This window comes from Pseudoalteromonas sp. TAE79 (genome assembly GCF_000498015.1).
Classification (GTDB): Bacteria; Pseudomonadota; Gammaproteobacteria; order Enterobacterales; family Alteromonadaceae; genus Pseudoalteromonas.
Window position 1 is genome coordinate 1 of the sequence record NZ_AUTL01000295.1, and the last position, 42,976, is coordinate 42,976.

At 38.7% G+C, this 42,976-nt stretch carries 34 protein-coding genes, 2 tRNA genes and 6 pseudogenes; 19 read left to right on the top strand and 23 right to left on the bottom strand.

Annotation, left to right across the window (positions count from 1 at the left end; all coding sequences use genetic code 11):
- Positions 1-16: 16 nt before the first annotated feature.
- Together L655_RS0124435 and L655_RS01000000126155 are read right to left on the bottom strand one after the other, a co-directional pair.
- Positions 17-985, bottom strand: coding sequence for an IS30 family transposase (locus L655_RS0124435; protein WP_024604006.1), 969 nt, complete (start codon positions 983-985; stop codon positions 17-19).
- A gap of 100 nt (positions 986-1,085) precedes the next feature.
- A pseudogene (locus tag L655_RS01000000126155) lies at positions 1,086-2,377 on the bottom strand (NCS2 family permease).
- Positions 2,378-2,495: 118 nt separating this feature from the next.
- Between L655_RS01000000126155 and L655_RS0124445 the strand changes: the two are divergent.
- The 3 genes from L655_RS0124445 to L655_RS0124455 all read left to right on the top strand — a co-directional run bounded on the left by L655_RS0124445 (position 2,496) and on the right by L655_RS0124455 (position 4,210).
- Positions 2,496-2,960, top strand: a complete 465-nt coding sequence (locus L655_RS0124445; protein ID WP_024606570.1) for an SEL1-like repeat protein — start codon at positions 2,496-2,498, stop codon at positions 2,958-2,960.
- A 297-nt stretch (positions 2,961-3,257) separates the two neighbouring features.
- Complete coding sequence (locus L655_RS0124450) at positions 3,258-3,692, top strand: SulA-like leucine-rich domain-containing protein (RefSeq protein WP_024606571.1); 435 nt, start codon at positions 3,258-3,260, stop codon at positions 3,690-3,692.
- A 38-nt stretch (positions 3,693-3,730) separates the two neighbouring features.
- Positions 3,731-4,210 carry a YchJ family protein gene (locus L655_RS0124455; RefSeq protein WP_024606572.1) on the top strand — a complete coding sequence of 160 codons (480 nt, stop codon included), beginning with the start codon at positions 3,731-3,733 and terminating at the stop codon, positions 4,208-4,210.
- 74 nt (positions 4,211-4,284) lie between these two features.
- Here L655_RS0124455 and L655_RS0124460 read toward each other — a convergent pair whose 3' ends face one another.
- From L655_RS0124460 to L655_RS0124470, 3 genes are all read right to left on the bottom strand, one after another.
- Positions 4,285-5,124 carry a diguanylate cyclase gene (locus L655_RS0124460; protein ID WP_342626717.1) on the bottom strand — a complete coding sequence of 280 codons (840 nt, stop codon included), beginning with the start codon at positions 5,122-5,124 and terminating at the stop codon, positions 4,285-4,287.
- Positions 5,125-5,394: 270 nt separating this feature from the next.
- A complete protein-coding gene (locus L655_RS0124465) occupies positions 5,395-5,697 on the bottom strand; it encodes a DUF6172 family protein (RefSeq protein WP_002961433.1) in 303 nt (100 codons plus the stop codon).
- Positions 5,698-5,876: 179 nt separating this feature from the next.
- Positions 5,877-6,404 (bottom strand): VC2046/SO_2500 family protein, encoded by a 528-nt coding sequence (locus L655_RS0124470; RefSeq protein ID WP_024606574.1) that lies wholly within the window; start codon positions 6,402-6,404, stop codon positions 5,877-5,879.
- 112 nt (positions 6,405-6,516) lie between these two features.
- On the opposite strand from L655_RS0124470, the gene L655_RS0124475 reads away from it, so the two are divergent.
- Positions 6,517-6,601 (top strand) — tRNA-Tyr (locus L655_RS0124475).
- A gap of 49 nt (positions 6,602-6,650) precedes the next feature.
- A tRNA-Tyr gene (locus L655_RS0124480) sits at positions 6,651-6,735 on the top strand.
- A gap of 71 nt (positions 6,736-6,806) precedes the next feature.
- On the opposite strand, the gene L655_RS0124485 is transcribed toward L655_RS0124480, so the two are convergent.
- Positions 6,807-7,505, bottom strand: coding sequence for a SprT family zinc-dependent metalloprotease (locus L655_RS0124485; protein ID WP_029752412.1), 699 nt, complete (start codon positions 7,503-7,505; stop codon positions 6,807-6,809).
- Positions 7,506-7,821: 316 nt separating this feature from the next.
- On the opposite strand from L655_RS0124485, the gene L655_RS0124490 reads away from it, so the two are divergent.
- Both L655_RS0124490 and L655_RS0124495 read left to right on the top strand, forming a co-directional pair.
- Complete coding sequence (locus L655_RS0124490) at positions 7,822-11,154, top strand: MHYT domain-containing protein (protein ID WP_024606576.1); 3,333 nt, start codon at positions 7,822-7,824, stop codon at positions 11,152-11,154.
- Positions 11,155-11,157: 3 nt separating this feature from the next.
- The gene (locus tag L655_RS0124495) at positions 11,158-12,150 is read left to right on the top strand and encodes a two-component system response regulator (protein WP_002961438.1); all 993 of its coding nucleotides are present in this window, start codon (positions 11,158-11,160) and stop codon (positions 12,148-12,150) included.
- On the opposite strand, the gene L655_RS0124500 is transcribed toward L655_RS0124495, so the two are convergent.
- A complete protein-coding gene (locus L655_RS0124500) occupies positions 12,147-12,587 on the bottom strand; it encodes a VOC family protein (RefSeq protein WP_024606577.1) in 441 nt (146 codons plus the stop codon). The genes L655_RS0124495 and L655_RS0124500 overlap by 4 nt on opposite strands.
- A gap of 1 nt (position 12,588) precedes the next feature.
- The gene (locus tag L655_RS0124505; RefSeq protein ID WP_024606578.1) at positions 12,589-13,245 is read right to left on the bottom strand and encodes an HD domain-containing protein; all 657 of its coding nucleotides are present in this window, start codon (positions 13,243-13,245) and stop codon (positions 12,589-12,591) included.
- 140 nt (positions 13,246-13,385) lie between these two features.
- Between L655_RS0124505 and L655_RS0124510 the strand changes: the two genes are divergently transcribed.
- The gene (locus tag L655_RS0124510) at positions 13,386-14,576 is read left to right on the top strand and encodes a class I SAM-dependent methyltransferase (protein ID WP_002961441.1); all 1,191 of its coding nucleotides are present in this window, start codon (positions 13,386-13,388) and stop codon (positions 14,574-14,576) included.
- Between the two features lie 30 nt (positions 14,577-14,606).
- Here L655_RS0124510 and L655_RS0124515 read toward each other — a convergent pair whose 3' ends face one another.
- The 11 genes and pseudogenes from L655_RS0124515 to L655_RS0124565 all read right to left on the bottom strand — a co-directional run bounded on the left by L655_RS0124515 (position 14,607) and on the right by L655_RS0124565 (position 29,811).
- The gene (locus L655_RS0124515) at positions 14,607-14,903 is read right to left on the bottom strand and encodes a PilZ domain-containing protein (RefSeq protein ID WP_007581065.1); all 297 of its coding nucleotides are present in this window, start codon (positions 14,901-14,903) and stop codon (positions 14,607-14,609) included.
- Between the two features lie 9 nt (positions 14,904-14,912).
- Positions 14,913-15,293: a response regulator gene (locus L655_RS0124520; protein WP_024606579.1), complete on the bottom strand. Its 381-nt coding sequence runs from the start codon at positions 15,291-15,293 to the stop codon at positions 14,913-14,915.
- Between the two features lie 75 nt (positions 15,294-15,368).
- Positions 15,369-19,234, bottom strand: a pseudogene (gene hrpA, locus L655_RS01000000126160) (ATP-dependent RNA helicase HrpA).
- Between the two features lie 194 nt (positions 19,235-19,428).
- On the bottom strand, positions 19,429-20,460 hold the full coding sequence (locus tag L655_RS0124530; RefSeq protein ID WP_029752414.1) for an isoaspartyl peptidase/L-asparaginase: 1,032 nt from the start codon (positions 20,458-20,460) through the stop codon (positions 19,429-19,431).
- 127 nt (positions 20,461-20,587) lie between these two features.
- Positions 20,588-21,292, bottom strand: coding sequence for a SapC family protein (locus tag L655_RS0124535; RefSeq protein WP_024597622.1), 705 nt, complete (start codon positions 21,290-21,292; stop codon positions 20,588-20,590).
- A gap of 336 nt (positions 21,293-21,628) precedes the next feature.
- Complete coding sequence (gene pgl, locus L655_RS0124540; protein ID WP_024606581.1) at positions 21,629-22,339, bottom strand: 6-phosphogluconolactonase; 711 nt, start codon at positions 22,337-22,339, stop codon at positions 21,629-21,631.
- 2 nt (positions 22,340-22,341) lie between these two features.
- Entirely contained in the window at positions 22,342-23,814 is a 1,473-nt protein-coding gene (gene zwf / locus L655_RS0124545) for a glucose-6-phosphate dehydrogenase (protein ID WP_024606582.1), read from the bottom strand.
- Between the two features lie 269 nt (positions 23,815-24,083).
- Positions 24,084-25,730: a glucose-6-phosphate isomerase gene (pgi, locus tag L655_RS0124550; protein WP_024606583.1), complete on the bottom strand. Its 1,647-nt coding sequence runs from the start codon at positions 25,728-25,730 to the stop codon at positions 24,084-24,086.
- Between the two features lie 400 nt (positions 25,731-26,130).
- Positions 26,131-28,388 (bottom strand): annotated as a pseudogene (locus tag L655_RS01000000126165) (aminotransferase class V-fold PLP-dependent enzyme).
- Between the two features lie 135 nt (positions 28,389-28,523).
- Positions 28,524-29,600 (bottom strand): AI-2E family transporter, encoded by a 1,077-nt coding sequence (locus L655_RS0124560; protein WP_024606584.1) that lies wholly within the window; start codon positions 29,598-29,600, stop codon positions 28,524-28,526.
- Entirely contained in the window at positions 29,593-29,811 is a 219-nt protein-coding gene (locus L655_RS0124565; RefSeq protein WP_024606585.1) for a hypothetical protein, read from the bottom strand. The genes L655_RS0124560 and L655_RS0124565 overlap by 8 nt, the downstream gene beginning before the upstream one ends.
- A 145-nt stretch (positions 29,812-29,956) precedes the next feature.
- On the opposite strand from L655_RS0124565, the gene L655_RS0124570 reads away from it, so the two are divergent.
- The 5 genes and pseudogenes from L655_RS0124570 (at position 29,957) to L655_RS0124590 (ending at position 33,445) form a co-directional block, all read left to right on the top strand.
- Positions 29,957-30,622, top strand: a complete 666-nt coding sequence (locus L655_RS0124570; RefSeq protein ID WP_024597628.1) for a hypothetical protein — start codon at positions 29,957-29,959, stop codon at positions 30,620-30,622.
- A gap of 1 nt (position 30,623) precedes the next feature.
- Positions 30,624-32,050, top strand: a pseudogene (locus tag L655_RS01000000126170) (M48 family metalloprotease).
- A 53-nt stretch (positions 32,051-32,103) separates the two neighbouring features.
- Positions 32,104-32,451, top strand: a complete 348-nt coding sequence (gene arsC, locus L655_RS0124580; RefSeq protein ID WP_024595681.1) for an arsenate reductase (glutaredoxin) — start codon at positions 32,104-32,106, stop codon at positions 32,449-32,451.
- Positions 32,451-33,005, top strand: a complete 555-nt coding sequence (wrbA, locus tag L655_RS0124585) for an NAD(P)H:quinone oxidoreductase (RefSeq protein ID WP_002961459.1) — start codon at positions 32,451-32,453, stop codon at positions 33,003-33,005. Before arsC ends, wrbA begins: the two co-directional genes overlap by 1 nt.
- Positions 33,002-33,445 (top strand): DUF2069 domain-containing protein, encoded by a 444-nt coding sequence (locus L655_RS0124590; protein ID WP_024606586.1) that lies wholly within the window; start codon positions 33,002-33,004, stop codon positions 33,443-33,445. The genes wrbA and L655_RS0124590 overlap by 4 nt, the downstream gene beginning before the upstream one ends.
- Before the next feature lie 80 nt (positions 33,446-33,525).
- On the opposite strand, the gene L655_RS0124595 is transcribed toward L655_RS0124590, so the two are convergent.
- Together L655_RS0124595 and L655_RS0124600 are read right to left on the bottom strand one after the other, a co-directional pair.
- Entirely contained in the window at positions 33,526-34,863 is a 1,338-nt protein-coding gene (locus L655_RS0124595) for an ankyrin repeat domain-containing protein (RefSeq protein ID WP_024606587.1), read from the bottom strand.
- A gap of 357 nt (positions 34,864-35,220) precedes the next feature.
- The gene (locus L655_RS0124600) at positions 35,221-35,814 is read right to left on the bottom strand and encodes an ABC transporter substrate-binding protein (protein WP_024606588.1); all 594 of its coding nucleotides are present in this window, start codon (positions 35,812-35,814) and stop codon (positions 35,221-35,223) included.
- Positions 35,815-36,059: 245 nt separating this feature from the next.
- Here L655_RS0124600 and L655_RS0124605 point away from each other — a divergent pair, with 245 nt between their 5' ends.
- Both L655_RS0124605 and L655_RS1000000127355 read left to right on the top strand, forming a co-directional pair.
- On the top strand, positions 36,060-36,596 hold the full coding sequence (locus L655_RS0124605; RefSeq protein WP_024606589.1) for an acyloxyacyl hydrolase: 537 nt from the start codon (positions 36,060-36,062) through the stop codon (positions 36,594-36,596).
- 107 nt (positions 36,597-36,703) lie between these two features.
- Positions 36,704-36,850 (top strand): DUF2897 family protein, encoded by a 147-nt coding sequence (locus tag L655_RS1000000127355; protein WP_076915315.1) that lies wholly within the window; start codon positions 36,704-36,706, stop codon positions 36,848-36,850.
- A gap of 52 nt (positions 36,851-36,902) precedes the next feature.
- Here the strand turns inward: L655_RS1000000127355 and L655_RS01000000126175 are convergent.
- Positions 36,903-38,275 (bottom strand): annotated as a pseudogene (locus tag L655_RS01000000126175) (YjiH family protein).
- 66 nt (positions 38,276-38,341) lie between these two features.
- Positions 38,342-39,403 carry an outer membrane protein assembly factor BamC gene (gene bamC / locus L655_RS0124620; protein ID WP_024606590.1) on the bottom strand — a complete coding sequence of 354 codons (1,062 nt, stop codon included), beginning with the start codon at positions 39,401-39,403 and terminating at the stop codon, positions 38,342-38,344.
- A gap of 359 nt (positions 39,404-39,762) precedes the next feature.
- Here bamC and L655_RS0124630 point away from each other — a divergent pair, with 359 nt between their 5' ends.
- The 4 genes and pseudogenes from L655_RS0124630 to L655_RS0124645 all read left to right on the top strand — a co-directional run bounded on the left by L655_RS0124630 (position 39,763) and on the right by L655_RS0124645 (position 42,948).
- Complete coding sequence (locus L655_RS0124630; RefSeq protein ID WP_024606592.1) at positions 39,763-40,296, top strand: ACT domain-containing protein; 534 nt, start codon at positions 39,763-39,765, stop codon at positions 40,294-40,296.
- 11 nt (positions 40,297-40,307) lie between these two features.
- Positions 40,308-40,652: pseudogene (bcp, locus tag L655_RS0124635) on the top strand (thioredoxin-dependent thiol peroxidase); the annotation flags it as partial.
- 89 nt (positions 40,653-40,741) lie between these two features.
- On the top strand, positions 40,742-41,896 hold the full coding sequence (locus tag L655_RS0124640; protein ID WP_029752419.1) for a tyrosine-type recombinase/integrase: 1,155 nt from the start codon (positions 40,742-40,744) through the stop codon (positions 41,894-41,896).
- Between the two features lie 83 nt (positions 41,897-41,979).
- Entirely contained in the window at positions 41,980-42,948 is a 969-nt protein-coding gene (locus L655_RS0124645; RefSeq protein ID WP_024604033.1) for an IS30 family transposase, read from the top strand.
- Positions 42,949-42,976: the final 28 nt, after the last annotated feature.

The following is a 42,976-nucleotide window of genomic DNA, read 5'->3' on the forward strand; positions in this document are numbered from 1 at the left end:
CTGAAGTGCATAACGTTTAGGCGGCTTTAGCCGCCAAGTGATCCTGCATCAATTTTGCAGGCGTTTCAAATCCAAGTGTCTTCCTCGGACGATTATTAAGTTGCTCAAGTACTGGTATAACCTGCGCTGGTGTTACCGCCTTAAAATCTGTGCTCTTCGGCCAATACTGGCGTAGTAATCCATTCGTGTTTTCATTCAATCCGCGCTCCCATGAGTGATAAGGGTGAGCAAAATAAACAGGAACACTTAAAGCCTCTGTGATTTGCTCGTGATAAGCGAACTCTTTTCCATTGTCAGCCGTGATGCTATGAAGCGCTGACCTATATGGCCTTAATAGTTCTATCGTCGCCGCAGTGACGGCTTGTGCTGTTTTGCCTGCCACCTGCGTTGATACAGTGAATTGGGTGACCCGCTCTACAATGGTAACAAGGGCGCCTCGATGACCTTTACCTATGACGGTATCTATTTCCCAATCTCCGATACGACCTTTCTCATCAACTATTTGTGGGCGTTCTTCAATGCTAACGCGATTTTTTATTTGCCCTCGGTTTGTTTTACCATGACTGCGCTTGTGATATTTCTTACCGTGTCGGCGCAGATGTAGGTATAACTCACCACCTGCTTTTTTATCTTCCCAGATATACAGATAAATGCGTTCATGGCTGACAGACCGTTCACTTTCTTTACGCAACCATCCCGTTATTTGTTCAGGGCTCCACTTCTCATTAAGCTTCTGGGTAATTAAAGCCATCATTTCAGGTGTCATCTTAAGCGGTTTTCTTACACTTCTTCGGCGAAACAAAGCCCGCTCATGAGCTTGTTTGTGTCTGTAACCTCGCTTACCTGTATTTCTAGAAAGCTCTCTTGAAATCGTAGATTGCGATAAATTAGTTAGCTCAGCAATACTTTGTTGCGTAAAACCACTTTTCTTTAGAACGGCGATCTGGCATCTTTGCGCATAGGTCAGTTGTTTGTAATGTCTCATTGTAAAATCTCTTGCCGGAGAAAAAGTAGTTAGCTTATGAGCAACTGACCACTTAATCTAGCCAAAACAAGTTATGCACTTACAATTTGAATCTAGGTTATTAAGACAAAAATGCAAACTTGAAAACAAACAAGGCTGTCAATATCCAAACACTAATACTGATTTGATCTTGCTTACCACACAATACTTTTACCGCTGTATAAGATATAAAGCCAAGTGCAATACCGTGCGCAATCGAAAACGTTAATGGTGTCATTAGTAATACCACAGTAACAGGAATTGCATCGGTCATATCATCCCAATTTACAAACTTTAAATTTTGTAGCATCAGTACAGCGACATATAAAATAGCACCTGCCGTAGCATAAGCCGGTACCATTTGTGCAAGCGGTGCAAAAAACATCATTAGTAAAAAGCAAATACCTACAACTACAGCCGTTAAACCAGTACGTCCGCCAACAGAAACACCAGCAACCGATTCTATATACGATGTAGTCGTAGACGTGCCTAGCATCGCACCTGCAATTGTTGCAGAGCTGTCAGCACTTAGTGCACGCCCTAAACGAGGCATGTTACCTTTTTCATCAGCTAAACCAGCTTTTTGAGTGACCGCAACTAATGTACCCGAAGTATCAAAAAGATCGACAAACAAGAATGCAAAAATAACACTCATCATTGATATATCAAAAGCGGCGGCAAAATCTAGTTGCATAAAAGTAGGCATTATTGATGGTGGCATAGCCATAACACCGTGATATTCAACAAGCCCTAAACTTAGTGCAATGCCTGTCACTAATAAAATACTAATAAGTACACCGCTTTTAAAATCGCGGTATAAAAGCGCTGCAATTACAAAAAAGCTTAATATAGCTAATAATGGGCCTGGGGAAGTAATGTCGCCCAATTGCACTAGTGTTGCTGGGCTTGAGACAATAATGCCTGCATTTTTAAGGGCAATTAAGGCTAAAAAAGCACCAATACCTGTTGCGATAGCTCGCTTGAGCACCAGAGGTATGGCATTAATAATCCATTCTCTGACTTTAAATAAGCTTAAAAATAAAAATATACAACCCGACATAAAAACAGCCCCNATGCGGCTTGCCAGGTATAACCCATTCCTAATACGACGCCATACGTAAAAAAGGCATTTAGTCCCATGCCAGGCGCTAATGCTAATGGATAATTAGCCCATAAACCCATTATAAAACAGCCTATCGCAGCTGCTATACAGGTAGCTACAAATGCAGCCCCTTGGTCCATCCCTGCCTCAGCAAGCATAGCCGGGTTTACAAATACAATGTATACCATAGTAATAAAGGTAGTTAGGCCAGCAACGCATTCGCGTTTAACTGTTGAATTATTTTCGCTGAGTTTAAATAAGGCTTCAAACATAATAAACTTGTGATAGTAAAAAGTGACGAGATTTTAACATAAAAATTATCTTTTACAGGACATTTTACCTTGCTATATACTAAACTGTTAAAGTAGTTAAAATAATAAATGAACCAATATGCTTAAAACAACACCTTGTGAGCAAGACTTAGAGCAACAGCTAGACAACATTTTAGGTTTTGTTACTCAACCAGAAAGCAGCCCCGCGCCCATTGATAATAAAAAAGATGAGCAAAGTACTATTAATAAAGCCCTATATTATTTAAAAAATAATCAAGCTCCATTGGCTGCAAAATGGATGCGCCTTGCTGCAATGGCAGGAAACCATAGAGCACAGTTTTATTTAGGTTTATTTTTTGTAAAAGGTGAAGGCGTGCCACAAAGTGTATTTCATGCTGTAGCGTGGTTGAGCTTAGCGAGTAGCCAAGGGTACGCACCTGCCACTGCAGCGGTTACAGATATACGCAAACATATCGAAACTAAGCGATTTAAAGATGCTCAATGTTATGCAGCAAGTTTGTACGAACAAATTCACCAACTCCAGTTTTGTCATATGATCCCTCGCACGAGTGAAAACACATAAGCTAACTAAGTTATAAGTACTGTATGCAGTGTTGAAAAATACTGTATATAGTTACAAAGATACTCCTACTCAGTATAAAACCCACAAATTAAAACATTACTCAAAAATTTATTTTTGAAATACCTTCTCAAAAACAAGCCTATAACAAATTGATTAATAAAGAATTATAGATTTAAAATAAAAAACAATGATCAAAGGCTGAATAACTGTACAAATAAATAGCATAAAATGCTTGCACGAAAGCACTGTATAAACTACTGTATATGAATACTGTATAAAAACCCAGTGAGTGAAATTATGTTACAGCCTATTACCGTAAGAACAGTTAAAAGTTACCAACAAGACGAGCAAAGCGATTGCGTAAATTTGATCCAAATTGGAGATGAAATTTCAGCGACCTTTGAGCTTTTAAAAGTATTACACCAATACAATAGCTCTAATGCATGGACGTTATTAATTGCGCCAGATCATGTACCTAGCAAAGCTTTACTTGACTCATGCTCTATTGATACAAGTAAATTACTTGTTATTAGACAGAAGCACCTAGTAAATCTAGAGTATGTATTAAATTCTGCATTACATAATGGAAACTTTGCAGCGGTAATCACCTGGACCGATATAGTTAATAACCAACTACTTACAAATCTATCGTTCGATTTAAGTAAAACGAATACAAAACTATACTGTTTTACTAAAAACGCACAAACAACAGAGATACCACTCGCTCAATAAGCTTGTTAAACTAATGTTTTAGACTTTGTATTATTATTATGACTTCACTCAATGCCATACTATGTTTTTGCAGCAGTGGGCACAATTATGCCGATTGCTGCGAGCCGCTTCACTTATCTGTAAAGCAAGCTGACACTCCTGAACAACTTATGCGCTCACGATTCAGCGCTTATGTTATTAAAAATGCAAAATATGTTTATCAAACCTACGCAAAAGAAAAACAAGCTGAAAACCCGGTTAAAGAAATCAATGATTTTGCTAACAGCTGTCGATTTATAAGTCTTGATTTAATTGACTCAAGCCATGATGGCGATACTGGAACTGTAGAATTTAAAGCCCAATATTTTTATCAAAACTTATTTTGTGAGCTTCATGAAAAATCGCAGTTTATTAAAGAAAACACTCAATGGCGTTATTTAGATGGCACTATATATCCTGTTGAAGATATTAAAGTGGGCAGAAATGATAACTGCCCATGCGGTAGCAATAAAAAGTACAAAAAATGTCATAGCATGTAATAAATAATCTTATTTAATATTTATCGCCTAAAAGGTGTTTTTAAGTGGCAGAGTGATTTATTAGCTAACTAAACTTAAAAACACACTTTGTTACGCCCTTGCATTTTAGACTCATACATTTTTTCATCTGCGATCTGCAACGTGTTTTTGTTATTTACGTATGGTTGTAGGGTTGCACCGCCAATACTAATAGTCACAAAATCATATTCTGAATATTTGTGTAATATTCCTAAATCGGCCACATTTTGTTTAATTTTATCAGCAACACAAATTGCACCTTCAGTGCTTGTATGCGGTAAAACAACTACAAACTCTTCGCCGCCATAACGCGCAACAAAATCGGTTGGCCTTTGCAAACTATTAGTAATAGTTTGTGCTACTAGGTTTAACACCGTATCCCCCTGCACATGACCATAGATATCATTGTATTGCTTAAAGTAATCTATATCGATGAGTAATAGTGCATAGTCAACTTTTTCTCGTAAGGCGCTTCGTTCCATTTTAGAAAAATGCGCATCAAAATAACGACGATTGAATACCTTTGTTAAATCATCTAGAAATACTTTTTGATTGAGTAAGTCATGTTGAAGTTTCATCGTGATATGGGCGCGCACTCTTCTATATAAAGTTTCCGAGTTAGTTGGTTTCTTTATAAAATCTACAGCCCCTGCTTCCCAGCACTCTTCTTCTTGATTTTCAGATGAGGTTACAAAAATAACGGGGATATCTTGTGTTTCAGATATATTTTTTAATTTTAGACATGTTTCAATACCACTCCTTCCTTCCATATTAATATCGAGTAGTATTATATCTGGCGGATTATGTTTACAAATTTCAATCGCATCCTCACCACAGCTCGTTGTTGTTACACTAAAATGCTCAGATAATATTTTTTTAATACGATTAAGCTTAATAACTGATCGTCAACTATAAGTACTTTAGAATTCTTTAAACTTAGTTTTAATTGATGGTCAGAGTAATTTATTGGCATAGTAAAAATGTTTTGTTTTTTTAATTAAAAACAGCCTATAGCATCACATTTTGTTATGCAAATGTTAATTAAGAGGGGTTCTACTTATTGGTTACTAATAAAAATACTTTTTAGTAAATCTTTACTGCATAAAAACAAAAAATGAGCCACTTGGACTCATTTTATAACTTTGAATACTTAATTTAGTTAAGTATTATTCGTCATCATCTAAATCTAATTGCTGACGTTGAGCAGGTCGAGCTAAAATCTCTACGTAGAAAGAGGTCAAACCTTGCTTTTCAATTTCGCCAATTTGGTTACTTAATTCAGCAACGTGCACAACTTGCGCATCTTCAGCTGTGTTACCAAACTTACAGTCAAATGCCCAATAGTCAGCATCTTCAGGTAGCGTTTTATTACGCTCTCTTTTCAAATATTTTTTCACTTCGTGCTTTGCAGCATCAACCATACGAGGGTATTTGATTTTCTCGTGATTTAGCGTGAATGTTTTCTTCATTACGTTCCTAATTACCTTGGTTTAATGATAATGGCATTTCATGTCATACCATTTGACGCCATTATAGCAATTGCATTTAATTTTTGGATGCTTTTTTTTCATTAAATCAATTATTAGCAAATATATAAAGCAGACCCGTTATAAAGCATATATTAACTGATGATTATTACAATCATATATCACACCGCAATAAGCTGAAGTGGTTGATGTATTGCATCATTATTAAGGCTGTCGTAAAAAGCAGCTGCATCTATAGGAGGATTAGCAAGTTGTGTTTGTTCGCTTTTAATTCTTCTTCTGACAGCAAGCTCACAGTTATCTATTATATTAAGTGGAATATGCTTATCATCATTTCTAATCGCAAGTGGTTCAGGCTTTAAGTACTGTCTTAGCTTAATACTTGTCATACCGCAGCGCTCCCCTTCTTGAGATATTAATGATGCATTAAACTGTCCAACCAACATATTGTATTCATCAGGGGCTAAAAGTTGCTTTGGACCTGCGCCAAATTGCTTTCTTAATGCCTCTTCTTCTATAACTAAATTATCTATTTCAGTTTTTGGTAAATGAAATTGGCTAAAGTCGAGTGCGTCATGTGACAGCATCGCTAATAATAGAGAAAATTCGCCACGACGATTTTCATGCACACTATTATTGAGCCTACTGTTTAACTGACTCTCTGTGATTAACAAATCATCTATTTGCATAGTCTTTAGTCGATTGTGGTAACTGATAGATATTTATCGGCTTTATTTCAATTTTCTTTAGCTTTTTTCTTTACTTAAATACGCAATTTGCTATTATCAGCGCCGTTGCATTGGAGGGGTTCCCGAGCGGCCAAAGGGATCAGACTGTAAATCTGACGGCTCAGCCTTCGCTGGTTCGAATCCAGCTCCCTCCACCACTTTTCTTACCGCTAAGTTAAGTGGGGCCAAATGCAATAAAATTAGTGTGGAGGGGTTCCCGAGCGGCCAAAGGGATCAGACTGTAAATCTGACGGCTCAGCCTTCGCTGGTTCGAATCCAGCTCCCTCCACCACTTCTCTACTATTCCTATATTCCTATATTCCTATATTCCTATATTCCTATATTCCTATATTCAGGTTAACTTCAAAATACCCATTGTAAACTCATACTGTTTTTCTTTAGCCATGTTGATGATGCTTTATAATTAGGAAAAAAATGCTCAACGTGTTGCCAAAAAGCTTTACTGTGGTTTAAGTGACGTAAATGCGCTAACTCGTGGACAATCACATAATCAATAGCATGATAAGGCGCTCCGATTAAATGCAAATTAAATGTTAGCTCTCGCTTACTATTACAACTTCCCCACTTTCGCTTATAAATAGCTATTTTTAGACTCGTAGGTAATTCTTCACCCATTTGTGCGCAGAAGTACGCTAAACGCATTTCTATATATGCAGTTAGTTGCTCTTTTAAATATTCTTCAAGAAGTTGCTGATATTTTTGCGAAGTATTTTTAACGCGCGAAGAGTGCGTAATAAGCAAGCTGTCGTTACTGTTTATTACTTCGGACTTAGTACCTTGCTTAAACTCTATATTTGCAATGCTATCAAAAATTAAAATTTGTTTGTCTTTGAGCGGGCTCTGTCTGCTATCAGCAATATTGTGCTGTTTAGTTAATTGAGCATTTACCCACACCTGCTTATCAAAAAGCCATTCTTGGATGTGTTTATTACTAACAAACTGAGGGGCATATACAGTCACCTTCTTGTTATGTACTTTAATGGCAACCGTTTTACGTTTTATACTTTTCTTTAACTGATATTCAAACACTTTCATACTCATTAATGATATTGCTACGAGAAAATTCACCAGCAACTAATAAAACCAAATAAGGTGTAATTTTCGCTTAGTTAAGCCAATTCATTAGTTTTCTTAAGGTTACTCGATAGAAACTTAAATATGACCATATAAATCTAACTTAGTCCTGTGACAGGCAATACATTAGAATAAAAAACACCAACTAAAAAACTAATCCCTGATAAATAAAAGAAAACTAAAAGTAATAAATTCGTTATTTTATTCACTTCATTGAATTAACGGTTTATTTATTAATTAATTAGATTAAACTTAATAAATAAAGATTATATTTTGAGCCATTATGTTATCAGCTTTTTTTATCACAGACCAAGATCCTAGCTTAATCGTTAATGGCGTTTACGATCCTCTATTAGTTTCAATGTCATTGCTAATTGCTATTTTTGCAGCCTTTTTCACCATTCGACTTATAGATCTCGCAAAAGAAACTCAATTTCCCAGCTACCAACGTTTAGCAAATGTGACCGCTGCTACTGTTTTTTCGGCTGGTATTTGGAGTATGCACTTTATTGGTATGCTTGCCTTTTCACTGTGTACTAATATTGATTATGATCCAACAATCACTCTCCTTTCTTTTATACCAGCATTTATTGCATGTCAGTACGCTGTATCAATGCTAGTAAATAGTAAAGGGAATCTAAAAGTATTGTCGATTTGCTCCGTGTTACTAGGAGCCGGCATTGGCACTATGCATTATAGCGGCATGGCTGCAATGGATCTTGCTCCTTTACTTAGATATGATCCATTGATATGTGCGTTATCAATCATTGTTGCTGTAGCCCTGTCCTTTATAGCCCTTTACAGTCGCTTTAATCTTGAGCGTTTTTTACCCTCTTTATCACCTCTTCAAAATAACTCAATTAGCGCTGTTATTTTAGGGTGTGCTGTTGCTGGTATGCACTATATGGGTATGGCCGCTACACGTTTTGTAGCTACATCGCCACTAATCTATGATGATGCTAACGCAACCGCAGGACTAACTTTTATCGCCATTGCAGTCGCCACAGCAACTATCGCGATTACAAGCGTGGTTGGTGTAATAAATGGTATGGTTCGCTATCGCATGCTACTTGAGGATAAGTCGGCAAAAGAATCCCGTCTAAATGCTATTTTAGGCACCGCTATAGATGGCATTGTTACCATTGACCATACTGGTATTATTTTAAGTTTTAATGAAGCCGCAAGTAAAATTTTTGGCTGGCAAGAAAACCAAGTTCAAGGCAAAAACGTAAAAATGCTAATGGACGATAACATTGCCAAGCACCACGACGAATACCTCTTAAATGCTCACAATGTTGATCTAGGTAAAATAATAGGCATAAACCGTGATGTATATGCAAAACACATGAACGGACATGTTTTTCCTATTCGCTTAGGTATAGGCGAAGTAAATCAGCCGGGCCATAACCCTTTATATGTTGGCTTTATCACCGACTTGACCGAACAACGCGCTTTGCAGCAAAGTTTAGAAGAGAAAGAACAAAAATACCGCTCTCTTATCGATAACATGCCCGGAGTAGCGTTTAGATGCAAGTTTGATGACAACTGGACTATGTTATTTATTAGTCCAAATATAATTGAGCTTACAGGGTATAACCCAAATGAGTTTACAGAGCATTGTATCGAGTTTAATGACTTGGTCTTGAAATCAGAACAAAAACAAATAGTTGATGAAGTCACTAAAGCTGTTGATGCAAAATCTCAATATTCTATTGAATACCGAATTAGACATAGAAATGGTAAAATTTTGTGGTTGTTAGATAAAGGGAGTATCAACTTTGATGCTCAAGGCAACCCAAAGTGGATTGATGGTGTTTTAGTCGATATTACTGAACGCAAAGAATATGAAGAAAAACTAGAGCAAGCTAAATTTAAAGCTGAAGAAGCTGCTCATGCAAAGCAATCTTTTATGGCTAATATGAGCCATGAAATACGCACCCCAATGAATTCTATAATAGGTTTTAGCGATCTATTAATGGACACCCCACTTGATCAAGAACAACAAAAGCACTTGGTTACCGTAAATAATGCAGCGCGTTCATTGCTAAGATTGTTAAATGAAATTCTTGACTCTGCAAAACTAGAACGCGGTAAGCTCACCATTGAGCCAGTCCACTTTAGCTTAAAACCAGTGATAGACAGTATTATTTCTACTTTTTGGCTAGAAGCTAAAAAGAAAGATTTAGAACTTAAACTCCATATTAAAGAATCAGTAAGTTCGACGTACTACGGCGACCCAGATCGACTCAGACAAGTACTCACCAATCTAATTGGTAACGCGATTAAGTTTACCGAAGAAGGCTCTGTTACGGTCACCGTTGGCATGACACAAAATCAGCATCTGTTTTTTGAAGTGCAAGATACCGGAATTGGTATTGCAAAAGATCGTATTCAAGCTGTATTTCAACCTTTTGAACAAGCCGATGGCACTACTACCCGCCGCTTTGGTGGTACAGGCCTTGGTACAACCATAAGTAAACAACTTGTAGAGCTTATGGGCGGAACAATAAACTTAGTAAGTGAGCTAGGTAAAGGCACCTGTTTTTACTTTTCATTGCCGCTTACTTTAGGTGACGAATCTAAAATAGATTATTTTGATGGTCTACACACCCAACTGCCTGCACTTAGAGTGCTAGTAGTTGATGATATAGAGCAAAATACAGAACTACTGTCTTTGCTTCTGTCACGCGATCAGCATTCAGTTACCAAAGCGTCAAACGGACTTGAAGCGATTAAAGTATTTGAAGAGCAAGACTTTGATGTCATATTAATGGATATACATATGCCATTGTGTGATGGCATACAAGCAGCACAAAAAATAAGAGCAATAGAAAACCAAAGGCAGCTTAAATACACGCCAATTATCGCACTCACAGCAAGCGTATTACAGCAAGATAAGCTTACGGCTAAAAAAGCAGGCATGAATGGCTTTGCCAATAAACCCGTCGATATAAATCAGCTTAACCAAGAAATAGCGCAAGTGCTGGGGCTTGGTATTGCAAAAGAAATGGTTATATCGCAAAGCGATCCTAAAGCGCAGCATATAGATTTTGAAAAAGGATTAGCACTTTGGGGTTCTAAGTGTAAGCAACTTACAGAGATTACTAAGTTTGTTAGTGATAGTGATAAGCGGTTTGAGAGATTATTTAATGATAAATTATCAAACATAAAAGATGTCGATAGCCTCATTCACACACTCAAAGGTGTTGCTGGTAACTTAGGGCTAACAACGTTAATGAAGTTATTAACCGATTTAGAGCACAAGCAAAGTGATGCTAAAGTTATTAGTCTTTTAGACGATATCAAAAACGAACTACTTATTATAACGCAACTGCTGTCATCAAATACTTGCGATGAGCCAAATAGCAAGCCTGAAGATAATAGCTCAGACACTCTATCAATAGATGAGATTAAGCAATTGTGTGAAACACTTCATCAAGATGCGCAAAACGCAGAATTAAATGATGGACTACTCGCAAAGTTGCAACGCGGCGCACCTTCTACCTTTCAAAATGAAGTTGATGATATAGCCGAAGCCTTTGATGAATTTGATTTTGATAAAGCACACGTAATACTAGAAACCTTACTTGAAAAACTAACAAACAATGAGTATTAATTAATGGATTTTACGACAGATAGGCCACGGGTATTAATTGTTGACGATGAGCCTGCAAATCTAAAAGTAATGCGCGAAGTGTTAGGTAATCAATATCGTATGTCGTTTGCTAAATCGGGTGATGCCGCACTAGCACTACTTGAAAAAGAACTACCAAAGCTAATTTTGCTCGACATAATGATGCCAGATATGAATGGCTTTGAAGTGTGCCAAATAGTTAAGAGAAATCCTAAAACATCACATATCCCAATTATTTTTGTAACTGCGCTTGGCGATGAAAGCGATGAATACAAAGGTTTTGAGTTAGGTGCAGTAGATTATATTACTAAACCAATAAGCCCTGCCATTGTAAGAGCAAGGGTTAATACTCACTTGTCGCTAGTACAAGCAGAGCAATTAAAGCAAGCTCATGTAGATTTAGTGGAACGTCTAGGCCGTGCAGCGGAATATAAAGACACCGACACGGGTGAACATATTGTGCGCATGAGCCAATACAGTAAAGTATTAGCGTTAGCACTCGGTATGGATGAGCAACGAGCAGAACTTTTACGTCAAGCTGCCCCAATGCACGATGTAGGAAAAATAGGTATTCCTGACGCTATCCTACTCAAACCTGGAAAGTTAACCTCTGAAGAGTTTGATCATATGAAAGAACACGCCACCATTGGCGCGCAAATTTTAGCAAACTCATCATCTCCTTTACTACAACTTGCACATACGCTTGCAATTGAACACCACGAAAAATGGGATGGCTCAGGCTATCCTAACGGGATCAAAGGCGAAGAAATATCAGTTGAAGGTAGAATTGTTGCTATAGCTGACGTATTTGATGCACTTACCTCAAAACGCCCTTACAAAGAGGCTTGGAGTGTAGAGAAAACAGTTTTGCATATGCAAGAGCAAGCAGGAACTCATTTCGATCCCGCTCTAATCGAACTATTAGTAAAAAACTTAGACGATATTATTGCTATAAAAAATGCAAATCAAGAAAGCTAATTCTTTTTAGCACTGTGAGAGCCAAGCTCAATATTTGGGTAACAAGATTTTATATAACGATAGCCATGTGACGTAATTTCATGGCTATTGCCACTTTCGTCTTTAAAGTACATAGAAAACGTTACACCATGATCTGCTAAAACTACTTTTATATTTAAACTCTCAAGATGAATACGCCATTGAATAAATTGATCTCCTGAGGCCAAAAATGCAATCCCTTTACTGCGCCCCTCTCCTTCAAACAATGCTAAACGAGTGGTTGAACAAGCATCTTCAAGCGTTAAAGGGCCTCGCCCATGCTCATTCCAAAAGGCCAGCTCTGGCACTACGCTAAAACCTAAAACCTGTTCATACCACTTAACGGCATTAGCTAAGTTATCAACATTTAAATGGCAATGATCAATGCCAGATAATTTCGGTATGCTTGTATTATTCACGTTACTCACCAATTTCTGACTTTAATTGCTCTAAAAACTCATGCATATACCTTGTTCGTCTATTCGCCTCTGCTTTAGCTGATGGGGTATTCATACTATCGGCAATATGTAATAACTTTATGAAAAAGTGATCAAGCGTGTATGTTTTATCATCAGCCACGCGTTCAACACAAAAAGGGTCATTTGGGTTATATAATAACCGAGAAATTGAGCCACCAACCTTCATGCACCGGCTAACGCCAATAGCGCCCAATGCATCCATTCTGTCGGCATCTTGTACTATTTGCGCTTCAACTGTTTTAATTTTTATATTTGCGCTGAAGCTATGTGCTGCAATTGCATGATGAATCTCATCAAAAAGTGACTCGTCATAATTAATCGATTTTAAAAACCCCAATGCCTTATCAGCTGCCATAGTAGAGGCTTTTGCACGATCAGGGTGGTTTTTAGCCACCGCCACACAGTCGTGCATCCACGCTGCAGGTAATACTACTGACATGTTTGCCTGCTCCGCATTACATAACTGTATTGCAACGCGCACCACTCGCTCTATATGAGTAATGTCATGAGCAACATCGGCATGCACTAAAGAGGCGATAAACCCTCTACATTGTGAGTTAAGTATTTCTAAATCAGGGCTTAAAGCGACGTCAGACAAAGTTAGGTTCCAAAAAGCTAATTAATCAATGAATTATCCGTACTTTACCGTGCTTTATGCCCCCCTTGCAAAACATTCATTGTATGTTGCTCCTTGCTTGACTAAAATACAGCGCTTATTTATTACTACTGAGAAGCCTTATGTCATCTGCCGTTTACCTACAAGCTGGTCGCGATAAATCATTAAAAAGAAAACACCCTTGGTTATTTTCAAAAGCCATCAAAAAAATTAAAGGTAAACCTGGATTAGGCGACACAGTAACGATTCACGACAGCGAAGGTAAGTTTTTAGCAACTGCTGCGTATAGCCCTCACTCACAAATTCGTGCACGTGTTTGGAGCTTTGACGAAAAAGAAGTCATCGATCAACACTTTTTTGAACGCCGTTTACGTCGCTCATTAGAAGCCCGTAGTCAAGTTATTGAAGAAGGCGGATTAACAGGGTTCCGCTTATGTGCTGCTGAGTCTGATTACTTACCAGGCGTTACAATAGATAAATTTGACAACGTATTAGTGTGCCAGCTATTAAGCGCCGGTGCCGAGCGCCATAAAGGCGAGATTGTAGGCGCATTGATGTCTATTTTCCCCGGCTCTAGTATATATGAGCGTTCTGACGTAGATGTACGTACTAAAGAAGGCTTAGAACCAATTAAAGGCGCACTTTGGGGCAATGAACCAAAAGAGCCTGTGCTTATTGAAGAAAACGGCTTAAAAATCGAAGTTGATATAATTGAAGGTCACAAAACAGGGTTTTACTTAGATCAGCGTGACAGCCGTGCTGCACTTGAGCGCTTCTCAAAAGGTAAAACTGTCCTTAACTGCTTTAGTTACACAGGTACATTCTCGTTGTATGCCCTGCGTGGTGGATGTGAGCATGTAACTAACGTAGATGTATCGCAACCCGCTTTAGATACAGCAAAACGTAATGTTGAGCATAATAACTTAGATTTAAACAAAGTGAGCTTTGTAAAGCAGGATGTATTTAAATTATTACGCCAATACCGCGACGAAGGTAGACAGTTTGATACCATCGTAATGGACCCACCAAAATTTGCTGATAATAAAGCGCAGCTAACGGGCGCGTGTCGTGGCTATAAAGATATCAACATGATTGCCATGCAAATACTAAAACCAGGCGGAACACTATTAACATTCTCATGCTCTGGTTTAATGGAACAAAACTTGTTTCAAAAAGTAGTAGCCGATGCAGCACTTGATGCAGGTAAAGACCTACTGATAATGGAGCGATTAAACCAGGCAGCCGATCACCCAATTGCTGGCAGCTACCCTGAAGGCTTTTACTTAAAAGGCTTAATCTGTAAGGTTTTTTAATATCTACTATTGAGTTTAACTGAATTCGATTTAGTTAAACTGAATGATTTCAAGACCTGCTGTTACCGTGCCATCATCTTCTTTGCTGGCACGTATTACTTTTGCTGTTGCATTTAAAGGCGCAATACTTGGATGAGTCGAATCAATGTTCACCGTCAGTAAGGTATTAGGTTCAAGCAATTCATCTAAATGAATTGATAAACCTGTTGCACTTAAATCCACGCACTCTGCGGCAAAACTTAAACCCGCTATTGGTTCTATCGTTGTTAAATTTGCAGGAGTGTTAATCTGCATGCGTCTAAAATTTCGCTTATCATCAGTAAACATATGTTACCTCTAAACAACCGTGTTAATTTCTTCCAACAAAGCACCCAATGAAAATGGCTTTACAACATACGCGTTACAACCAGCATCAAACCCTGCTTGTTTTTCAGATGGGGACTCTAGGCCCGATACCATAACAACAGGAATATTTTTTGTTTCAGGTGTGTGCTTTAGCATTCGGCATGTATCATAACCATCAAGACCAGGCATACAAACATCAAGCAAAATTATATCTGGCGGACTCGCAATTGCTGACGCAAGGCAGCTTTGCCCTGAATCTGCGTAACTAACATCAAATTTCGACGCTAGTGCGGCTTTGAGCATTTCAAAATTAAAATACTCGTCATCTACCACTAAAAGTCGCTTTGTTTTATGTTCAATCGATGAGGACATAACTATGTCGCTTCCTTTTCAAAACAAAAATAAATCCTTCTATTAAGGTACTAAGCTTAATAGAAAATGCAAGTTTTATTCTATCTCTTTTATCGCATTAAGTACCCGCTTGGCTGAAATTGGGTAAGGCGTTCCTAGTGTTTGAGCAAATAACGACACTCTAAGCTCCTGTTGCATCCAAAAAATAGCGGTTACCTCTTGTGGTATAGGCAACCCTTTAGGCGTTTTATTAACTACTTTTTTATACTCTTGCGCAACTTTATCTAGCTCTAGTACGCATAACCTATCACGATTTGGATCCACAGGCAGCTTTTCTAAACGTTTTTGAATCGCTTTTAAATAACGAATTAAATCCGCTATTTTATCTGCGCCATGCGCGCTCACAAAACCTTTAAATATAAGTGACTCAAGCTGTGACTTAATATCGCCGTGCGCGGTTATCATGGTTAAATCAACGCGCCCTTTCATTTTTTTATGCAGGGCATGAGCAATACTTAATACTTGCTCAACTTGCGTTGCAATCGATACAACGGCATCGCCCAGCTCACCACGTATTTGCTCTTTTACTGTTTCAAATGCTTTTTCGTCGCGTATATCACCGTGTTTTACTAATAAGCTATCAACACCTGCGGCAATACAGTCATCAATTAAATCAGCTATTTTACCAAATGGGTTAAAGTACAAACCTAGCTTTGCCTTATTCGGTAAGTTTTGTTGTAAGTACTTAATTGGCGATGGCACATTTAATAGTACTAAACGGCGCAAACCTTGTTGATGTGCTTGCTGCGCTTTTGCTTCGCTATCAAAAAGCTCCACTGCAGCGGCTGATTTTTTATCCACCAGCGCAGGGTATGCTTTTATCTCATATTGACCTTGCTTTTTAACGTATGAAGCGGGTAACTCACCAAAATCCCATTGTGTTAGGTCTGATTTTTCAATGCCTTTATCGGCTACTTTAGACAGTGTTTCGGTTACTTCACCTTGCAGCTCTGCTTTGAGCTTGGCTAAATCAAGTCCTCGTGCAAGTAACTTATCGCTCTCATCACGTACTTCAAACTGTAATCGTAAATGCGGTGCAAGCGCGGTTAAATCCCATGCCTCTGGATCAACTCTCACACCTGTCATTCTTAATAAACGCGTGGCTAAAGCATCAATTAAGCTACCTTGCATTGGCTCAATAGCTGCCAGCACTGCATCAGCATAATTTGGTGCTGGCACAAAATTACGACGAAGCGATTTAGGCAATGACTTTATAAGCCCACTTATTAGCTCATGCCTAAATGCAGGTATGTGCCAGTCAAAACCACTTTCTTGTACTTGATTTAAAAGCGCTACTGGTATTTGTACCGCAACGCCATCAACTGCTTGGCCTGGATCGAAATGATAAGCAAGCGGCAATATAATATTGTCTTGCTGCCATGTGTCAGGGTAGTCAAACTCAGTGATATTACTTGCACCATGCTGCATTAGCTCTTCACGAGTCATGTGTAGGTAATGCTTATTTTGTTGTTTTTGTGTTTTATACCATTTTAAAAATGCAGCGCGGTTGTTAATTTCTTTGGGTATTTTTTTATCGTAAAACTCAAATAACGTTTGCTCATCAACTAAAATATCACGACGACGTGACTTATTTTCCAGAACTTGAATATCTTCTATTAGCTCACGGTTAAACGCTAAAAAGCCCTCGTTTAAGCCCAGTTCTTGCTCAACTAATGCAGTGCGCACAAAAAGCTCTCGACTCACTTTAGGGTCTATGTTGCTATAAACACAGCGGCGTTTATTTACAACAAGTAAGCCGTATAAAGTTTGCTGTTCAAACGCGATTACCGCACCAGGCTTTTTCTCCCAATGAGGTTCTGTGTAACTGCGTTTAACTAAGTGCTGTGCTAATGGTTCTACCCAGTTAATGTCTATTTTTGCATTTGTGCGGGCATATAACTTACTGGTCTCTACCAACTCCGCTGACATGATCCATTTAGGGCTCTTTTTAAATAAACCTGAACCCGGAAAAATATGAAACTGACTATTACGTGCGCCTTTGTATATTTGTTTTTCATCTTTAAAGCCAATATGGCTTAGCATCCCGCTTAACAACGCTTTGTGAACAAGTTCGCCATCAGCCGCTTGGCTGGTTGCTTTCATGCCCATTTCGTTACACACAGTACTTATTTGATAAACAATATCTTGCCATTCACGCAGGCGCATATAGGCTAAGAAGTCTTTTTGACACAACTTTCTAAATTGGCTATTAGTCAGCTCGCTTTGCTGCTCTTCTAGGTAATTCCATAAGTTTAAAAAAGCGATAAAATCAGAATCTGGATCATCAAAACGACCGTGTTTTTCATTGGCAGCAGCACGTTTTTCTTGTGGGCGNGCGCCGCCACAATAATAATCACTTCACGCAATGCGCCAAGTTTATGGGCTGTTAGCACCATTTTTGCTAAACGTGGGTCAACGGGTAATCGACTAAGCTCCCTGCCCGATTGAGTTAGGCTGGTTTTACTATCGCGTTTAGCTGGTTTTACCGCTTGTAGCTCTTCAAGCAATGTTAGGCCATCATTAATATTGCGGCTATCTGGCGCTTGTACAAACGGAAATTGCGCCATATCACCAAGCCCTAGCGCCAACATTTGTAAAATAACAGACGCAAGGTTAGTACGCAGTATTTCAGGGTCGGTAAACTCTGGGCGCGATAAAAAATCATCCTCAGAGTACAACCTAATACAAATACCCGCTTCAACACGTCCACAACGACCCATACGCTGATTAGCGCTTGCTTGCGATATAGGCTCTATTGGTAGGCGCTGTACTTTTGTACGATAGCTGTAGCGACTTATACGCGCAGTACCTGGGTCTATTACATAACGAATACCTGGCACGGTGAGTGACGTTTCGGCTACGTTAGTCGATAAAATAATATGACGACGAGAATGCGGCGCAAATATACGGTTTTGCTCTGCGTTAGATAAACGCGAGTAAAGTGGCAATACATCGGTGTGTTTTAAATTACGCTTGCTAAGTGCATCTGCGGTATCGCGTATTTCACGCTCACCATTTAAAAATATGAGAATATCGCCAGGACCTTCAGCGCACAGCTCATCAACGGCATCAAAAATACCTTGTAGCTGATCGCCCTCCGCTTCCATATCATCTTTATTAATATCAGTAATAGGGTTGTAGCGCACATCAACAGGGAAAGTACGACCCGATACTTCTATAATGGGCGCATCATCAAAGTGCTTTGAAAAACGCTCAGGATCGATAGTCGCTGAGGTAATTATTATTTTTAAATCAGGGCGTTTTGGAAGCAGGTTTTTTAAGTAACCTAAAATAAAATCAATATTTAAACTACGCTCATGCGCTTCATCAATAATAATCGTGTCGTATTGATTTAAAAAACGGTCTTGCTGAATTTCAGCCAGCAAAATACCGTCGGTCATTAATTTAATATACGTATTATTAGATACCTGATCGCTAAAACGAATTTTAAAGCCAACTTGCTGACCAAGTTCACACTTCATTTCTTCAGCAATACGATTAGCCACAGTACGCGCTGCTAATCGACGTGGTTGCGTATGACCAATTAAACCATCAACACCACGACCAAGCTCTAAACACATTTTAGGTATTTGCGTTGTTTTACCTGAGCCCGTCTCACCGGCAATAATAACCACTTGGTTATTTGCAATGGCGTCTTTAATTAATTCCTTTTTTTGACTTACCGGCAATTGCTCAGGGTAAGTCACTTTAGGGAGGCCAGCTAAGCGTTTATCGCGTAATTCTTGGCTACGGGTTATATCAGCCGCTATTTTTTCAAGCGCGTTGGCATGCTTGTTTTCATCCGTTATTTTTTTTACGCCATGTAAGCGTTTCTTGAAAATGAATTGATCTTTTTTTAAGCACGTTTTTAGCTCGCCAAACAACTGACCTAGGTTTACCACCCGCATACCTTATAAAATTAGTTAAAGAGCCGTAATTGTATCAAATTAAACGGCTGGGGTTAATCCTACAAAATGCATAACGCGGGGTTGTTTGTTATATAAACGCTGCTATTGAACTAAACTGTAAATAATAAATTTATTTTAAACAATTATTTTCAGGGCTAACTACATTGAATAAATTAAATGACGTTGGCTTATTCGTCACTAAAAATGCCTACGTAGGTCGCTTGAGTATTCGATTTACTTGCCCGATACATGCCAGAGGTATTAAACGGTAAGCTAATATTACCTTTTGTATCAATAATAATTACGCCGCCTGTGCCACCAATAGGCTTAAGCACACCGTTTATAACTTCATCCCCTGCCTCAGCAATGGTTTTACCTTGGTACTTAACTCGCGCACATATATCGCTTGCTACGTTATAGCGAATAAAGTATTCACCATGCCCTGTTGCCGATACCGCGCACGATTCATTTTCAGCAAATGTTCCGGCCCCAATTACCGGTGCATCCCCCACACGACCATAACGTTTTGCGGTCATACCACCTGTTGATGTACCTGCCGCTAAATTACCATTTTTATCAAGCGCCACTGCGCCAACCGTGCCCATTTTGTAAGAGTTAGGTAATGCTTTGTGCGCGGCTTGGTACTCTTTACTGGTTGCTTTGGCTTTATCTAATTTTTGTTTTGCTTTTAAAAGCGCTTTGTAACGAGGCTCGGTATCAAATAAGTTATTTTCGACAAGCTCAACACCTTGCTCTTTAGCAAACTCTTCAGCGCCTTGCCCACTAAGCATTACATGTACAGAGTTATCCATTACCAAACGTGCTAAGTTAATTGGGCTCTCAATATGCTTTACACCCGCAACTGCGCCTGCTTCACGGTTTCGACCATCCATTATGGATGCATCAAGCTCATGCCCGCCATCGTAGGTGTATACCGCTCCACGCCCTGCATTAAAATAAGGGGATTGCTCTAATACTGCAATTGCTGCAATTACCGCATCTAAGCTTTCGCCGCCTTGGTGTAATACTTTATAACCTGTCTCTACTGCTTGCGTTAATTTTGCACGATACTCTTTTTCTTGAGCGGGTGTAAATCGTGCTTTTTCAATTGTCCCTGCCCCACCATGAATCGCAATGGCAAAAGGAGTCTCTGCAGCTACTGCGCTATTACTTAAAGCAACAAAGCTGCTCGCAAAAATCGCTAATAATGGTGTTTTCATAATGAGTTCTTTTATGGGGAAGTTATAAACTAATGTGAATGGTTACGGACTTAATTTCAACTAAAGTGAGTTTAATGGCATAAAAAAAGCGCCTTAAGGCGCTTTTTAAAACTTTATGTGTTTGTAATTAAGCTTGTTTAGCTTTTAAACGCGCTAAACGTGCTACTTGGTGAGTAGACGTTAAGAACGAGTAAATTGGTGCTAAGTAACCACGTTTACGAAGCTCTAAGAAATCAGCATCGCTTAACTCATTTAGTTTTTTCTCATCGATAAGGTAAATACCGTTGATGTCTTTTTTCTCGCCTTTAATGTCTACTGTTAGCGTTTGCGCAATTAGTAGCTCTTTATCAGCAAGAAATTTAGTGAACGCTTCAGTTACTTGAGAAAACTCAATAAATGATACTAGCGCTTCTTTACGACGTTTTAGGTAATCTGTTTCTTCGCCGTTTTCAAATAATGCATTACCTTCGTCTTCACCAACAAGCGCACTTGCTTCGTCAATTACGATACCGTATTGATCTTGATCTGGGTGTTTAACTAAACCCAGTGGGTAACGAGTAGATGCCATAGGTGCAAATGCTGCAGTCCATTTACCATCTTCTACAAAAAGGTTTTCGCCTGGCTCTAAGCCAAACATAGCAACTGCTTGAAAAGTGCCTGTTTCGTTATTTTTAACGAATGACATTGGAAACTCGTTTGCTACACGTGCAAACTCATGTGCAACTACTGGCACTAAGTGTTGAGTTTTCATGAATTCTACATTGATGCCGTTTTGAATTTTAGTGTTGGCATGTTTTTCGTTGTGTAAAGGCTGTACTTGTTGCTCCGCCATGTTACTGCTCCGTTTATTTTAATTTATATGTTTCATTGTTAATGCCTTTAGGCTAATGCTTTTGAGCTAAAAAAGGAAGGGAAACTTTTATGACAACAACCATGAAAAAATAAAATTTAACTAAATCTGAACGTTGCTAAAAAACATACAGCTCAAACTCATAAATTTTGTTCAAAAACAACACACTTCGTGGTTGATTTTAATACAAATCAAAGTTATTCATTAACATTGGTTAACAGTTCAAAGCTATTTTTTTGCAGTGTTTGGGCTTAAATTTAAGCAAATAAAAAAGGCCGCTTATATAAGCGGCCTTTAAAAGTTAAATTGGCATCTAAATTAAGGCGCCCAATATACTTCAATATTTATACTTGGGTGATTAAGCACAGCGCGAAGTGGCATGTCATTAACATCGCCGCCCGCTTTTGCTTGCTTATAAACAGCGAGTTTTTCTTCACCGCTAATTAAAAGCTTAACCACTTTAGATTGCGCAATGGCATTTAACGTAAGCGTCATTCGCTCAGTAATACTACCCGTCACATCACTTTGTATCGCATTAATTGCACATACTGTTTGCTCAGTTGTTAAACCATGCTCTAAACCGTCTGCATTTGGGAATAACGACGCTGTATGGCCATCTGGGCCCATACCTAAAATAGTTACATCATATGGGCTTTTTAACTCGCTATAAGCCGCTTCACACTCTTGTGCGCCCTGTTGAGCCGTTGCTGCAGCGTTCTTCATAGTAATAAAGTTTGCAGCACTACCATGATTTTGTAATAAAGTACTTTTAATAAATGCTTCATTACTTTTTTCATGGCTTGGGTCTACCCAACGCTCATCAACCATAGCAACATCAACATGTTGCCAATCTAAATCAAGTGTTGATAAATGCTTATAAGCGGGCGCAGGAGACGAGCCGCCCGACACCATTAATACAGCACGGCCATCGTTTTTAATGCCATCACGTAATGATTGCTCAAGCGTTGCAGAAAGCTCAGCTGTTAACGCGTCTTTATCATCAAAAAACTTTTCAACTAGTGTTGCCATGCTTATACCTTATCGCCTGTGTTAAACCATACATGATTGTTTTCTGCCAATAATTCATCAGCATCATCAGGTCCCCAGCTACCAGCACGGTAAAGCGCAGGCTTACCTTTGTCTTGCCAACGGTCGATGATTGGATCAATCCACTTCCACGCTTGACGAACTTCATCACGGTGAATAAATAACGACGGGTTATCAGCAGCGGCATCAAGCATTAAACGTTTGTACGCATCTGAGTGGAAACCATTGCTGTAAGCTTGTGAAAGCTCAATATTCATTGTTACTGGCTCAAGTTGCATTTGAAGATTATCAAGGCGCTTAGACATAAGCGTTAGTTGAATTGTTTCCTCTGGCTGCAAACGAATAACAAGACGATTTGGCTCGATATTACCCACGTTATCTTCGTAGATATTGTGAGATACTTTTTTGTATTCAACCACAATTTCTGCACAGCGCTTAGCCATACGTTTACCCGTACGAAGGTAAAATGGAACACCTGCCCAGCGCCAGTTATCGATATGCGCGCGAATAGCTACAAACGTTTCTGTTTTACTAGAACCTTCATTTAGCTCTTCTAAGTAACCCGGTACAATTTTACCGTTTAAGTCACCTGGTACGTATTGACCACGAACAATATTTTCATCAACATCACCATCTACAAGCGGGCGAAGTGCTTCTAATACTTTTAGTTTTTCGTTACGAATGCTGTTAGCGTTAAGCTTATTAGGCGACTCCATTGCAACTAGACAAAGTAGTTGTAATAAGTGGTTTTGAACCATGTCACGAAGTGCACCGGCTTTATCGTAAAAACCAGCACGGCTTTCAAGGCCAACCGTTTCTGATAAGCTAATTTGGATGTTATCAATAGATTTAGCATCCCACATATTTTCAAACAATGAGTTTGAAAAACGCAGCGCCATTAAGTTTTGTACTGTTTCTTTACCTAAGTAATGGTCAATACGGAAAATTTGCTCTTCATTAAAAAATTCTGCAATTTTTCCGTTAATTGCTTCTGCAGAATCACCGCAATAACCAATTGGCTTTTCAACAACAACGCGCGATGTAGGTGTAATTAAACCTTTAGTCGATAATATTTCACAACATGTGCCGTAAACAGCAGGCGGAAGCGATAAATAAAACACGCGAGACTTAGTGTTTTCGTGCTCATCTAAAATGCCTTTTAACACATCCCAGTTGTCGTCTGCTTCTGTAACATTACTTACTACTGGCACTAAAAAAGTAGAAAACGCTTTCCAATCTTTAGCGTTAAACTCACCTTTGCTTAAAAATTCTTGTAATGCTTTATGCGCTGTTTCTACGTATTCAGCACGTTTAGATTCTTCGCGAACTGTTGGGAGGATACGTGAGCCTTCAGGTAAGTTACCTTCTTGATATGCTCTGTACATTGCAGGTAGCAATTTGCGTAACGCAAGATCACCACCGCCCCCAAAAATTATAATATCAAAAGGATTAAGCATAGTTACTCTCTACGTTGTGATACCCAGTACATTTTGTAAATGCGCGGGTATGCCTATTTATTGCTAGATTAGATGGCTTTTATAGCTGTATTTAAATAAAAGCCTGCTGAATTGTTCTGTATCGATGATTTATTATTATTGTTTATCATTGCGCTTATTAAATGAGCCTTAGGGGCCCTGTATCTCCTCTCACAAAAATACAGACCCTAAGCACTCCAGCGCTACCCGTTCAAAGGTACTCGGTTTACTTACTTGCGTAAGCGAATTTTTTACTGCGTACGGTTTTGTTTATAGTACGCCATTAAGCCGTTTGTAGAACTATCATGAGCGTGTTTCACGCTATCATCAGTGAGTTCACTCTCAATTTTAGATGCTAAACCTTTACCCAGCTCTACACCCCATTGGTCAAACGAACATATTTGTAAAATAATGCCTTGGCAAAATATCTTATGCTCATACAGTGCAATTAAACGGCCCACTGTTTTAGCATCTACTGTATCTAATAGCATAGACGTTGTAGGACGATTGCCTTGATGAATTTTATGATTTAATAACTCATCAATCTCTGCTTGCGATTTACCCTTAGCGGTTAAATCAGCTGTAACTTGCGCTGCATCTACACCACTCATCATCGCTTCTGTTTGTGCAAAAAAGTTCGATAATAAAATATCGTGATGCTTATCAACATTCACTTGTGGCTTAACTGATGCAATAAAATCTGCAGGTACAATTACATTACCTTGGTGTAAACACTGATAAAAGGCATGCTGGCCATTAATACCCGTCATGCCCCAAATAATTGGAACCGTAGTATAAGGTACCGTTTCGCCTGCAAAGTTAACGTGTTTACCGTTACTTTCCATTTCGCCTTGCTGTAAATACGCAGGCAACATATGCAGTGCTTGATCGTACGGTAATATAGCTTGCGCTGTATAACCTAAAAAGCTCGTATTCCATACACTAAGCAATGCCATAATTAATGGTATATTTTGCTCAAACGGCGCAGATTTAAAGTGCTCGTCTATTTCAAACGCACCTTCTAAAATTGCTTCAAAGGCGTCGTAGCCTAAATATAAAGCAATTGGTAAGCCTATCGCACTCCAAAGTGAAAAGCGACCACCAACCCAATCCCACATAGTGAATACGTTTTCGTCGCTGATACCAAAGGCTGCCGTTTTTTCTAAATTTGTACTTACTGCAACAAAATGCTTTGCAATTGTACTTTCATCTTTTGTTGTTTGTAAAAACCAGTCAACCGCCGTCTTTGCGTTTGTCATGGTTTCTGACGTCGTAAATGTTTTTGAAGAAATAACAAATAATGTTGTTTCAGGGTCAATGGCTTTTAATATAGACGAAATTTGTACACCGTCAGCATTAGATACGTAGTGAACATTTAACGTATCATCAGCAAGTGCTTTTAATGCCTCAGTTGCCATTTGTGGACCAAGGTTAGAGCCACCAACACCAATACTTACAACATCTTTTACCGCTTTGCCGGTATAGCCTAACCATTTACCGCTACGAACTTTTTCAACAAACACTTTAATTTTAGCTAACTCGTTGTCTACGGCTTGTGTCACGTTTTCGCCATCAACAATTAATGGAGTGTGAGCACGATTACGAAGTGCCGTATGCAAAACTGAGCGATCCTCAGTGATATTTATTTTTTCACCGCTAAACATTTTATCGCGCCACGATGCAATATCGCATTCTTTAGCAAGCGACATTAAGTTAGCAAAAACATCGTTATCAATAAGTTGCTTAGAATAGTCGAATAATACGCCTGGTACTTGAGTAGAAAACTGAGAAAAGCGCGTGTCATCTTGTGCAAATAACGTTTTTAGATGTGTTTGTTTCATCTTAGCTGCACTTTGTTCTAGTGCTTGCCAACTTGCTAGTTGCGTTCGGTTAGACATGGAAATATCCTCTATTTTTTTCAATCAATTGATTTAAAAATATTTTTTATAAAAGAAAAACTCTTATTACTACTTATTCACACTAAATTAAAGCGCAAATAGTATAACTAAAAATGCAAAAAAAGTGCTGTTTTTATAATTTTATGTGCAGATGATAACGCAATTTTTAGCTTTTGACACCGGTATCATAAAAATTTTATAAATTAATTTACCTGTAATTTTAAAGGCAACGGCATAGCTTAATCAATCAAAATGAAATATTAATGAATTTTTATAAGCGCTGCTAATTACTTTTCATAGTTATTCACTAATTACTGTAATTGTTTGCCTTGCAAACAATTAAACCTTAAAAACAAAAAATCGGCTCTAAAGCCGATTTTGTATAAATTAAAATCTTTGCTTAATTACTAAGCGCTAGCCCACCACTTAGGTTATAAACCGTTTTGTATCCTAGCTGCATTAAATTGCTCGCAGCAATCTTTGAGCGGTTACCACTGCGGCATAATAAAATATAGTTGTTATTTTTACTTAACTGCCCTTCAAATACCGCATTTGCCATTCTGCTAAGCGGTATATTTAATGTTTTTTCATCTAGTGTATTAAATAACTGAGCAACATTATTTGCTCCATGTTCATACGGCTCCCGAGTATCTATTAAATACACATCGCTGGTGTTTAACATTGCTTTAGCGTCATCAAAATTTAATTGCTGTGTATCAATCTCAGGCAATGCATTTACATAACCACACAATTGCGTGTTATTTACTTGCTTTGAAGCGTCGTACTGCTGCTTTTGTATTGTAAATTCATCAACTGAAATACTGCCGCTTACTAACGCATTGAGTAATGGCGTTTGGTTTTGTTGTACAGCCCAGTTCATGGCAAAACATTGTTGGTAGTCGTGCCCTGAGCAAATAATGCTGGTGCTATTTAGTTGCTCGCTTATTGCTAAAATAGAGCGTGCCATTGCTTTTGCATCCCCACCCGTAAGGGACGTATTGCCAAGTCCTGCAGGCAAAATTAAATCACCACAAAAACAATAACGCGTTTCGCCATTACTATTTTTTAATAAATAACTTACGCTATCTTTGCTGTGCCCAGGTGTCGCTACTTTTTCAAGTACGTCATTTGCTAAGCTAATACTTTCTGCATTTAGTGGCCAACCTAAAGCATCAACCTCACCTTTTACAACTCTTGATGCAAGAACGCTGGTTAATAAATTAGTCGCTGACTCTCGCTCTTGATGCAGATGAGTATTAAGCACCGCTGATATAGTTAAGTTTTGTGTATTGGCTATTTTTTCAAAGCGCGGAATAAGCTCAACAATCGGGTCTATTATAACTGCGCGCTTATCATCGCTCACATAAAGCCAACTACATGCTCCTTGGTGCCTAAACTGAGTAAGGCCAAGTGCGCACACCTCTTGTTGTGGTGTAGTGCTATCAGATACAATTAAACAGTTAGCCTGAAGTATTGCTTTAAGAGCGCGAATCCGCACACAAGCATCATCAATATCGTGTTGTGTTGCAGCAGGTCCAAATGATAGCCTAATCGCATTTTCACTTTGCCACTTACTTGCACCCATTGCATCTAAAACAAAACTTGTTGATGCGCCCGTACTACAAGCCGAGCCACCACTTACGCGAATGCCCGCAGCATCAAATAAATCAATCACTTCTTTGCTCGTTAAATCGTTTACCGCAAAGTTAAGTGTGGTAGGCACGCTATAAGCAAAATCATGATTGAATGTAATATCGCCAAAGGTGTCTTTTATCGCGCTTTGTAACTGGCTTCGATAAGAGTTAAGTATGCTAATTGGTTTAAATGTATCGTCTGATTTATCAAGTAACATACTAAATAGTTTATTTAACCCTGCAATACCGGGTAGATTTTCGGTGCCTGAGCGCATTCCACTTTCTTGACCGCCACCCGCTATAAAAGGCGTGTACGCACTGCCACTACGAATATATAAAAAGCCAATACCTTTAGGTGCGTAAAGCTTATGCCCCGAAAAAGGAGCGTAATCAATAGTTGTATTACTCAGTGCGAGCGCTTGCTTACCGAGTGCCTGCACGCAATCCACCATCCACGATACACTTTTGTTACGGCTANACGAATTACCTGCTCTATAGCGGGTAAATCTTGATATACACCGGTTTCGTTATTAACGGCCATGGTGCAAATCATCAAAGCGTTATTAATATGCTCTGCGATAAAATTTAAATCTAAAATACCGTTACTATCAACCGGAATAGCAAGCACCTCAGCATTAACGTCAAGTACGCTATTCCAGTGCTTGAGTGTATTTGGCACCGCTTTATGCTCAGTAGCGCCATATAATAATACAGGGTTTTTAATAGACTGCTTTTTAGCATTAATTAATGTAGAAACCACCGCAGTTTGAATACCCTCCGTTGCACCAGAGGTAAATAGGATATCGCCATTAGTTGCGCCAATAACCGTGCGTGCCTTTTGACGTGTTTGTTCTAATAAATGCTTGGCTTGAATACCTGTGATGTGCGGGCTTGAAGGATTACCAAAACATATTTGCATGGTATGAGAAACAACATCAGCAATACAAGGCAACACAGGGGTCGTTGCATTTGCATCAAGGTAAACTTGTTTTACTGGCTCATCGTGCAATAAAAACTCAGACATTAAAAAACGCACCTTATTACTAAAAAATATATCTTATTACCAATAGTACATAAATTTACAGGTAATGAGTAATAATCAATTAGCACTAGAGGTGCGTTTACTATGCTTTTTTAAACTAAAAGTCTGTTTGCTTAACTATTCACTGAGCTCTTTGCTGATCTCTTCGTGCGTTGACGACCAAGCTGTTATTAGCGCTTTTACTAATGAGGCCAGTGGGATGGCAAAAAATACGCCCCAAAACCCCCATAAACCACCAAAAAATAATACCGCGACAATTATAAATACCGGATTTAAATCAACTGCCTCAGAAAACAACAGCGGTACAAGTACATTGCCATCAAGCGCTTGAATAATTCCATAAATAATTAAAATGGTCCAAAACTGCGTTTCTAATCCAAACTGAAACAGTGCAACTGCCGCTACCGGAATAGTGACGAGTGCCGCGCCAATAAATGGAATTAATACCGAAAAGCCAACAAGCACACCAAGTAAAGCTGCATAGCGCAAATCTAAAACAGTAAATGCAATGAAAGACACACCACCAACAATTAAAATTTCGAATACTTTACCGCGAATGTAATTCATAATTTGTTGGTTCATTTCGTTCCACACTTGTAAAATCAAGCGCCGTTGCTGCGGGATCAGTTTAGCTATACTCCCTGTCAACTCCAGCTTATCTTTAAGCATAAAAAACACCAGTAACGGCACAAGCACCAAATATATAAGCCAAGCAACAACATCTTTTAAAGACGTAAGTGAAAACGATAATACCGCTTGACCAAACTCAATAATTTTAGCTTCTACGGTTGCAACAATTGCTTGTACTTGTTCTATATTAATTAAACTTGGGTATTGTTCAGGTAAAGCCATTAAATAAGACTTCCCCTGCTCTAGCATATGCGGTGTTTCTTGCACTAAGTTACTGGTTTGCTTCCAAAGCACTGGGCCAATAACTAAAATAAGGGTGAGCATAATGCTAATAAATATCAACATTACAATAATTGTTGCAGTAAAACGTTTTAAGCCAACACGCTCTAAATGAACAACCGGCCAATCTAGTAAATAAGCGATAACCAGTGCAACAAGCACAGGAACAATTAACGCGCCAAAAAAGTAAAGTAAGGCAACTGATACCAATAATAAAAATAATAAGGTAGACGAATGAGGATCCGAGAACTTCCTTTCGTACCATGTTTTTACGTATTCAAACATGTAATGGCTCCACTAATAACAACCCACGTTGTTTATCAAAATTGTAACTATAAGCATTTTTTTGCAAAAAACGTTCAATGTCGTTCGCACTTTCACCTTCATTAAGACTAAAAGTGATGCATTGTTTTGATGACTGTGCACTTCGAAGCGCAAGCTTGAACTGCACAAATTGCTGAGGACACTTAAACTCTTTTAAATCGCGCTCTACCATAACTACTTTATCCGTATAGTAAATGAATAATAAGTCGCATATTTACGGTCTACGTATTTATATACTCAAACCATTGTAACTTTTTGTTAAAACAATTCCTGCAATAGTTTATCCTTATAACATAACTAGCAGTAAGGATAAGTTAATGCCTGGCACGCATAATAAAGCGCAACTACCAAGTAATCCAACACTCAAAGAGATTAATTGGTTTAAAAAGCAGATTAATTGGGGCGAACTACCTCCTTTTTATCACCTTGTTGCCTCATCAATAAGCGAATCAGAAGGAATTTTAGATCATGGGTTCGACAATGCAGTTAAACAACTTTTAGATAAACGCAATTGGAACTTAGATTTATTAGAAGGCTATGAAGATAACTTAGGTGAAATACATACCAAACATAAGCCACGTATTGCGCTGCACCAAGTATTTACCGACAGAGGTTTTGAGCTATGGGCACAGCCTTATGCTAAAGATGTTATTGTTGATCAATACATAAAAAACAATCGCTTTATGGAGTTTAGAGTGTGGGACCCACATTCAATGAAAAACTTGATCAGAATAAGTCAGTTACATAAGTTTATTGGCTTTTATTTTGAACGAGGCGACAAAGCAGATAAAGCCATTATTTTACATGCACACAAAGTAGTACATAAAATTATTACTTTTTTGCAGCGAGAATTGAACGTTGTAAAGCTTGATGGAGTCACAATAAAAGAACTATACCAATTGTGCGAAAAAGACAGCCGTGCAAGCAGTGACGAAATAGACATAGCCAAAATTGCAATTGGCGAACAAATTAACAAGGAATAAAATGCAGCTAAAATCAGCATTTATCACTTTATGCAGTGCTGCGCTTACGTTTAGCTTATTAATAAGCGAACCTTTAAAAGCGCAAACGAACTTTACGCTTCCTGATTTAGGAACATCTGCATTACAAGCACTGCCACTCGAAAAAGAACAAGCCATTGGCGAAGTAATGATGATGCAAATACGAGGCTCATCACCAGTAATAAATGACCCAGTGCTTGATGAATACCTCACAACTATTGGCCGTAAACTCGTTGCTAATGCTAATGACGTGCGCTTTCCGTTTTCGTTTTTTTGGATAAATAACTCAGAAATAAATGCCTTCGCCTTTTATGGCGGNAAGCCGATAACGAGAGCCAGTTTGCCTCAGTGCTTGGTCACGAAATTGCTCACGTAACACAGCGCCACTTAGCACGAAGAATACAGCAACAACAAGATAACAGCGCGCTGACTATTGCCGGTATGATTGCAGGTATATTAGCAACCGTTGTTGCACCCGACGCGGGTATTGCGATTATATCTGCCAGCCAAACACAATCTGCTTTTAGTCAGTTAACGCATAGTCGCTCAGCCGAGCAAGAAGCTGACCGCATAGGCATGCAAACGCTTAACAATGCAGGCTTTGATGCCCGTGCATCGAGCGAATTTTTAACTAAACTTGCCGCGCAAATTCGTTATAAATATAAACCACCTGCGTTTTTACTTACTCACCCATTACCAGAGAGCCGAGTATCAGATGTGCGTTTGCGTGCAGAGCAATTTCCTGTGCGTCATATGAGTGCCAGTCTTGAGTTTAATTTAGCTAAAAGCCGCGTGCTTGCGCGCTACGACAACAAACCAGAAAACGCCGAAGACCTATTTAGAAAACGACTACGCGAAAATAGCTACGATAACACCGCTTTAAAGTACGGTTTAGCTATTAGCTTACTTGATCAAAAAAAGCTTGATGAAGCAGCCCCAATACTAGACGAGCTTTTAAAAAACGATCCTAAAAACCTATTTTATATAGATACCCATACCGACTTACTCATCGCGCAAAAAAAGGCAGATGAAGCCGTAAAATTTTTAGCCGATTTAAATCAGTATCGCCCTAATAATCAGGTAATTACGCTCAACTATGCCAACGCAGCACTTGAAGCTGAGCAATATGAACTAGCCGAAAATATTTTGAAGAGTTTTTTACTCGAAAAGCCCGACCACAACTTAGGTAAACAACTCCTTGCTGATGCGTATAAAAAACAAGATAAATTAGCCTCATATCACGAAGCGAACGCCGATGTATTGGCTCAATACGGTGCTTATTTAAAAGCCGCAGACGAAGTACAAAAAGCACTTAACTTCGTAGAGCCAACCGAACTTGTAAAGCAACAACGTTTAAAAGCACTACTTACCCAGTATCGACTTTTACAAAAAGAGCTTGCAAGACTTTAAGTCTGCAAGCGCTTACCCTAAAATAGACGCAATTCACACTTTGGAATCATTTTATGTCTGTTACTATTTACCACAACCCACGTTGTTCTAAATCACGCGAAACGCTAGCGCTACTGCAAAGTAAAGCGATAGAGCCAAGTGTTGTAGAGTATTTAAAAACCCCTCTTACTCACGAGCAAATTTCAACGCTTGTAATCCAACTTGGTTTTTCATCCGTACGTGAAATGATGCGCACAAAAGAAGATGACTACAAAGCGCTTAATTTGAAAGATGAAACAAATGAGGATGCACTTATTAACGCTATGGTCAAATACCCAAAATTGATTGAACGCCCTATCGTAGTTAATAACAATAAAGCAGCGATTGGTCGTCCACCAGAAAACGTACTAAGCGTTTTATAATGAGTGCAACCATTGTGGTGCTTTATCACTCAAGCCATGGCTCAGTTGAAGCAATGGCTCACGAGATAGCAGAGTCGATAGAGCAACAAGGTGCTAGTGCACTACTTCGCACCTTTGTGGCTAAAAATGCGCACGATATTGTGATCACCAAAGATGATTTAATAAATTGCGATGGTTTAGCATTTGGTACACCAACTCGATTTGGCATGATGGCCTCTCAAGCAAAAAGCTTTTGGGAAACCACCAGCGACTTGTGGCTAAAAGGCCAATTAATCGATAAGCCAGCGTGTGTATTTTCGTCATCAAGTAGTATGCATGGTGGAAATGAAGCAACTTTACTTAACTTATCTTTGCCACTATTACACCACGGTATGATGCTTATGGGCGTGCCATATGATGTGCCCGAACTACTTGCAACACAAACCGGTGGAACACCATACGGTGCAACACACGTCGCTGGCAGCGCTAACAGTGCACAGCTAAGCAAAGACGAAATTAAAATATGCCAAAGCGTTGGTAAACGCCTTACTCACATTGCGAGAAAACTTAAATGACTACAGCTGACAATCCAGCTAAAAAGCCGATTACGGTAAAATTTCAACGTGCAGCACTATTTGGCTATGTTGGCTTACTTATTCTGATTCCTTTGTGGATGTATTTTGTACCCCCTCTAGACGGTAATACTAGTTGGGTGTCATTGTTTTTTCCTATCATTCCTTTACTGCTGCCGCTAAGAGGCATAATTCAAGACAACACATACACCTATGCGTGGGCTAACTTTATTGTAATGCTTTATTTTATCCACGGTCTTACCATGCTGTGGGCAGCACCAGATGAATTAATTTGGGTGTTGTTAGAGCTTGTGTTTGCCTCTTCAATGTTTATTGGTTGTACTTACTACGCAAGACACCGCGGACAAGAACAAGGTTTAAAAATCCGTAAGCTTAAAGAAGAATTAGCTGAAGAAAAAGCAGCAAATGAGCACGGTAAATAAGGCTTAACCATAAACGCTATATACAAAAAAACGCGCTTAAATTACTTTAAGCGCGTTTTTTATTAATTGTTTAAAACTAGCTAAACTAAATCGTTCAAGGCAGCTAGCACCACAATACTCGCCAACCCTATTTGAGCAATTAAGCTAATAAACGAAAAGCCTCTAAGCACAAACAAACCCCAAGGGTGTTTAATATGTGGATATAGCGCACAGCGTTTTAAAGTGGTCGCAAAGAAAAAACAAATCACTGCAGTCATAGTTAAACCCAGCGTCAGCTCACTTTTAATTGAGAGGGTTTCATCAAAAAAGAAAAACAACTGTAAAGGCAGCAATATAGTCACAATAGCATGTAGCACATGCACTTTTTTAATGCGATCGAACTGCCCTTCTGGCGAAAGTTCTTTAATACCAAAGTCACGCTCTAAACATTTAACTAAGTTATTAGCTTTAATACTCACCGCTAAACGGTAACAGCTTAAACCTTCTTTATTACGTGCTCTAAAATCGTATCCGGCTTTAATAAGCAGCACCATTAACGACTCATTTTTAGCAAACACAGCATAATGAAGTGCAGTATTACCTAAGTTATCTGTCGCTTTTTTGTCTTGCTTTGCAAGTAGCGTTTCAACCACATTTACAAAGCCTTTTTCGGCCGCCCACATAAAAGCTGTTTTATTGTTTTCATCAGCAAGCACACCTGTAGCGCCTTGTTCAATAAAACGCATAGCCATTGTTTGCTTAGCTGTTTTTTTACGTAAATGAGTAAGCAAAGCTTTTTCTAGCAATACAACAGAGTCAACATCAGGAGAAACCTGCGTAAGCAGCGTAAAATAGTCTTTACCCGCAGCTACTTTTTCGCTGGCAAGTTCAGAGAGAGTATCTAAATCAGCAATAGACTCTGGAATAAACGCACTTAGGCGCTCTCTAAAATCAACTTCTTTCCAAAGCGCTAATGTGTCCTTTGCCGAGAGTTTACTTTTATTATTTAACGCATGCTCAATTAAGGTGAAATAGCGTTTACTAAAAAATAAATCAACTAAAGACAGTGGCGTATCTATGGTATTTTGTGCAGCCACGCTTGCGTATTTCTCAAGGCGCTGGCACAGCATAAGCACTAAGCTTTCAGGGGTGTATTCATTATCGTAGTAATGGCTTTTAACCGCACTAATATACGCTTGTGCGTCTTCGTCATATTCAGAGATATGTTGAAAGTAACATTCTTCAAATGGCTCCAGCGGGGTTAGCCATGCCAAATAATAAATAGGTGGCAGCACGGTGGTGCATACACCATCGTCTTCATTTGTAGAACGACAAGCAGGCCAAGCTTCCAAAGCATCTAAAATAAAGGCACCGTTTTGTTCTACCAGTCCTTTAATAAGTAATGGGTATTCCTTTGGCCAAATCAGTACATTTTCCATTAAAACAACACAACTCCAGTGTGGCTTGGGGGTGGTAAGTTATATCAGTTTTAAGCTGACACCACGCTTAATCAAAGTGCCGATATTCTAGCACACCTTTGTTTTGCTGCTAGCGCAAAATTACGCAATAACAACAATCCTTTAGGATTATACCAATTCGCTTAATTAAGTGATTTATTTTGAGGTAGAAAACCGTGTGATAGCAAGGCAAAAATTTCGTTATTTAGTTGTTCTAAATGATTAAGTATTACTGTGGATTGGTATTGTCCTTAGCAAAAATATAAAAACGGCCGAGTACATAAGTAATTGGCCGTTTTTGAGGTTGGAGTTGGGCTTAATCAGAGCCAGACAAATAGTCTATTTACTTTTTAACTCGCTAATAACTTGCTCTAAACCCACATCAGAAATGCGTTGAATAATCTCTTTTTGTTTAGCACTTAATAGTGAAATGCCTTCAGCAACAATATCGTATACTTTCCACTCATTGTTTTTACCTAAACGAAGCTTAAAGCTTAAGTCGATAGTAGGCGCATTTGGCTCAATAATTTGCGTATTAACTGTTGCGTATTCAGAGTCACTTTTTGCGTTATTACGCTCAAATACTACTTTTTGACCCGTGTACTTCATTAGTGCACCAGCGTATGTGCCTGTTAAGTAATGCTCTACTGCATCTATAAACTGCACTGCTTGTTCGCGCTCTATGCCTTTAATGTGTTTACCTAATAATTTAAACGACACAAACTTAACATCAATATGTGGCATTAAACGTTTTTCAACAATGGCAGCCATTGCTTCTTTGCTGGCTGTCCCTTTTGAGTTTACTTGGCCAATATCTGCAAAAAGCTTGTCGGCTACCGATTCAAGTAACTGATCTGGTGATTGCTGAGCTTGTGCAAATAACGAACTGCTAAAAAAAGCAGTGGCTAAAACGAATAGTTTAAAGAGTTTCATAATTGTATATGTCTGTGTGATTAAGATGGCTGTAATTTACGCGAACCATACGCAATAAAAAAGGCACAAATAAGCAACTTATTAATGCCCAATTAGCACCAATCAAATAAATGAAATAAATTCAAGCAGTTAGAAAACTCCATTAACAGCTCATATACAACCGGCATTTTGTCCTCATTGTAATTGTTAACAGGCCGCCCTTATCATTTAGTTATCAACTTAAATCAAAGAAGCATTTGGCACCTATGAAAACGTCACTTAAAACACTTATTATCTCTTTTGTATTAGTAGTTTCACTTTTTGGCAAACTTGCTTTTGCTCAATCGAGCCAAGGTTATGCCGTTGACCTTCTCAAAGGCGAAGGTAACGTAAATGGCGTTAAGCTTGCGTATCAGTATCATGCACCTGGTATGCAAAACATTATTGGTGATGCACGCTTTTACTTTGAAACCAGCGTAAACATGTGGGAATACCGCCACGGCGATGAAACACAATCAAACCTAGTACTTGCTATGTCACCTGTGCTGCAATTTCCTGCTTTTAGTTTTAACAATACCCCATTTTATGTAGAAGCAGGCATTGGTGTATCACTGATTGATGAAACGCAATTTGCTGGAAAAAACATAAGTACTCACTACCAGTTTGAAGACCGCATAGGCCTTGTAGCCGATTTTGGCCACACCAATGTTGCCCTTCGCGTTATTCACTATTCAAACGCTGGCTTTAAAGAGCCAAACCCCGGGCTTAACTTTTTAACGCTTTCGGTAGCGAGACGTTTTTAACGTTATTGATTGTGTTTAAAGTTATTGATTGTATTTTGAGTAATTTAATTGCTGTTATAGCGCAAAGCGGTCACACTTAAACGTACTAAAGATTAGGTGATACTGCGATGCAAACTTGGCATATTGTAATTACTGTCGCTGTTGTTTTTGCCATTATCATTGGTAATATTGCGCTGATTAGACTCTCTGCAAAACAGGAGTTTAAAAAGCCCAACGCCAATATAAAAAATACAACAGACACAAAAAAGCCCTGATCAATCAGGGCTTTTTCAATAATACCAATTCGCTAAATATATTTTTGCTAATTTAGCCTACTAGCCAATGCGCCATTAGCGCAATAACAGGTAAAGTAATTAGCGTTCGCAAAATAAATATAATAAATAGCTCTAAAATATTTACCGGTATTTTACTGCCAAGTAAAAGTGCACCTACCTCAGACATATAAATAAGCTGAGTTACACTCATTGCGGCAATAATAAAGCGCGTTACATCACTTTCGATAGTCCCTGCTGCTAATATTGACGGAATAAACATATCAGCAAAACCAACCATAATAGTTTGCGACGCTGCGGCNCTGCTTCGGGTACTTGCAATAGCTCTAAAAATGGCACAAACGGCATACCTAAATACTGAAATATAGGCGTATGCTCAGCAATGATCAGTGCAAATGTGCCTACCGCCATTACTACCGGTAACACACCAAACACCATATCAAGCGCGTTATGTACGCCCTCTTTTATAGTGCCTTTAACACCCGTTGAGTTATCGGCTTTAGCTAATGCAACATCTAACGAATGGCCAAATAAAGTTTTATGACCCGGAATTGTTTCAGCGTCTCTATCTGGCTCAGTGCCATCAATAAGTAAATCTTTTTTAAAGCGCAGTGGCGGTAATCGCGGCACAATAATAGCGGCAACAATACCGGCTAAACATACCGTTGCGTAAAACGGTGCAAATAGGTATTCAAGTTTAACTTGCCCAAGCACCACTAAACTAAATGTAATTGAAACCGCTGAAAACGTAGTACCAATAATAGCCGCTTCGCGTTGTGTATAGTGCTTTTGATCGTACTGCCTTGCAGTCATCAAAATACCCACACTGCCATCACCTAACCACGATGCAGTACAGTCAACCGCGCTTCTACCTGGTACACCAAATACAGGGCGCATTACTTTGGTCATTAACGTACCAGCAAGCTCTAATAGACCAAAGTTAATTAATAGCGGCAGTAATAAGCCCGCTAAAATAAATACCGAAAACAACACAGGCAATAAGTCATTTAATACCAGCGCGCCAGTATTGGCCGAGGTAATCATCTCGCTGCCTAGGCTTAAGTACGTCATTAAACCAAACGCCATACCAAATAAGCGTACCACCAGCCATGTCCAGCTCACATCAAATAAATGCTTTAACAAAGGTGAGTTACATATAGCGGCGGGTTTAAACACTTTAGTAATTACAGAAATAACCCCTGTAATACAAATAATGAGGGTAATAATTGCTTGAGCAGAGCCAAGCATCATTGCTTGAACCGCTTTTGCCATAACGGCAATAGGAATGGTCATCCCTTGCGAAGTACTAATGGGTGTCATAAATAAAAACACACCAATTAACGAAGGAACCAAAAAAGTAAACCAAGTGCGCCACGTATAGTGTGAACGTTCAGGTAGCTGAGACATATTGTTTAACCTATAAAAACCACAAAAAGAGCATAGCGCTCTTTTTGTGGTAAAACTTATTATTATTTAAATTTTAATGCCGCGCTGAATGAGTGCTGCTTCTAATGCTTGTTGTAAACCATTCATAGTACCTGGCTCAAGCGTTTCGCCTTTATCATCCATCCACGTTAAGCTAGTACCGCCTTCTTTAGTTTTACTTACTAAAATTTGGTATTGGCCTTCATCAATAGGTAGTTGAGCTACGTCATCACCCCAAATTGAATCCCAAACGCTTGTTTCTGGTTTAGTATAATCTGCAGTAATTAAGCCCGTATCTGGGTTAATTTCAACAATAGAGAACGACAAACGCTCTAAAAACCCAGAGAAACGATCAAACACAGCGTCGTAAGATTGCTCAGTTACAAGTGCTGCATTACCTTTATTATCAAAGCCCATTTCAAGAGAAATAATACCTTGGCGTTTACGCATATCAACTTCAAGTTGACGGTAACGGTAATCAAACTCGCTCACTACTTGGTTAAGCGCACGTACTTCTAGCTGCTGCTTTAACAAATCAGTAAGTGTATGGTCGCCTTTAAAATCTATCAGCTCTACACGTAAAGACGCAGTACGCTGATGTGACTTTTCTTCAATAGTGAATCTAAATTTTTCTAAGTCATCGTTAACTTCATCGCCCCACCACCAAAAACCTTCTTCGGTTTTAATGATTGAGTACCAATCAGTTTCAATAGTACCTAGTAGCTTGTCTTCTTTAGTGGTTCCTGCATTGTTATCAGCGAGGACTGATTGAATCGTGTCCCAAAGAAATTCATCTAAATCAGCAATGCCATCGTTTTTATCAAAATAAATACGCGCTTGTTTATCTGTCTCTTCTACCCAACTGCCTTTAGCAATTGTTAATACTTGTGCCGGTGGGCGGTAATTTGTAGCTTCAGGATTGTTGTCGTATTGACCTACATCCATTTTATAAACTGGGTCTTGAGCTGGTTGAGATAACGACGTTGGTGCTTTTACAGGCTCATGCGTACGATAGTTACGTTCGTCATGTGCCTTATTAATAAATACACTACACCCTGATAAACTTACCAATACACTTACTGCAAGTGCTTTTGGGATCCAATACTGCACAGATATTTCTCCTTAGCATACCCTTTAATTGTTTTAACAAATATATGAGTGGGTAATGCCGATTTGGTTCAGTGTAAAATCAATATTAACTTTACATTTATTATTTGGCTGCCTAAATGCAATAAAGTTCAGCACTTCTACTTAGCAATAAAACTAAGCGCAAATAAGCAAATTTTAGCTATGGTACTTTCCCGTGCCAGTAAAAACAAGAAACACCGCACTTTAAAAGTGCTTAATTAGCGTGTGCTGTAGTTTAGAGCCCTTTTTGTGTTAAACTTCGCCGCCGTGCAACTTCTCGTGTGTATTTTTGGTGTTGCCAACTCGGTTGATATAATCCAAGTAACAAGGTATTTGAACTCATGACTGCATTTTCAAATCATCAAATTGTTTTAACAGCGATTGGCGAAGACAGACCCGGTATTGTAAGTGAACTAACCCAACTGGTTAGTGACTGCCACTGCAACATTATTGACAGCCGTATTGCTATTTTAGGCTGCGAATTTACCTTCATAATGCTACTCAGCGGCGACATGTCGGCAATAAGCCGTATAGAGCACGTACTGCCTACTAAAGCCATGGAACTTGGCCTACTAACCATGATGAAGCGTACAGCAAGTCATACTCCTAGCGAGTTTTGTGCAGGTTACACGCTTGAATACACTGGCATAGACACCCCTGGCACATTGAGCAAAGTAACGCGCTTTTTTGCCGACAGCAATATCAGCATTTGCTCGTTAAAATCAGACACGTTCGATGAGCAAGCTGATACAAAAATGCGCTGTGAAATTGAGTTTAATATTCCGGTTGATGTAGATATAGATCAATTTAAAATTAGTTTTGAGAGCCTTTCTCACACACTAAACGTAGATTATATTTTTAAACGAATTCGTTAAGGATGCTAAACATGAACACAATTAGTCCATTACAAGCTGGCGATACTGCACCCGCTTTTAGCCTACAAAACCAAAACGACGAAACAGTAACATTAAGCGAGCTGTTAAAAGAGCAACAAGTGCTTGTGTACTTTTACCCAAAAGCGTCAACGCCGGGTTGTACTGTACAAGCCGAAAACCTACGCGATGAGCAAGCACAGCTTGCTAAATTTAACACCCGCGTTGTAGGTATTAGCCCAGACCCAATTAAGCGCCTTAAAAACTTTGAAACTAAAAAAGAGCTTAATTTCGATTTATTAGCCGACGAAGACCACGCCATTGCAGAAGCATTTGGTGTATGGGGCTACAAAAAGTTTACCCCTGATTAAAATATATGATAAGAAACCTTGATGACTTTCTATGATAAATTGTAATTAATTTGAATAGATAATATCAAAGGTGTGTTATGTCAAAAACTCAAACTGGAGTAAACGAAGAAGACTTTAGATTATTAGAAATAGAAGTTGATACCTTAGCTAAAGTTAAATTTACAGAACAAGTAAACGAAGAAACATCTGAAATCATCATATCCCCTACTCTTGAACTCTCAAAACTAAAATCACGCTATAAAAAAACAAAAATCATTTTAGCTCCTGACGGAACTATTGTTTATCCGCAGTCACTTTATCTTGTGTCAAGATTAAGTGGTCAAGGCAAAATCAAGGACACTAATAGTATTGCCAAAGCTCTGCTTGCTTACTCTCGCTTTCTTGATAGCACACATTATGAAAGAAATGATGTTAATGGCAATATAACACCACCTGAATGTCTTACTTATAAAAGTTTGAGTAAATATGAGGAAGAAGGAGCCCCTTGGCGCTTCGCAGAATTCTTACTTTTAAACACTCGCCATAGAAGTTCAGAAGAAAATAAAGCTTTTGCTCTCAGCACAGCAAAAAGCTATGTAAACTCGGTAATTGGTTTTTATAAATGGCTGCAAATGCATGATTATATCAAACATGATCAGGAAAACGTCGTAACACATTTTTCAAAAGTAAATATGGGAACTGATTACAGAGAAAATCAGCACGACATGCTGGCACATACTAAGTCAAACAGGCCTCGTCAAATTGATATGTCAAACATCATGAAAATATTCCCTCGTGCTGATTCAACACCACCCCATAAAAAACTTAAACCAATGACTTTTGAACACCAATCCTTGTTTTATAATAATATCAAAAATTTACCATCAATATTTTCATTGATGTTTAGACTTGCAATTAAAACAGGACTTCGTATAAGTGAGTTATGTCACTTCCCAGAAGTTCAGATTGGTAAAATAGATGCTTCAGAATTAGATGCTATTCCTATTAAGATTACTGAAACTAAGTTCAATAAGCCCCGAATAATAGAAGTCCCCATTGATATTTATGAAGAACTTGAAATTTATAAGTTTAGTAAAAAGCGAATATATAATGTATCGAAGCACAAAAACCTTATAGATTCGGAAAATACAGATAATTCAGGTTTCCTTTTTCTATCTAATAAAGGCGGAGTATATTCTGAAAAAACTCTTGAAAAACATTTTAGTAATTTGCGTAGATTTATTATAACCTAAATTCGGATAATAAGTGCAATTTCTCAGATTAGATGGCCAGCTGTTATAATTCGGCCATTTTCTCGCCAAAGGAAATTGCTTTAATGAAATATAAACAGCTGACACAAGAAGAAAGATACCAGATTTACGCGTTAATAAAAGCAGGAAATAACCAAAAGCAGATAGCTGAAGAACTAACTCGTTCACCGTCATCTATTTCTAGAGAGCTAAAACGCAATAAAGGACTTAAAGGCTATCGGCCTAACCAAGCCAATAACTTTGCTGAACAAAGACGTAAGTCATCTTTCAAAGCAAGTAAGTTAACAGAGGACGTCACTCACTGGATTAATAAATTGTTGCATGACGGACTTTCCCCTGAGCAAGTGGCAGGCCGCTTAGCTTTAGAGAAACAGGTCGTTTTACATCATGAAACAATTTATCAATATATTTACAGAGACAAGGCTCGTGGTGGCAAGCTACATAAGACACTCACTCGTGCATGTAAAAAGTATAAAAAACGCTATGGAAGCTATGATAAACGTGGACAGATAGTTAATCGAGTCAGCATTGATGAACGCCCAAGTATTGTGGATTCAAAGTCTAGGATTGGTGATTGGGAGGGCGATACAGTGATAGGTAAAGGGCGTAAAAATGCGCTTGTCACAATGGTTGAACGTAAAACGTTATATACAGTCGTTCACAGAATTGAAAGCAAGCATGCGAAAATAACAGCCGATGCGCTGATCAAGTGTATGACACCATATAAAGGTAAGGTTATTACCGTGACGTTAGATAATGGAAAAGAGTTTGCTCACCATGAGCATGTTGCACAAGCATTAGAAGCTGATGTGTATTTCGCTCATCCCTATTCATCATGGGAGCGGGGCATAAATGAGAATACCAACGGCTTACTTAGACGCTTCTTCCCCAAGGGAACTGACTTTATGGCGCTAAGTGAAGCAGAGATACAGGCGGCAGTTGATAAGCTCAACCATCGGCCAAGAAAAACAAGAGGGTATAAAACCCCTCATGAATTATTTACGGGGCAATCAGAAGTTCTGGTGGCTGCATAATGATTGCACTTAATACTTGAATTCAAGT

Coding starts and splice junctions, on each gene's coding strand:
- L655_RS0124435 (WP_024604006.1), bottom strand. CDS start 985: ATGAGACATTACAAACAACTGACCTATGCGCAAAGATGCCAGATCGCC.
- L655_RS0124445 (WP_024606570.1), top strand. CDS start 2,496: ATGCTTAAAACAACACCTTGTGAGCAAGACTTAGAGCAACAGCTAGAC.
- L655_RS0124450 (WP_024606571.1), top strand. CDS start 3,258: ATGTTACAGCCTATTACCGTAAGAACAGTTAAAAGTTACCAACAAGAC.
- L655_RS0124455 (WP_024606572.1), top strand. CDS start 3,731: ATGACTTCACTCAATGCCATACTATGTTTTTGCAGCAGTGGGCACAAT.
- L655_RS0124465 (WP_002961433.1), bottom strand. CDS start 5,697: ATGAAGAAAACATTCACGCTAAATCACGAGAAAATCAAATACCCTCGT.
- L655_RS0124470 (WP_024606574.1), bottom strand. CDS start 6,404: ATGCAAATAGATGATTTGTTAATCACAGAGAGTCAGTTAAACAGTAGG.
- L655_RS0124485 (WP_029752412.1), bottom strand. CDS start 7,505: ATGAGTATGAAAGTGTTTGAATATCAGTTAAAGAAAAGTATAAAACGT.
- L655_RS0124490 (WP_024606576.1), top strand. CDS start 7,822: ATGTTATCAGCTTTTTTTATCACAGACCAAGATCCTAGCTTAATCGTT.
- L655_RS0124495 (WP_002961438.1), top strand. CDS start 11,158: ATGGATTTTACGACAGATAGGCCACGGGTATTAATTGTTGACGATGAG.
- L655_RS0124510 (WP_002961441.1), top strand. CDS start 13,386: ATGTCATCTGCCGTTTACCTACAAGCTGGTCGCGATAAATCATTAAAA.
- L655_RS0124515 (WP_007581065.1), bottom strand. CDS start 14,903: ATGTTTACTGATGATAAGCGAAATTTTAGACGCATGCAGATTAACACT.
- L655_RS0124520 (WP_024606579.1), bottom strand. CDS start 15,293: ATGTCCTCATCGATTGAACATAAAACAAAGCGACTTTTAGTGGTAGAT.
- L655_RS0124530 (WP_029752414.1), bottom strand. CDS start 20,460: ATGAAAACACCATTATTAGCGATTTTTGCGAGCAGCTTTGTTGCTTTA.
- L655_RS0124535 (WP_024597622.1), bottom strand. CDS start 21,292: ATGGCGGAGCAACAAGTACAGCCTTTACACAACGAAAAACATGCCAAC.
- pgl (WP_024606581.1), bottom strand. CDS start 22,339: ATGGCAACACTAGTTGAAAAGTTTTTTGATGATAAAGACGCGTTAACA.
- zwf (WP_024606582.1), bottom strand. CDS start 23,814: ATGCTTAATCCTTTTGATATTATAATTTTTGGGGGCGGTGGTGATCTT.
- pgi (WP_024606583.1), bottom strand. CDS start 25,730: ATGTCTAACCGAACGCAACTAGCAAGTTGGCAAGCACTAGAACAAAGT.
- L655_RS0124560 (WP_024606584.1), bottom strand. CDS start 29,600: ATGTTTGAATACGTAAAAACATGGTACGAAAGGAAGTTCTCGGATCCT.
- L655_RS0124565 (WP_024606585.1), bottom strand. CDS start 29,811: ATGGTAGAGCGCGATTTAAAAGAGTTTAAGTGTCCTCAGCAATTTGTG.
- L655_RS0124570 (WP_024597628.1), top strand. CDS start 29,957: ATGCCTGGCACGCATAATAAAGCGCAACTACCAAGTAATCCAACACTC.
- arsC (WP_024595681.1), top strand. CDS start 32,104: ATGTCTGTTACTATTTACCACAACCCACGTTGTTCTAAATCACGCGAA.
- wrbA (WP_002961459.1), top strand. CDS start 32,451: ATGAGTGCAACCATTGTGGTGCTTTATCACTCAAGCCATGGCTCAGTT.
- L655_RS0124590 (WP_024606586.1), top strand. CDS start 33,002: ATGACTACAGCTGACAATCCAGCTAAAAAGCCGATTACGGTAAAATTT.
- L655_RS0124595 (WP_024606587.1), bottom strand. CDS start 34,863: ATGGAAAATGTACTGATTTGGCCAAAGGAATACCCATTACTTATTAAA.
- L655_RS0124600 (WP_024606588.1), bottom strand. CDS start 35,814: ATGAAACTCTTTAAACTATTCGTTTTAGCCACTGCTTTTTTTAGCAGT.
- L655_RS0124605 (WP_024606589.1), top strand. CDS start 36,060: ATGAAAACGTCACTTAAAACACTTATTATCTCTTTTGTATTAGTAGTT.
- L655_RS1000000127355 (WP_076915315.1), top strand. CDS start 36,704: ATGCAAACTTGGCATATTGTAATTACTGTCGCTGTTGTTTTTGCCATT.
- L655_RS0124630 (WP_024606592.1), top strand. CDS start 39,763: ATGACTGCATTTTCAAATCATCAAATTGTTTTAACAGCGATTGGCGAA.
- L655_RS0124640 (WP_029752419.1), top strand. CDS start 40,742: ATGTCAAAAACTCAAACTGGAGTAAACGAAGAAGACTTTAGATTATTA.
- L655_RS0124645 (WP_024604033.1), top strand. CDS start 41,980: ATGAAATATAAACAGCTGACACAAGAAGAAAGATACCAGATTTACGCG.